Below are 57,671 nucleotides of genomic sequence, written 5' to 3'. Positions count from 1 at the left end.
GCAAAGGAACTCACAGAAAAAGGCTTAAAAGTTTTAATGCTGGAAAGGGGCAAACATGTGGAACATGTAAAAGACTATGTAAATGCCACCAAAGAAATGTGGGAGTTTCCTCACCGGGATAAACCCACGCAGCAAATGATAAAAGAACACCCTGTTTTAAAAAGGGATTATGCACTGGGAGAACAAACCCTGGGCATGTGGGTGAACGATACCGAAAGCCCATATACCGAAACCAAACGTTTTGATTGGTACAGGGCCTATCATACGGGAGGCCGCTCTTTACATTGGGGCCGCCAGAGTTACCGCTGGAATAAGATGGATTTTGAAGCCAATGCAAAAGAAGGTATTGCTATCGACTGGCCTATACGTTATGATGAGCTGGCGCCATGGTACAGCTATGTAGAAAAATTTGCGGGTATACAAGGCAGTAAGGAAGGGTTGGATGTGTTACCTGACGGAGAATTTTTGCCGGCCATGGATATGAATGTAGTGGAAAAAGATCTGTCTGCTAAGATAAAAGAACATTACAGCGGTAAGCGGCACATGTTTATCGGCCGCAGTGCTAATATTACTGAAGCAAGGCCTGAGCAGGGAAGAACCAATTGCCAATACCGTGACCGTTGCTGGCGTGGGTGCCCGTTTGGTGCATACTTCAGTACACAATCGGCTACATTGCCGGCTGCAAGAAAAACAAACAATCTTACCCTGGAAAATAATAAGATTGTTACCAAACTTATTTACGATAAGAACTCAAAAAAGGCAACCGGTGTGGAAGTGCTGGATGCAGAAACCAACAAGACATATACGTACAATGCAAAAATAATCTTCTTGTGTGCATCAACGTTTAACAGCACCTGGGTTTTAATGAACAGCGCTACGGATATATGGCCTGATGGATTGGGCAGCAGCAGTGGCGAGCTGGGGCATAATGTAATGGATCATCATTTCAGGTTGGGTGCTAGCGGCAGGGTAGAGGGCTATGAAGATAAATACATTTATGGCCGCAGGCCTACCGGTATTTACATTCCAAGGTTTAGAAATGTATATGATGATAAGAGAGATTACCTGCGTGGCTTTGGCTACCAGGGTGGTGCAAGCCGTGGCCGTGTAACTGATGTGGCAGAATTAATGATTGGTGCAGAATTAAAAGAAGCCTTAAGTGAACCGGGCAGCTGGCGTATGGGTATTACTGCATTTGGTGAAATGTTACCTGATCATGCCAATAAAATCACATTGGATAAAACTAAAAAAGATAAATGGGGATTACCGGTATTGAATTTTGATGTGGAAATAAAAGAGAATGAAAAGAAGATGCGGATAGACATGATGAATGATGCCAAAGAAATGCTGGAAGCCGCAGGAGTAAAAGATGTAAATGCGTATGATAACGGATATGCCGTAGGTATGGGTATACATGAAATGGGTACTGCACGTATGGGCAGAGATCCTAAAACCTCAGTGCTTAATGGCAACAACCAGGTATGGGATGCCATGAATGTTTTTGTAACTGACGGAGCCTGCATGACGAGTGCAAGCTGTGTGAACCCTTCATTAACCTATATGGCTTTAACCGCAAGGGCAGTAGATTTTGCAGTAAAGGAATTAAAAAAGGGTAACCTGTAGAACTTAAAACTCATTAACAATTTAATATGCCAGGCAATACATACGATGCAATAGTAGTTGGCTCCGGTATCAGCGGGGGCTGGGCTGCTAAAGAACTTTGCGAAAAGGGATTGAAAGTATTGTTGTTAGAGCGGGGAGGCCCACACGAACATATTAAAGATTACAAAAGCGCTACAAAAAATATCTGGGAGTTTGAGCATCGTGGCAACACTACAGCCGAGCAGAGAAAAAAATACCCGGTAATACACCGGGGTTGGGCTGCACAGGAACAAGTGATGGATGCCTGGGCCAATGAAGAGGATTGTCCTTATACCGAGGTAAAACCTTTTACCTGGTGGCGCAGTTACCGCTTTGGCGGCCGCTCTGTTTTATGGGGCAGGCAAAGTTACCGCTGGAGCCCGATGGATTTTGAAGCCAATGCAAAAGATGGTATTGCTATACCCTGGCCGGTGAATTATGATGAGATTGCACCATGGTATGACCATGTAGAAAAATTTGCAGGCATTGCCGGATCAAAAGAGGGAATACCTAATTTACCCGACGGGCAATTTTTACCACCCTTTCCTATGAATATTGTAGAGAAGGATGTGGCTGCAAGAATAAAAGAAAAATATAAAGAGCGGCATATGATCATTGGCAGGGTTGCCAATATTACAGTGCCTTTTCCGGAAAGGCCGGGCTGCCAGTACCGTGACCGTTGCTGGGAAGGTTGCCCATTCGGCGGTTATTTCAGTACGCAATCCTCTACTTATCCTGCGGCATTAAAAACGGGGAATTTAACGGTACGTCCTTATTCTATTGTATCACAGGTATTGTATGATAAGGATAAGAAAAAAGCAACCGGGGTTGAAGTGGTGGACACACAGGACAACAAGACTTATGTGTTCAATTCAAAAATAGTTTTTCTCTGTGCCTCTGCATTAAACTCTGCATGGATATTGATGCGTTCAGCAACTGATGTATGGTCGGATGGTTTGGGCAGCAGCAGTGGCGAACTGGGGCATAATATCATGGACCATCATTACAACCTGGGTGCCAGCGGAACTATTGAAGGTTATGAAGACAAATATTATTATGGCCGCAGGCCAACCGGGTTTTACATTCCACGCTTTGCCAATGTGGGTACTGATAAAAGAGATTACCTGCGTGGCTTTGGTTACCAGGGTTCGGCCAGCCGTAGTGGCTGGAGCAGGGAAATTGCAGAATTGAATATTGGCGCCGAATTTAAAGAAGCATTGACAGAACCGGGCGGATGGCGTATGGGTGCCACCGGTTTTGGCGAAATATTACCTTATCACGACAATAAAATAACGCTCGATAAAAATAAAAAAGACAAGTGGGGCCTGCCGGTATTATCAATGGATGCAGAGCTAAAAGAAAATGAGATGAAGATGCGGAAAGATATTGTGGCTGAGATGGTAGCCATGCTGGAAGCTGCAGGTGCCAAAGGAATCAACACCTATGATAGCGGCCATGCGATGGGCCATGGTATTCACGAAATGGGCACCGCACGTATGGGCAGCGATCCTAAAACATCGGTGCTGAATAAATGGAACCAGGTTTGGGATGCGCCTAATGTATTTGTAACTGACGGATCGTTCATGGTATCATCTGCCTGCCAGAATCCATCATTAACGTATATGGCATTTACTGCAAGAGCAGTTAACCATGCGGTAGAAGAATTAAAAAAACAAAATTTGTAATACTCATAAAATAAAAATTATGGAACGCAGGGAACTTTTAAAAATGATAGCTGTATTAACCGGAGGTGTTGTAATAGGCGGAGATGTATTTTTATCCGGTTGTACCAATAAAGAAGCAGATGCTTCAACATTTTCGGCCGGCAATATTGCATTGCTGGATGAAGTAGGTGAAACAATTATTCCTACTACTTCCACACCGGGAGCAAAAGCCACTAAGATCGGTGAGTTTATGAAAACCATAGTAACAGATTGTTATAATGCCGATCAGCAAAAAGCATTTGGTGACGGGCTTGCAGGTTTAAATGCAGCTTGCGAAAAAGCCAGTGGTAAATCATTTATGGATGCTACTCCCGAACAACGTAAAGCATTCTTAACAGGGTTAGAAAAAGAAGCTAAAGATTATAACAAGCAGCGTGACGAAAAAGAAAAAGACGCCAGGGAAAAGGCCAGGAAAGATATGGACCCCAATTTTGTAAGCGCTCCATCTCATTATTACAGCATGATGAAGCAATTAACTTTGTGGGGCTACTTCAGTTCTGAAATTGGCAGCAAACAAGCGCTGCGTTTTTTACCTATACCGGGGCATTATGATGGTGCATTACCTTATAAAAAAGGAGATAAGGCCTGGGCCATTTAAAATGATATTTCTATAAAAGCAAATGCCGTTCAAAACCAAATGAACGGCATTTTATTTTCATTTATGCACCCGCAAAAGGAAACGGAAAATTATCAGATTCTCTAAAAACTTATATCGCTGCCTTTCTGAAAAAAATAACTTTAATAATATCTGCGGTGATCACATACAACAGCAGGATACCTGCAATAATGCCCAGTAGCTGTAATGGGGGCACTACAAAACCCAGTTCTGTTGCAAAAGCTGTAAAGGGTAAAATAATGGTTACCAGTAAGCCCAGTGCACTTAAAGCAATCAATAATTTACCCGGTACACTTTTTAAAAGTGATTTGTGTGTACGCACAACAAATAATATCAGCAACTCGGTGCAGATAGATTCGATAAACCACCCTGTTTGAAATACGGCTTCTGATTTGAATAACCGGTACAAGAGGAAGAAAGTAATGTAATCAAAAACAGAACTGTGCAAGCCAAAAACAATCATGAAATTTTTTAACTGCTTCAGGTTCCAGCGCTGCGGAACTTTCAGGTCGGCTTCATCTACATTATCGCCTGCCACCGCCATGTAAGGAAAATCAGTGAGAAAATTGGTGAGTAATATCTGTTGTGGCAGCATGGGTAAAAATGGTAATAGTAATGAAGCGCCTGCCATGCTGAACATATTGCCAAAAGTGGCGCTGGTGTTGGTGTAAATATATTTGAGTGTGTTTAAAAAAGTTCTCCTGCCTTCGAGGATGCCTGCATTTAAAACTGCCAGGTCTTTTTCCAGCAATACCACATCAGCGGCTTCCTTAGCCACATCCACTGCGTTATTGGTAGAGATGCCCACATCTGCCGCATTGATGGCCGCCACATCATTAATGCCATCACCCATATAGGCCACTGTGTTGCCGGCTTTACGTAAAGCTTTAATGATATTTTCTTTTTGCTGCGGTTCTATCTCTGCAAATACATTGGCTTTTTGTACCTGCTGCACTAAAGCTTCAGGGCTCATCTTTGCAATTTCTGCGCCGGATATCACAATGATCTTATGCAAACCGATCTGCTCACCGATATAAGCCGCCACTAATTTATTATCGCCGGTGATCATCTTTAATTGTACGCCATTACTGTTCAGTTCTTTTATCACATCTATAACGCCGGGCTTTATCGGGTCCAGTAACAAAACAAAACCTGCAAAGATCATTTGCTGTTCATCTTCCTTAATAAGTTTTATTTTTTGCGCACAATCTTTGTAACAAACACCTACCGTTCTAAATCCTTTACCACTGTATTGCTGGTACAGATCATCAATAGTTTTTTTGTAGGGTTCAAGCGGTGCGGTTGACCCATCGGCAAGCAAAACTTTATCGCAAACTGCAATGATATTATTGATTGCGCCTTTACTGATCAACTGGTGTTGATTATCTTTTACTACTACAACGCTTAATCTTTTCCTGATAAAATCATACGGTATCTCGTCTGTTTTTTCGTAGCCGTCGGCTGCAACATTATCCATTGTTTTCAAGGCATCATCCATCGGGTTGGAAAAACCGGTCTCAAAAAAAGCATTTAAATAAGCCAGTTGTTTTACTGTTGCATTTTCGTTGCCATCAATACCGGTGATGCCGGAAATTTTTAATACCCCTTCAGTAAGCGTACCGGTTTTATCAGAACAGAAAAGATTTACTTCTCCTAAATTCTGAATAGAAGATAATTTTTTTACGATCACTTTTTGCCTGGCCATTCTTTTAGAACCTGCACTCATGGCCACCGTCATGATAGCGGGTAATAATTCCGGCGCCATGCCCACTGCCAGTGCCAATGCAAAAAGTAAGGAATCAATTAATGGTTTATGAAAATAAATATTGACTGCTAAAATGATTACTGCCAGTACCAACGTGATCTGCATTAATAAGTAACCAAACCTGCGGATGCCTTTTTCAAAAGCCGTTTCTTCGGGTGCTTTGGTAAGGCTTGCAGAGATGGAGCCGAACACAGTATCCTTACCGGTAAATACAGCCACTGCTTTTCCTGTGCCACTTACAATACTGGTGCCTTCAAACAGTACATTGGTTCTTTTGCTCATACCCGTATCTGCTGCAATGGCACCCACTTCTTTTTCTGCCGGATAAGTTTCGCCGGTGAGTGTAGCTTCATTGGCATGCAGGTCCTTCTCTTCCAGCAATAAGCAATCAGCAGGTATGATATCACCGGCTGCAAATACAATAATATCTCCCGGTACAATTTCTTCGGAGTATATATTTACAACAGCATTGCTGCGTTGCACTTTTACTTTACTGCGTATAAGAGAACGTAGTTTTTCAACAGCAAGCCCGGCATGGCGCTCCTGTATAAAACTCATGATGCCGGTAGCTGATAAAATAAAAAGAATGATAAATACGTCGGAAGTTTCGCCGAGGAATGCTGAAAGAATTACAGCTGCCACTAACAATAAAGTAAGCGGACTTTTAAACTGCCCCAAAAATAAAATGATATCTTTTACAAGCTGTGGTTTTTCTTTTTCTTTTTTTGTGGAAGAAGCAAGGCGCTGAGCAGCATCTGCAGCAGAAAGGCCCGCTGTTGTTGAACGCAATGTTTTTAATACATCAGTAACCTGGTATTGCCAGTACGCTTTCAGGTCCATAAGCTTAATTTCCTTTAAAATTAGACTAAAGGCCCTGTAATGCAAGGGTTGTTTTGTTATTCAAAACTTAACGGGCAACAAGGCTTATTTTTTAGCTGATTGCCTGCTTCCTGCTTTTAATAAACAGCCTGTTATAAAAAGTATACACATAACATCCGGCACAAAAGCCAAGAAAGGATTCTAAAAAAGCAAATACTGTAATTACAACGGCAAGTGCAATGCCTGCAGTAATAAAATTAAAAAGGGTGGCAGTAAGTATGGCAACAGAAAAAATAAAACCAATTTTTGCGGCAAACCTTTTGGGTGCCTGGTCAATGGGTTTTGTTTTTACAGAGAAGAGTTGTACTTCTTTTTCGCTGAGTAAATTCAGTAAACTGAATTTGCCAAAATTAAAGCCACGCATAAAAAAATCAACGGTTAAAAATGCAGGAATGATCCAGGTGGGTATTATAAGATAAATAACAGCCAGTATAAAAACATGTAATGCGGTAAGTCTTACTTTATTTTCGTTAATGCTGATAAAATCAACAGGGCATTCTAATTCGGTAGCCATAAACTTTCTTTAATTTTCGAGTAATAATTTATTAATAGTGTTTTCAAATTCTTTTTTGTACACAGTATAATGTGCTCCTGTTGCAGGGCCGGTAAAGCCGGTATCCAGTTTTCTTATCTTTCCTTTTTTGTCCAGTATTACAGAGGAAGGGAAGAATTTAATGTGTGTTAATTCGGGCAAAGTTTTTTCTGTACGTAAAGAATCTGTTACGGTAACACCGGTATTTAAAATGCTGTAGTGCACATTAAACCGCTGTTGAAATTTTTGCAGGCTTTTTACAGAGCGTTCCCAATCGGTACTGTATTCATATGCCAGCGCAATGATCTCTACACCACGTTGCTTGTTTTTATTGTAGTACGCACTTAAGAATGCAGTTTCATCCATGCAGTTGGGGCACCAGCTGCCCATTAGCTGTACTACCACTACTTTATTTTTAAATTTTGCATCATCAATGGAAACAGGCTTGCCTTGCAGGTCCTTAAAAGTAAAATGTAATTTTTCTTCACCCGGTTTTGCATATATGGCTACGGTTTCTGCTGTTACTTTTGCACGGGCATCTTTAATGCCTTTCCAGCTTTCGTTGTACAATGCGCCTGAATAAAAATTACCACCGGAAATTGTGCGGCTATTTTCTATTGCGGCAGTAATTAAAAAAGCATGACTGCCATCAAAGCAGGAGAGGTATAAAGAGTCTTTTGTTACAACACCTTCTAAATAGCGATAATCACCTGTCGGGTTAAGAAATGTGCCGCTGAGTTTATTGCCGGTTTGTTGCAGCTCTGCAACAGATAATTCGCCGGGTTTATTATTGGCAAATGTTACCGACCATTTGCCGGAAATATTTTTACCCGCTGCGGAGGAAGTCGTAAATCTTTTATTAACAGCCGCTGCACTAAAAGGCATCACCTGTGTTTGTGCTGCGCCGCCCTTTAACCATACACCACTTAATTTTTTATTGCTGTATTGAAAACGGAATTGCGATTCAAAAACGGGCATCTGCACAATGAATGAATCTCCTGCAGCAGTAATATTATCCACCTTTATTTTTTCAGTAGCATTATGAATATACCAAACCGGTTTACCATTTTCTTTTTTCCATTCAAAAGTAAAAGGAATGCTTTGGCCATCGCTGCGGTGCAACTGTGCACTCCACCAGCCTTGCTGCGCCTGTAAAGAGGTACTGCACAGGATGCAAAATATCGTGATCAATAATTTCATTCGTCTTGTATTACCCTTTTTAGGACCGCAAATATACAAATACCCTACCAAAGTAATAGACTTTATAACTTAAATTAACACCGCATTTCTGCAACATCGCCGTTTTCTGCAGGCCAAATAAATAAAATTTCGTTTTTAGTAAGCAGTTTTGTCAAAAGCCTGTCAATTTTGTAGACTGATTATGGTTTCTTTTGCATAGCAGGTTATTTTACTGATCAAACAAAAATTATGGCAGGCATTTTAGATTTAGTAGGCAATACTCCGTTGGTAGAATTAAAAAAGCTCAACCCGAATCCCGCTGTAAAAATTTACGGTAAGCTGGAAGGCAATAACCCCGGTGGCAGTGTGAAAGACCGGGCCGCTTATGGCATGATAAAAGGAGCTATTGACCGTGGCGAAATAAAAGAAGGCATTACTTTAATTGAAGCCACCAGTGGCAATACTGGTATTGCATTGGCCATGATAGCCAGTTTGTTTAACGTGCCCATTGAGCTGGTGATGCCCGAAGATGCTACACGGGAAAGAGTTTTAACCATGGAAGCATTTGGTGCAAGGGTAATTCTTACGCCAAAAGAAAGATCGATGGAAGGGGCTATTGATTATGCCAATGCACAATTGGCAAAAGGCGGTTATCATAACCTCAATCAATTTGGTAATATGGATAATCCCGGTATGCATTATAAAACCACCGGCCCGGAAATATGGAGAGATACTCAAGAAAAGATCACTCATTTTGTTTCTGCAATGGGCACTACAGGAACTATCATGGGCACCTCTCAATATTTAAAAGAACAAAATTCTGATATAAAAATTATAGGCTGTCAGCCAACAGATGGCTCTAAAATTCCCGGTATACGCAAATGGCCCGAGGCATATTTACCCACAATATTTAATAAAAGCCGTGTAGATCGTGTAATAGAAATTGCTGAAAAAGATGCCCGTATAATGGCGAAAAAACTGGCCCGAGAAGAAGCGATCTTTAGTGGCATGAGCAGCGGCGGTGCGGCACATGCCGCCATTGAACTGGCAAAAGAATTAAAAGAAGGTGTAATTGTTTTTATTGTTTGTGATAGAGGGGACAGGTATTTAAGTAGTGATTTGTTTGATTGACAGAAACAGGAAATTCGGATGCATCTAGATATTAAATTGGCGATGATAAGAAAATATAGAGATTAGGGCCAATATTTTTTCTTTTTAGGTCTTGCCTCGTATTGGAGATTATTCAATATAGAGCCATTGGGATTGAAATATTTAGTTGATAAAATATTGCCGCAATCGTCGAAATTAAATTGAGCAAATACATATTTCCTTTTTAAGTCTAAGCGTTGCCACATTCCAGTAGGAACAACTTCAGGTTCACCTAATCCAATATTTAATTCCGGGTGCACTCCCGATACGATTTCAGGAACTAAAGCAGGTTCTGTAGATAAGATTTTGGCTTCGTAATATTTAAATAATTCTGTAAACAAAGTGAAATCAAATATATTAGAAATAGTATCAGTATCGATTATATATTTCACTTTTACTCCGGGTCGATAATTCATACAGGAAGGCCGGTAACAAAGCTGCCCTAACAATGCATATTCTCTTGATGTATCTATAAGATAATATGTACCACCTAAATGATTATTCTTATAAGTCGCATAACCAAAGTTGGTATCATTATTACTTTGTAAAAATGCCACTCCACTTCCATTTACCAATTTTGAAGTATCATAATACAATTTAGATTGAGAATAAATCGTAATCGGGGTAAAAAAAATATAATAGCAAATAATTTTTTCATTTCATATCTTATAATTTTAAGTCGTATCATTTAATTGCAACTTTGGGATTAGATTTTTATTTATATCTAAAATAATTATTAATACTGGCTATAAGAAATATAATTTATAAGAGAATTTTTCATCATCGCTTCAATAAAAGCTCTATAAAATTATACTGTACGGGAGTGTCCGAGCAGTTTAGGGATAAACTCTGCTAATGCCAACTGATGCTGTTTAAATGCCTATTCCAAAATTGCTTTTGTATTTTCCCTCAAACAACCTATTTTCAATCTTTAACTAAACTACTTATGAGAAAGTTGTTTTTAGCTGCTATACTTTTTTTTATAACAGTACAAACCATTGCACAGGACCTGAGTTACTATTTACCCAACGATGTTACTTACAATCCGGCCATACCCAAACCAAGAGATATTATTTTTCATGAAGTAGGTGAGTGGCATGTAACACACGACAGGCTGGTGAATTACATGAAAGCAATTGCTGCTGCTGCACCCGACAGGGTTAAACTGGAAACAATGGGTTTTACCTACGAACAAAGGCCGCAGGTATTGTTAATTATTACATCGCCTAAAAATCAGCAACGATTAGAAGAAATAAGACAACAACATTTGTTATTAAGCGATCCGACTAAATCGGCGTCGGTAAATATTGATAACATGCCCATCGTGGTATGGATCGGGCATTCCATTCATGGTAATGAACCAAGCGGTGCTAATGCAGCATTGCTGAGTGCTTATTATCTTGCCGCAGCACAAGGCAAACAAATTGATGAGATGCTGGATAATTTAGTAATACTTTTTGATCCTTCTTTTAACCCCGATGGATTGCAACGTTTTTCTACCTGGGCCAACCAGCATAAAAGTAAAAATTTAGTTACCGACCCTAACAGCAGGGAGTTTAATGAAGTGTGGCCCGGTGGAAGATTTAATCATTACTGGTTTGATTTAAACAGAGACTGGTTGCCGGCAGTGCATGTGGAAAGCCAAAATCGCCTGCAATGGTTTCATAAATGGAAACCCAATATTTTAACTGATCATCATGAGCAGGGGAGTAATGCTACTTTCTTTTTTCAACCGGGTGTGCCTGCAAGGGTAAACCCGTTAACGCCGGAAAAAAACCAGGAGCTTACCAACAAGCTGGCAAAGTTTCATGCAAGGGCATTGGATAAAATTGGCAGTTTATATTTTACCAAAGAAAATTATGACGATTTTTATTATGGCAAAGGTTCTACCTATCCTGATATCAATGGTGCCATTGGTATTTTATTTGAACAGGCCAGCAGCCGTGGGCATGCGCAGGAAACAGTGAATGGTATGCTGAGATTTCCGGCCACTATAAAAAATCAATTCACAACAGCACTCTCAACTTTGGAAGGCGCTAATAATTTACGTAAAGAATTTTTAGAGTGGCAGAGAAATTTTTATATCACTTCATTAAAGGAAGCTGCAACAGCGCCGGTACAGGCTTATGTTTTTGGTGATGGCAATGATAAAAATAAAACAGCCTTATTTGTAAAAATGTTGTTGCGCCAGCAGGTGGCCGTATATAAACTAAAAAATGATTTCATTACCAATGGAAGAACATTTAAAACAGATGATGCATTTGTAGTGCCCATGCAGCAAACACAGTGTAAAGTGCTGCGTACCATTTTTGAAAAAACATTGAATTATAAAGACAGTATTTTTTACGACATCACGGCATGGACAATGCCACTGGCTTTTGGTTTGCCTTACAGCGAATTGAACGGCACACAATTCAATACCAATTTACTGGGGCAAAAAATTACAGCACCAGCAGACCTGGTTGCAACAGTAAACGGCGGTAAAAGTAATTATGGGTACCTGATGGAATGGAGCGAACTGTTGGCGCCTGCAGCTTTGTACGAATTGCAACAAAACAATATCATCAGCAAAGTAGCTACAGAAAAATTTGAAATTGTTGTTGGTGCAGGCAGTAAAAATTTTAATGCCGGTACCATTTTAATTGCGCAGAATAATCAACCGCTGGATGCCGATAAATTATTTTTGCTGCTAAGTGATATTGCCTCAAAATATGCGGTGCCTTTTTATGCATTGCAAACCGGTAATGCCATAAGCGGTATTGATATGGGTAGCAGGAAAGTGGTTGCGCTTACAAAACCCTCTGTTGCTATGATAACAGGCGCCGGTGTTAACGCTACAGATGCAGGTGAAGTATGGCATTTATTGGATCAGCGCATGAATATACCGGCCACACACCTGGAACCTGCTATGTTTAACCGTGCCGATCTTACACGATACAATACGCTGATACTGGTAGGAGGGACTTATCCCGAATTGAATAAAGAAAAATTAAAGAGCTGGGTAAGTACAGGGGGAAATTTAATTTTACTGGAAGAAGCGGTACAATGGGCATCGCAGAATGGTATTAACGCAGTAATATTAAAAAAACTGAAGAGCCCGGTGGACAGTGCTAAAAGAATTGCTTACGGCGAAGAAGAAGAAATTGACGGCGCACAACAAATGAGCGGTGCCATCTTTGGTGCGGATGTTGATCTTACACATCCGCTGGCATTTGGTTACAATGAAAAAACCATAAGTTTTTTTAAAGCCAACCGGGTATACATGGAAAAAAGTAAAAACCCCTTTGCCACACCATTTTATTATAAAGAAAATCCTTTGCAGAGTGGGTGGATCAGTAAAGAGAACGGCGATGCTATAAAAAATGCAGCTGCAGTAATTGTAAATACGGTTGGCAGCGGAAGAATAATTAATATTGATAACAATCCCAACTTCAGGGCATTTTGGTTAGGTGGTACCCGGCTGATGATGAATGCAATTTTCTTTGGAAAAGTAATTGATGCAGCCAGCGGAAGAACAGAAGAGTAAATCGTTTTCAACTTCAACTCCAATAAAAGAGTGCCTGGTTTATCCGGGCACTCTTTATTTAAAGCCATATCTTTTCGTTTATTTTTTTCTTACTTCTTCCAATGCCTTAATATAAGCCCTCATTAATTTTGAATAATAAGCCGAGCTTTTGGTAACATATTTTTTATCAGTTGTTCTGTCCATAACATAAAATACATCAGATGATGCATAAGTAGAATTATGGGATGCCCCGGTTGTTGTATTAACAGTTGTTTTGGTGGAATAGTTTAGATCATGATCGAAAACAAACCTGTAGCTGCTTACAGGATAAGCAGCAAGCTCACTGTTTTTAATGATCTTATAGGCGCCAAAATAATTGTCTTTAAAATTATTTTTTAAGTATTTATTATACCCCCAGTCGCTGCTGTGGCTTATTACCAGCAGGGTATCGCTGGTAGTACCAAAGTCGGGAGGTATTTGACCGGCTTCTTTACTAAAGGTCATGTGTTTGGTATGAGAGCTTGCAATGGCCATCAAAAAGAATGCGGCTATTGTTACAACAGAAAGTACATTTTTAATAACTGGTTTCATGTGTATAGTTTAAGGTTTTATAAAAAAAGCTGTTGGTTGATAATGCGGCAGTTGAAAATATGCAATAGGTAATAATATCTTTAATATCCCCGGTGCCACTGATGATGTCAAGTGACTGTAGTGTTTCGAAAACTACAAATGATATAAATACCACGATAAGCCATGGCATATGTATCTGCCTGTTCCAGATAATAAGGATGCAGGATAAAAATGCATAAGCCCATAAGCCATCGGGTAAATGATTACCGATATATGCAGGAAATTTTTTTAAACCGGGTAGTATATACATTAAAACTCCCGCTATAATCGGGAGCAACACATTAAGGAGAAGGTCAGCTTTTTGATATCTGCGCATTGGTTAAGGGAAATGGAACTGCGATATCAATAATAAGGATTTTAGCCGGGATTTAAAATAGGCCTGGTGATTTTAATGCTATTTTAATTCAATCACAATCCGGAAAATGAGTTTTTTGTCGGACCTGCCTTTTACAACTCCGTCGGTATAAAATACTTCAAAGGGTTCATTATAACCTTGCTTTTTTAATTCCACCAAGGCGTCTAATGAAAATGAAACGGGATTAAAAGTGCCCATCCCTTTACTGCTTGCAAATACACGATGTTTTTCATCTTCAACCGTCAATAGACTGGGGCAGTCGGAGCAGGGGGTGTCCCTGAAATACCTTACCGTTATCGAATCGCCACTTTTTATACTGTTCAGCTTTAAAACAATTTGATAAGTGCCGAACTGGTTGCATGCTCTGATCTTTGTTTGGTTGTAGTATATATGCCAGAAATCAATGGTATCTGCTTTTGTATTTTGGGCAAATGCGAAAATGAGTAGAAAGGGTAATACCAGTTTTTTCATTTATTTACAACCGCAGCTGATTTAATTTGCTCTTTAAAAATAATCTTAAATAGGTTAAGCAAAAAATAATTCTCACATATCTCTGTAAATATACCTGAACAAAAAAGCTACACTAGGTGTAGCTTTTCTTATTGGTCATTTTGTTATCGTTTTATTTTCTTTACCCTCTTCCCGAACTAAAACTTCTTCTGCCATTTCTATCCTGCGAAGCATTGCGGTTATTGCCACCGCCGCCACGGCTTTTAAAATTAGGACGTTGGTGTGGTTTAGCTGCCGGTGCAGATGGTTGTGCCGTGGGAGATAACGGGTAAGGGTGCTCTGTAAACTGCGGGATAGTTTTACCGATCAGTTTCTGGATATCCCTCAATTCTGTTTTTTCATCCGCATCGCAAAAAGATAATGCAATACCGGTATTACCGGCTCTACCTGTACGGCCTATACGATGTACATAAGTTTCAGGTACTTCGGGCAATTCAAAATTAATTACGTGGGTAAGGTCGTCTATATCAATGCCTCTTGCTGCAATATCAGTTGCTACCAGCACACGCAGGTTGCCGTTTTTAAAATTGCTCAACGCATTCTGTCTTGCATTCTGTGATTTGTTGCCATGTATAGCTGCAGCGGTAATATTTTCGTGGTGTAATACTTTTACTACTTTATCAGCACCATGTTTGGTACGGGTAAAAACCAAAGCACTCACTAATGCAGGGTCTTTTAATAAATGAATGAGTAGTTTATTTTTATCTTGTTTGCCTACATAAAACAATCCCTGTTCAATGGCATCCACGGTAGAGGATACCGGGGTTACTTCTACTTTTGCAGGATTGGTTAACAATACACTCGCCAGCTTTTGTATTTCGGGCGGCATGGTAGCAGAGAAAAATAAGGTTTGCCTTCTTTCCGGTAAACGTACAATTACTTTTTTTACGTCGTGAATAAAACCCATATCTAACATACGGTCAGCTTCATCCAAAACAAAAATCTGTAGGTGGCGCAGGTTGATAAAGCCCTGGCTCATCAGATCCAGTAACCTGCCCGGTGTGGCAATTAAAACATCCACGCCTTTTTTTAGGGCATTGGTTTGATGCAGTTGTGATACGCCACCAAAAATTACAGTATGTGTAATATTGGTATTTTGCCCGTAAGCAGCAAAGCTTTCACCTATCTGGATAGCCAGCTCTCTTGTTGGTGTTAATATCAATACTTTTATACCAGGTATATTTTGTTTTTGCTGGTATAGCAATTGTAAAATAGGAATGGCAAATGCGGCCGTTTTACCGGTACCGGTTTGTGCACAACCTAAAAGATCCTGCTGCTTTAATACAATGGGTATTGCCTGCTGCTGAATAGGGGTGGGTTTGCTATAGCCTTGCTGGTCTAAAGCTTTAAGGATGGGTTCAATTAACCCGAGACTGTTAAAATCCATTAATAATGGTTTATGATGTATGGCTGAAAGGACGTTGTATTTTCTGAGATCAGCGAAGGAAATTTGTTTGTACCACCGGCTTACAACCTGCCGTATTGCTGTGTGGAGAATGGCGAAGATAGGGTATTCTGATTTAATGGGTTTTGTTTAACTGCGCCGGTGTAAATTTGCTGCCTCAAAACAGCTGATACATTTTTATGAATACAGTACAACATTGTGCCATTGATATTGCAAGCGATTGTGATTATGACCTTGTGATTGAAAACCTGGTGAATGGAAATTTGTTACAACATTACATTGATCTGCCAAGGGCTGCAGGCGCATTGTATTCTCATATTGCCATCAATAAAATTATTGAAGAAGAATTACGGCACGATCATTTTGAAATTACCACTGCTACCAACAACAGCCTTAAAAGTATGAGCAGCGGCGAACAGAAAAAAGCATTGCTGCAATATATCATCAGTAAAAAGCCGGGCTTTATTGTAATGGATAATGTACTGGACAATTTAGATATGGCTGCACAGGAAAATATTGTGACATCATTAAAAATAATTGCAGCCACTACTTTAATAATACAGGTTGTAAATCGTAAAAAAGACATACTGCCTTTTATTGAAAAAGTGTTAGCAGTAAAAAATAATACTATCATAAAAGAAGAAACTATTGCAGCATATTTAAATGGTAACGCTGCAACGGAGCACCACCATTTTTACGGAAGCATTCCTCCTGCATTACATACCTACACCTTACCTGCAGGCCCGCTGGTGCAATTGCATAATGTATCTGTAAATTATGAGGAAAGAAAAATTCTGGATGCAATCAGCTGGACGATCAATGCCGGTGAGTTCTGGCAACTGGCCGGGCCCAATGGCAGTGGCAAAAGCACTATACTTAGTCTGATCACCGGCGATAATCCAAAAGGCTATGGACAAAACATGGTGCTGTTTGGTATTAAAAAAGGCAGTGGCGAAACGGTTTGGGATATTAAACAAAACATTGGTTATTTAAATGCCACCATGGCGCAGTTTTTTCCCCGCCTGGATTCGGTGGAGAAAATGGTGCTATCGGGATTTTTTGATTCTATCGGGTTGTATGTGGTGCCCAACGAAACACAAATTAAAACGGCACAGGCATGGCTGCAGCTTATTGGTTTGTACGACGACCGTAATAAACCTTTTTGTTTTTTATCATTGGGTAAACAACGCATGGTGCTGGTGGCAAGGGCCATGATAAAACATCCGCCTTTGCTGATATTAGATGAGCCGGCATCAGGACTTGATGATCACAATATCATGTTATTCACCTCGCTCATCAATAAAATTGCAGCAGAAAGCAATACAGCTATTCTCTATGTGTCGCACCGCCCCGAAGCAGGATTAACGCCCCGTTTTATATTTAATCTTTTACCCGGCGCAAACGGATCTGCAGGTATGGTACAAACGCCTTAACTGCCGTTAAAAATCATCCCCGCTTACTACTTTTGCATTCTCATCACCTAAAACAATTTCAACAGTATAATTGCCCGAGTCATCTTTTACCATCACAACAGATGCCGCATAGCCTTTTGAAATTTCTTTTTTTGCAGGAAATAAAAAAACACAGGCATTGGTGGTATTATCTGCATCAGGTTCTGTTGGCGTACCGGTTAAAGTAAACGCTCCATCGGTACTGTTTAAAGTTATTTTTATGGCCGCCAGTTGCTTGCAAAGCTCATTGTATTTTGCTTTGGCTTTGGCAAAATCCCTGGTGATCAGGTAAGGCGCCACATAACTCAGGTAAAAATCTTCATCATCAATAATATAATCCTGCTTAAGTGCCGCCGGGAAACTGATGATACTTTTATTTTTAAGAGCTTCTGTAGTGTCTTCTGAAAAATTATCAATTTCCTGGCCCATTAACACATCAAGGTCTGTTGCAGATTGCCTGGCTACCAATGCAATGGCATCGGCCAATGTTTTAGGCATAACGGAAATGGATACACCTTTATCATCAGTTATGCCCGTTACTGTAACCGGGTAGCCATCATTCCAGGTGCCTCTTACACAATAACCGGCTGAATTTATCCTGTAGCCTTTGCCGGTAAATCTTCCTTTAAGATAATCCCCAACGTACAACTCATTCTTGCCATTGGCAAACCAGGCCTTGCCTGTAAACAATCCTTTATCAGCCGTTTCGCCATAATAAATAGATTTAGTTTTCAGGTTTATACTCAGGCAGCCGGGGCCGTTTAAAAAATCATTCAGGTAATTGCCTTCGTCATAAAAATCACCGGTCCTGTAATAATAGGCATAGCCGTTAACGCCTTGCTTTGTTAACGAACCAATAAAGCGGCTGGAATCATCCTGCATAATAATACCGTTTTGAAATATGCCTTCTTTATAAAATCCAAAATATCTTTTTTTGGTACCATAGTCATACACAAAACCGGTATCATATAAACTTTTGCTGGCTTTATTTAATGCACCAATTAAAATCTGTTTAGCTGTTTTTTCAGCATAAAAATCATCACTTGTTAAAAAGCTTTTATAGTTTCCGGTGGTGGCTGTTTCCCAGGTACCATCTTTCCATTTACCCTGGAATAATTTTTTACTATCCAATTCATATTGATAGCCCAGTCCATTCTTTTTATCTTCTGCATAAATATTATCATTAACAGTGCCTGCATTACCGGGTATAAAAATACAGCGGCCATTAAACTTATCGGCTTTCCATTCGCCTTGTAGCAGGGCATTATCTTTATAAATTAATACGCCCTTGCCTTCTTTTTTGCCATCACTAAAATTGCCCGAATAAATATTACCGGTTTTGCTGAGATTGGCGCCCTTGCCATTTAGTTTTCCGTTTTTCCATTCACCGGTTAAAAAGGCGCCCTCTTTAAACACAATGGTACCCTTACCGCTATACACTCCGTTTACAAAATTGCCGGCATAGCGCAATGCATTTCCATTACTGTAAATGGCAATACCGGTGCCATTGGGTTGTTTGTTTTTTATTTCGCCGATATAAGTGATGTCTTCTCCCCAGGCATCTTTAAGGCCGGTAATCTTGCCGGTGGTGGTTTGTGCAAATACTAAAGCGGTAACTGCAATAAGCAGGCTGGATAAAAGTAATTTTTTCATGCTGGTGTAATTTGAATGTTGGTATCAGGTACGGGTTAACATATTTATACTGTAAAATTGCTGTTTTAAAATCATTAATGCAATACCCACCAGTACGTAAACTTGTAACAGGCAGCCGGGTAAGGCGTAAACTTTGGACGAAGGTTACAGGTATTGCAGGTGTGCGGTTACCCGATCTGCACAAATCATGGTGATACCTGATTTTGGTCATAGTTAAAAAATGGAGGGCTCTATAGATTTGAAGTATAAAATTTACGACAATGAAAAAGATAATAGCTCCGGTCGATTTTTCTGATGTTGCCACTAATGCCGCCATCTTTGCCGGCAACCTGGCCGAGTTTTATGGTGCCGAATTATGGCTTTATCATAGTTACGAAATGGTGATCCCGGTTACAGAATATGGCTACTCCTATGTAAGTATTACCGAAATGCAGGAAGCTGCCGAACACGAGCTGAATGCTTTTAAAGATAAGGTACAGGCTGCTTTAAGGCGCACTATCACTATCAATATTAAGGCAGAAAATGCAACTTTAACAGAAGGCCTTATAGCATTATGCGACGAAATAAAACCGGAGTTTGTGGTAATGGGACTGTCTGGAAAAAATGCACTTACCAGGCTGGTAGTAGGTAGTAATACCATACGAGCTATCCGCCAGCTTACTTACCCGGTATTGGTGATACCACCAAAAGCTACTTTTATACCGGTGCGTAAAATTGGTTTTGCCTGCGATTATAAAAAAGTGCTTGAAACCACACCTGTGCAACCCTTAAAAAAATTGGTACGTGATTTTAATGCTGAATTATATGTGCTGAATATTGAGTATAATAATACCTTGACCTCTGATGAAAAGCTAAAGGAAAGCCAGCACGTAAGTGAATTATTATATGATCTGAAACCGGCTTACCAGACTATTATTTCCGGTGATATTACCAATGGTATTAACTGGTTTGCCGATAAAGAAAAAATCGACTGGATGGTGATGATACCCAAAAAACACAACCTGGTAGAAAAAGTATTTGGCAGAAGCCAGACCAAAGAATTGCTGCATCACACGCATTTGCCTGTGCTTTGTATGCATGAATAATTTGCCATATGAAATAGTCAGAGCCGTCTCCAGCTTGTTTGGAGACGGCTTTTTATAATACAAAAAAATCCCACAGCAAAAATGCCGTGGGACCATAGATAAGGCTGTGGTTAATGGATATTAAAGCGCACTGCCCGATCAACGTAAAATATATAGGGTTTTGTTAGAGACTCTTAAACAAATGGGGGCTGGATGAAAATCCTGCCCCGTTTAAAATCCAATATCCTATGAAAAACCGATACGAAGGTAATGGTACAGCAAACCCGTTTTGGCCAAAGTAGTTGAACTGTACTTTTCAGTAGGTCAATTGTCATTTTAAGTAGACAAAGGGTACTGCACAATTTAAAAAGGGCTATTTTTATACCTGAATATGCCTTATCCCCTTACTTATATACTTGCAGATGATGACGAACTGTACAGGGAGTACACCCTGCAGCAGCTGCATAATATTCCGGGGCTGGAATGCCTTTGTGTTTGCGAAAATGCCATTGCTACAAGAGAGCAGTTACAAAATTTTCAACCCGACCTGCTGGTGCTGGATGTGGAAATGCCCGGCCTTACGGGTATACAACTGGCAAAAAGTATCAGGCAATTACCCCTTACTATTTTTATCACTTCTCATCCCATTTATGCCGCAGATGCCTACGAACTGGATGCCGTGGATTATTTGGTAAAACCGGTGCAGCCCGAAAGATTATTGCGTGCCATTGATAAAGTAAGGGTGCTGGCATCCATTAAAGCCAATACAACTGCTGCAGAGGCTTTTCAGCAAAAAGATGCGGAATCTTTTTTTATAAAAGATAAAAATACTTTTTTAAGAATTAGTTATGCCGACGTGTTGTATGCAGAATCGCTGGGTGATTTTGTAACTATCTTTTTACAAAACGGAGAAAAGAAAATTGCCCTGGTAAGCATGAAAAACCTGGAGCAGCAATTGCCTCCCGGTATTTTTATCCGCATCAGCCGTTCGCATTTAGTGAACCGGCAAAAAGTAACCGCAGTAGACACGGATGCGGTTCATATCAATAAAATACAATTGCCCATTGGTAAAACCTATGCCGAAGAAGTGATGACTGCTATTATAGGTAACCAGGCCATTAAACGGTTCATTTAATTTTTGTTGTGGTAAATATGAAAAAGTTATTGCTGGTGATTGCGGTGTTTTTGTATGGGCCTTGTGTTGCACAGGTTAATAAAGAAGTGGATAGCCTGCTTAAAGTACTGGATACTGAAAAACAGGATAGTAATATACAGCGCACACTCAGCCGCATTGGTAATTATTATATCGATAATAATCCCACCAAAGCCATTGAATACCTGGAACGTTCTGCAGAGCTGGCCAGGCAATTAAATTTTCAGCTTCGTTTAGCCAATAACTATTACGATATTGGTTTTTGTTATTTACTAAAAAGTGATTTTGATAAATCGTTGACCTTTTACCAGCAAAGTGCAAAAATTTATGAAACACTAAAAGATAATCATCGCCTTGCCAATGCCTACATGTCCATGGGCAATGTTTTTTTTCAAAGTAAATCACTGCCTAAAGCTGATGAATACTACGATAAAGCCGAAGCCATTGTAACACAAACAAAAGACAGCGGCCAGCTGGCATCGCTATATGCCGAGCGGGGCAATATTTACGACCAGGAACAGCATTATGATTCTGCGATAAGTTTTATGCAGAAAAGTATTACCATAGCAAAACTCATTAATGATGATTTTATGGTGACCAACAGCCTGAGTAACCTGGCGCTTACGTACAAGCATAAAAAAAATACGGCCCTGGCCCTACAATATTTTGATACGGTATTAAAAAAATACAATGCCATGAAAGATCCGCCGGTGGATAACCTGGCCATTGTGTTTAATAATATAGCTGCCACGCAGGCACAGGCGGGTAATTATGCAAAAGCCACTGAAGCTTTTAATAAAAGCCTCGGGTATTCCATGCAGGAAGGGTTATCGGCCGTGATAATGGAAAACTACCGTAACATGGCCGATATGTATGGGGATATGAAGGATTATAAACAACAAAGTATTTATCTTATCAAATATCATCAGCTTAAAGACAGCCTCTACAGTAATGATAGTAAAAACCAGCTTACACAATTAGAAACTGATTACCAGTTAGAGAAAAAAAATATCAGCCTTGTAAAACAGGAAGCAGAAACCACCAGGCAAAAAAGCCAGCGCAATATTTTTATCGTAATTGCAATTGGTGCAGCCTTACTGTTAGCAGCACTTGGTTTTTTTTACAGGAGAATAAAACAAAGCAATAATTTATTGCAGGAAAAAAATATCCAGATCAACAAACAAAAAGATGAACTGCAAACACTCAACCATGTTAAAGACAGGTTGTTCTCTATTATTAGTCATGACCTGCGCAATCCGTTGGTTACATTAAATGGCTATCTCTCTCTTGCCGAAAACACTGCTTTGCCCGAAGAGAAAAAAGAAAAATTCAGGCAGCAAACGCAACAGGCTGTCAGCCAGACCAGCAATATGCTGGATAATCTTTTGGTGTGGGCCAATATGCAGATCAAAAATACAAAGCCCGTTATCACCCATATCAATGTTGAAGATTGTATTGATGATGCTATTGGTGCAGCAAGGGCACAGGCTGCACAAAAGAATATTCTCATTGATAAAAAGATTAACACCCCAATGGCCATTGCCGATCACAATATTATAGAGATCGCACTTCGTAATATCATTACCAACGCAGTAAAGTACAGCCAGGCCAACGGGCATATTACAGTAAGCAGTTTCAGCGATCAGCTGCACACTTTTATTGCTGTACAGGATGATGGTATTGGTATGAGCAAGGATAAAATTGAAGAGCTGCTGCACAACGAAGCCGAAAGTAAAGCCGGCACACAAGGCGAAAAAGGCAGCGGCCTTGGCCTCTTTCTGGTAAAAGAATTATTGCAGAAAATTAATGCCGTTCTTTTAATTGAAAGTGAGGAGGGCAGGGGTAGTAACTTTATAATACAACTAAGCGCCTGAAATTTTTTTCAAAATTTATTTTCATTTCCCTTATCTTCATAGCACTAACCGCCCAGTTCATATTATCCTACCCTTATTTAAACTAGCTGTTTTTACCCTATTTACTGTAGAGCATTCATTTGCCCTTAGCCTTAATATTTAGCATTGCTGTAGCATTCCTTAACTGGCAATAAGATTTTATTGCCTAAACTATTCTTATTTATGGGACATGAAAAATTAAAGCGAAAAGATTTTTTTAAGAACATCGCCGGTTTTAAAAAGAAATTTTCTGGTGATGTACTTACTGAAGAACCACCGGGCGGCCCCGACCCGTTGTTTGACAAATATGCCCGTAAAACTTTGGGGCCAAGGCAATATAGCGAAGTAGTACAGCTACCTGTTGCCGATGATGTGGATTCTTTACGGGTGGGCAATATCACCAGCGGGCTTACACCTTATGCAGGCGCATGGACAGCCTGGGAAGTAACCCACCTGTTACGACGTACAAGTTTTGGTATTAAGAAAGCAGACCTGGAAGCCCTGCAGTTGTTAACCCCATCTGCGGCGGTAGATGCATTGTTAAATATCAGTGCGCCGGTGTTGCCTTCGCCTGCGCCGCTCAATTACTACCAGGCTACTTTGGCCGATAGTGGCGGCATTGCGCTGGGCGCCAGCTGGACGTCTAATAATCTTACCTACGTAAATGCCAATGATGGCACTAACAATAGTTACAGGCAAACCAGCCTAACCAGCTGGAGCTGGGGATTATGTATTGATGATGTTGCTACCATTCGTGAAAAGATGACACAATTCTGGTATCATTTTATACCGGTAAATTTTGATGATATCAGGAACCAGCAGAATAATTCTGCTACCATGTGCAGCGATTATATGAGTTTATTAAGAACGAATGCACTCGGTAATTTTAAAACCTTAATTAAAGCCATTGCAAAAACACCGGCTATGCTGGTATTCTTAGGCAATCAATACAGTACTGCATCAGTGCCTAACGAAAATTTTGCACGGGAGCTGATGGAATTATTTACATTGGGCAAAGTACCTACACAAAACTATACCGAGCCTGATGTTATTGCGGCATCAAAAGTGATATCCGGATGGCGGGTACCCAGTTTTATTGCGGCGTATCCTTTTGCACCGGGCTTTAATGCTTCCTATCATAATCAAAGCAACAAAGTGTTTTCTTCTTTTTTTGGCAATACTACCATCACTAATCAAACCGGCGTAAATGGCGCCAATGAATTTGATATTTTCTTTGATATGCTTTTTACACAGCAGCAAACCACTATTGCAAAATATATCTGCCGCAGGCTCTACCGTTTTTTTGTGTATTATGATATTGATCCTAATATTGAAACGAATGTAATTGCTCCGTTATCAGCATTGCTCATCAGTAATAACTGGGATATGTTACCGGTAATGAGTACACTATTAAAAAGTGAACATTTTTTTGATGTGGCCAACAAAGGCGTGATGATAAAAAGCCCGGTGGATTTTATTGCCGGGGCATTACGTACTTTAAATATCAACACCACCGCTGCCGCAGGTGCTACACAGGTGGCTAATCAATATACCATCTGGAATTATTTTCAGAATTATGCTTACAATAACCTGGAGCAGGGGCTTGGCCTGGTACCCAATGTATCGGGATGGAAAGCCTATTACCAGGACCCTACCTATTATCAAAACTGGATCAATTCCAATTCCATACAACGCAGGGCCACATTGCTTACAAGTTTTATCAATGGTTTTACAGTAGGTGGCCTCAGCATTAAATTTGATCCTATTGCTTATGTACAGCAATTTCCTGCAGCAACCATACAGGATCCTGATCTGCTGATCAATGCCATTGTGCCTTACTTATTTGCAGTTGATCTGCCTGCAACATATAAAAGTGATACAAAAGTTGCAACGCTTTTAGCCGGCCAGGTAACCAACAGTTACTGGACCACGGCATGGAATAATTATGTGGCCTCACCCACAACAACCAATGCCAACATTGTTAAAACCAGGCTCAATTCTTTGTTCACCACATTTCTGCAGCTGGCAGAATTTCAATTAATGTAGCCTCTTTAAAATAAGATATTATGAACCGTAGAAAATTTTTAGGTAACACTGCACTCTTTACAGTACCAATGATGATTTCAGGTATGCCCGTATTTGCAGGCGATGGTGCATTACATCCTTTTTTGCAGGCACTTACTTTGTCTAATGCCAATTGTGGCCGTGTACTGGTGATCATACAAATGAATGGAGGTAATGATGGTTTGAATATGGTAATTCCATTGGACCGGTATACAGAATTGAATAATGCCAGGCCCAACCTTTTAATTCCATCGGGTGCTGTACTGGCGCTTAATGGTACCACCACTACAGGTCTTCATCCTGCAATGACGGGATTAAGAGATTTGTTTAATGATGGAAAAGTAAACCTGGTGCAGGGTGTTTCTTACCCCAATCCCAACTTCAGTCATTTCCAGGCGCAGGACATCTGGTTTACCGCCACCAGCACTTTGCCTTCTCCCGATACAGGATGGCTGGGCAGGCAATTAGATACCACTTACCCGGGCTTCCCTACAGGTTATCCTAACACTACCAGTCCAGATCCACTGGCTATACAAATCGGTGGTGCGTTACCGTTATCATTGCAGGGCCCCAATATCAACATGGGATACAATGCTCCCAATCCTGCTGCATTGATAAATGTAGCCACTGCCACGCCTGCATCTGCACCGGCCAATGATTATGGCAGGGAACTTACATTTATACGCATGATGAAGGACCAGAGCAATGCTTATGCGTCCAGCATTTCAGCTGCTTATGCCGCCCAGGTAACTTTATCAACCATGTACGCCGCATCAGGCAATACCTTGTCTGACCAGCTTAAGATTGTGGCAAGGCTTATAGGCGGTGGATTAAAAACGCCGGTGTATATTGTTAACCACCCTGATAGTTTTGATACCCATGTGGACCAGGTGGTAGCAGGCAATACAGCAACGGGGTATCATGCAAATGTATTATCAAAATTATCTGTTGCCATTGCTGCCTTTCAAAATGATATTACTTTAATGGGCAAAGCCAATAAAGTAACCGGCATGACCTTCAGTGAATTCGGTCGCCGGGTAATTGCCAATACCAGCGTAGGTACCGATCATGGTTCCGGCGCACCGGTGATTTTCTTTGGGGCTGCTTTAAACGGCGGTGTTACCGGCACTTCTCCGGTATTGCCCACTAACCCAACCGCCAGCACGCAGGTTCCGCTGCAATACGACTTCCGGCAGCTATACACTACCGTTATGCAAAAATGGTTGTGCATGACAGCAGCTGAATCACAAACTATTTTGAACGGTACCTACACAACAGTGCCCTTATTTAATGAAATTGTATTGCCACTGGATGGTATAGAACTGAATGCCGGCTGGGATGGAGAATTTGCCAAACTGGATTTTGAAGTTTTTGAAAATGACAAGTATGATACGTTTGTTATAGAGCGGTCAGTAAACGGTACCGATTTTCAGCCGCTGAATGCAGTAAAAAATACCAGCAATTTAAATCAGCAGAAATACGTGTATAAAGACAGCCGCATCAGTGCGCCACAGATATTTTACCGGATAAAAGGTATTACCAAACAAGGCATGCCGGCATATTCCAAAATTGTAAAACTTAAAAATACCAATAAGCAGGAGATAAGGGTGTATCCAAACCCGGTGACGAATTATACTATTAACATAGAATTTTTAACAAGGGTAAATGAAAACGTGGAGATCACTATTTATGGTGCCCGGGGCGAAAAATTATATTATAACCAGGTCAACCCACGAGGTAATGTATCCATCAGTTTTAAAGTGCCCGGTTTCTTTGATGTAAAAACATTGTATATTTTAAATGTGGCCTATAGCGGTACAGTGATTAATGAAAAAATATTATTTGAATAAAGTAACTAACCTGGAAAAATAAACCCAAAACCAAAATCCTCTTTCTCAGTTTACATAACGTAAAATATGGGAAGGGGATTTTTTATTAAATGCAGCTTTGCACTGGTATCTAAATAGAAGGGCTGTATTATTTATCAGCCGGCTACTACCGGCATGCTGATCATATGATAGGGATGCCGGTAAATGCAAAAAGGGAATTAACAACAGCTTTATAAAAACTACTTTTTTTTTCATCACCGATTATCTAACTTCCCTTTATTAAAATAGCCTGATGAAAAAAATACGAATCTTTATTGCCGTACTAACACTTTGTTTTTCGTTGCTGTGTGTACAATCCTTTGCCGGTGATGAGCCCGCAGATACGGTGTACACAGGTATCTATGTAACCAGCATACATGATATTGATTTTAAGCAAAAAGAGTATACCGTTAACTTCTGGCTGTGGTTAAAATATAAAAACAAAAAATTCGATTTCCTGCAAAACCTGGAAGTGCCGCAGGCTAAAAGTGTTGCAAGGTCGTTTTCCACGATTGACTCTTCAGGCAATAAAATATATATCCTGATGAAACTGCAATGTGTGATGAAAGATTCCTGGAAGATCGGCAACTTTCCTTTCGACAGGCAAAACCTCAGGCTCTCCATTGAAAACTCACAATTTGATTCGCATGCTTTGATCTTTATGCCGGATACTTTGGGTAAACACTACGATGCCCGTTTTACTTTAAGCGGATGGAAAATTGACAGCTTTAATATATCGGCTGGCACCAAAGTTTACGAAACAGGATTTGGTGACGAAACTCTTGATAAGCCCCATACAGAATACAGTAACTATAAAGTTAAGATTGGCCTTGAGCGGGAGGCCACTGGTTTATTCTGGAAAATGTTTTTGGGTATGTATGTGGCCTTCCTGATTGCGTATATCTGTTTCTATATTCATGCAGATGGTATTGACTCCCGTTTTGGTTTAAGTGTTGGGTCTTTGTTTGCGGTAATTGGTAACAAATATATTATTGATTCAGCATTACCGGAATCCACTTCTTTTACGCTGGTAGATACATTACATGGGCTTACGCTGTTTTTTATCTTTTCTGTTATTACCTGTACCGCATACACGCTGAAATTGGTAAAGCAGGATAAAATTAAGCAGGCCAGGAGGTTCGACCTGGTTGCAGCACAGGTATTGCTGTTACTTTACGTGGTATTCAACATTTATTTTATTTCCCGGGCAAATGCAACATAGCGTAAAATAAATAGGGGCCAGGATAAAAATCCAGCCCCGCTTTTAAATCCAATATCCTATGAAAAACCAGTACAAAGGTAGCCGGTGAAAAGCCTCCTGTGTTATACCATTCGATCATTATGTTGTATAATTCCCACATTCTGTACTACCATACTTGTACGAATACACTGAAATCTGCTTTGCCTTATGTAATAACACTACAAAGCTGTTCTGCCACGGCAGCAGCTGACTGCCAAAAGCATTTTTAAAGATTATATAATTCAGGATTTTACTTATATAATTCCCACTTTACTTTGCACGGTATTAAAAAACATGAGTCATTAATTCTGATAACAATATTTCTTTTTACCGGCTGTAATACAGGCTGGCACTTATTATCAGTGTAGCAGGTATTTTTTTATTGCGTACACAAAGCTTTACAAAACAAAAATCACGGCACTGCCATAATAGTGAGGTAAACTATACATGGCATAAATGTTGACTCTTATGGAGTAACAAAAATTATATACAAAAATGACAAAGATTAATCTGATCCTGGCGGCTGCTGTTGCAGTGACGGGATTTACAGCATGTAACAATGCAAGTACAGAAACTGCAAAGCAGGATGCTGTTAATTTAAACAACTATGTTGATTCAGTAGAGAACCTTACTCCTGTTTATACGGTAGCTAACTGGTCGGCACTGGATAATGGTTACCAGGAAAAAGCTTTGCAGGCAGAAAAAACAGTAGCCACGCTTGAAGCAGCAGACAAAGCTAAGCTGGAAGAAAGCAAAGCAAAATATGCCGCTTTAAAAGCCAAGTATGAAGCCAAGCTTAAAGAAAATGAAATGGAAGCTAAAACAGCTGCAACCACACCTGATTACAGGCAGGTGCTGAGAACCAAATTATTTGGTGAAGGTAAAGTAGGTGCTGATATGAAATTTGAATCAGTAACTGCAGATAACATATTAGGCGTGTATAAAAATTTTGTAAATACTGTTGCTGATAACAAAGACAGTTACACCCGTGAAGACTGGGACGAAATAAAAGTATTGTACGAAGCATTAGATACCAGGAAGAATGTGGTTGAAAAAGATCTTTCGGGTAGTGATAATTTGAAAATAGCGGGATTAAAAATAAAATTTGCTTCTATTAAAGCAACACATAGGGGAGGTACCAAAGGTGCTGAGAATGCAGCCGCAAAAGAGCAATAAGCAATAAGGATTATAATTTAAAAAGAACGTTTCAGGCAACTGAAGCGTTTTTTTTTGCGTGAGACGTGAATGGTGAATCGTCAATCGTGAGTATGGTTTTCAGGTTGAATAGCTTTTATTTTATTGTACTGCTCTGATTCACCTCTCACCATTCACGTCTGACGTCTCACGCAAAAAAAAGGGGCCAGGATAAAGATCCAGCCCCGGTAATAACTCCATTTTCTATAAGAATCCAATTCCCAATAAAACTCCTGCAAAGTTATCAGTACATATATGGCAAGTATTATATAATGTATTATTTAAGTTACATAATTCACACATTCTTTGTCGTGAGACGTGAATGGTGAATAGTGAGTGGTGAATCGTGAATGGTGAATAGTCAATCGTCAATAATCGACGCCTCATGACTCACGCCTCATGACTCACGTCTCACGCCTCACGTCTCACGCCTCACGTCTCACGCCTCATGTCTCACGCCTCATGTCTCACGCCTCATGTCTCACGTCTCACGTTAAACATTCTCCTTTCGTTAACAAACTTTAGCAATTGCTGCCCGTCTATAGCACAGGATTTGTATTAATTATGGTACTAAAAATCACTAAACATGAAAAATTTAAAATTTGCGGTCGTGCTTTTTATTGCGGTGCTGGGCTTTTCGCCAGGCAACGAAATAAAGGCGCAATCTGTATCTGTAAACTTTTCCTTATTTCAGCGGGAGTTGGGTCCTCACGGCCGGTGGATGACCAATCCCCGTTTTGGAGAAGTGTGGATCTATAATGATCCCGGCTTTAAACCTTACTACACCGATGGCCACTGGGAATATACCAACTACGGATGGTCGTGGGTATCTGATTTTGATTGGGGATGGGCACCATTCCATTATGGCCGCTGGGAATACGATCCTTCTTTTGGCTGGATGTGGATACCGGGTTACGACTGGGGTGCAGCATGGGTAAGCTGGAGTGAGTATGATGATTATTATGGCTGGGCACCGTTAGGGTATGGTGTTAATGTAAACGTTTCTTTTGGCAGCATTCCTTATGATCGCTGGACGTTTATCCCGAGAAGAAATATCTGCGACCGTGATATCAATCGTTACTATATATCACCCGACAGAAATCGTGGCTTTAGAAATGCTGTAGTGATCAATAACTATTATGGAGGCAATGGCGACAGGGGAAGATTTATGAGAGGGCCGCAAAGAAATGAAGTGGAACGCTATACACACAACAATATAACCGAACGTAGAATTGATGACAGGGAAAGACAAGGTAGATGGACTGCCAATAACGATAACAACCGCAGAGATAATGGAAACGGAAATAATAATGGGGGCAGAAGAAATGATCAGCAGGCAGGCGGTGGCAATAATAATGGAAACGGCAATAACAATGGTCGCTGGGGAAACAGGGATGGCCAGGTGAGAGGCGACAATAACAACACCCGTGACAATGGCAATAATAACGGCGGCAGAAGAAGTGACCAGGTAGTGAGGGCAGATGATCAGCAAAGAGAGCAGAATTTCCCCGGAAGAAAACCCAATGCAGATAATAACAATGGTCAGCCCAACAGGGATATCAATAATCCCCAACGGAATGATAACAGGTTCCCCGGAAATGGTATGCCCAATGAAAAAAGAGGCAACAGGGATAATAATCCGCAGGGAAACTTTCCGCAGCAGCAGGATGCTCAAAGGCAACAGCAGCAGCAAATGGAAAGGCAGCAACAAATGCAAAGGCAACAGCAACAGCAAATAGAAAGGCAGCAGCAGGATGCACAAAGGCAGCAACAGCAACAAATGGAAAGGCAACAACAAATGCAAAGACAACAGCAGCAACAAATAGACAGGCAGCAGCAGCAAGGGCAAAGGCAACAACAGCAGGTAGAACGACAACAAAGACAACAGCAACCTGCAATGGAACAACGGAGAGACCAGGGCGGACAAAGATCGTATGGACAGGGAGGTAATGATAACCGCGGTGGTGGCGGAAAGGGCAGAAGAGGATGATGATTATGAAACAGTGTACAGATAAATATTCCCCGGTTGATTAATTACAGCCGGGGATTTTTTATACCGTTAAGCTGAAATGATGAGCAATGATATTCATTTTCTTGGACAGGTAAAAACGATGGGCATCATTACGGTGATGTGCCGAATTTAAATGAATAGTTTGAATTGATTTCTCTTTTGCAATAGCTGCTATATGATCAAATAAAATTGCGGCATAGCCTTTTTTTCTTGCTGCAGCAAGGGTAACAAAATCATCAAGGTCTATTATCAGGCCATTATATAAAGTGGTGGTAAACCTGAAACCTGCAGCGCAAACTGCTATACCATCATCTTCAATATACAAAAGATGGTAGCCTTCTTTTTTCATTTGCTCAATGGTGATAAGAAAACTTCCGGCTGTATGGTGCGGCCTCAGTTCTTTCATTACTTCAAAGCATTGTAAAAGATCCTCCTCAGTTAAAGCTTCTTTTATTTGCATGCTGCAGCAATTTTACGGGATATAAAAATACGATTTCCGGATAAAGTGAAATGTAAATTCAGCAACCGTTAGTTATATGCTTTCTTTAAGATGTCTAAGATCAAACTCCGGGTTGGCGCCTTTTATAGTTGCAAAAAAAGCAATGATCTTTTTAAAATCAGCTGCTTCATCAGCAGTTGTAAATAAAGGTTTGGCAATTACCAGTTTTTTATGTTCAAAATCTAATCCTGTCATCACAATGGGAACCTGCGCCTGTTTGGCAATATGATAAAACCCCGTACGTAATTTATCTACCCGTTTGCGGGTGCCTTCGGGTGCCATGGCCAGCAAAAAAGATTCGTTGTTGGCAAACAGTGCAGTAACCTGTTCCACCATACCATGTTTACCGGAGCGGTCAACCGGTGTGCCACCCAGCCAACGGAATAAAAATCCGAAAGGGCCGTCAAACAATTCCTTCTTGCCTAAAAATTTTGCCTGGTAAATTTTTAATTCATTCCTGGCAGCAAAGCCTACCACCACGTCTTTCCAGCTGGTATGTGGTGCAATTACCAATACCATCTTTTTATATTGATAGGGAAAATTACCTGCAATTTTCCAGCCGGTTATTCTCCAGTATAATTTCCACAGCAAGCGAAGCATTGCAGTAAGATACTACATTTATTGGCGGAAAGAAAATAGAATGGCCGGTGTTGCTGCAGGTAAATCTAGAGCAGGTTCATATGCCTGTATTCATTGGGAGATTTGCCCACACGCTGCTTGAACAAACGGCTAAAATGTTGCGGATATTTAAAACCTAATTCATAAGCGATCTGGTTAACAGATTTATCCTGTTCAAATATTTTTTCCTTCGCCACATCAATTACTTTCGATTGAATATATTCCTGCGCTGTTTTACCGGTTTCTTTTTTAATAAGATCGCCAAAATAGTTGGCGGATAAATTCAATTCACCGGCACAATAAGCCACCGAAGGTAAACCTGTTGTTTGTGGCTTGTCAGTTTGATAAAAATCATTCAGTAATGCTTCAAATCTTTCCAAAATTCCTTTGTGGGCTTTATCCCGTGTAATAAATTGCCGGTCGTAAAAACGTATACAATAATCTAAGAACAATTCTATATTGGATACAATAAGTTTTTTGCTGTGCTTGTCAATGGCATGAGTAAGTTCATATTCTATTTTGGAAAAACAATCCAGCACAATCTTTCTTTCCCGTTCCGATAAATGTAATGCTTCATTTGATTGATACGCAAAAAAACTATAGTGCTGTATATGACGTCCCAGTGCGGTGCCATGTATTAAATCAGGATGAAAAACCAGTGCATAGCCCTTGGGCTGATAGGTTTCTCCGTTGCTGTTCATACCCGCTACCTGGCCGGGCGCTAAAAAAACCAATGTGCCTTCCTGGTAATCGTAGGTATGTCGGCCATATACCAGGTCGCCGCAATTCACATCTTTTAAAAAAATGGTGTAAAACCCGAAATACATACGGGAACCTTGCCGCGGAGCCGCCTTTGATAAGTCAACAACACTAACCAGCGGATGGAGCGTTTCGTTATTATTAAACACATTGTAATCGTTGATGGTATTAAACCTTCGCATAGTATCCATATGGATGTTATTTGTGTATTCGAAATTACTGATTTATTGATCGCTGGCGTAAACACCCGCCCATAATCAGTAATGTTGGTAGATTAATCCGTAATATGTATACATCAACACGGCAAAACCTTTACACCTTTGTGTTACAAATCAGAATGTGTTATGAAAAGTGTTACATTAAATAATGGAGTTGAAATGCCCGTTTTGGGTTTTGGTGTTTTCCAGGTAACCAACCTGGCAGAATGTGAAAGCAGTGTAATTGATGCCATTGAAACCGGCTATCGTTTAATTGATACTGCGGCCTCTTATATGAATGAAGAGGCTGTTGGCAGGGCTGTTAAAAACAGTGGTGTAAAAAGAGAAGAATTATTTATCACCACCAAACTCTGGATACAAACGAATGGTTACGAAGGAACAAAAAAGGCTTTTGAAAATTCGTTGAAACGATTGCAATCAGATTACCTGGATTTATACCTCATACATCAACCCTATGGCGATGTGTATGGTGAATGGAGGGCCATGCAAGATTTATATAAAGAAGGAAAGATAAGGGCCATTGGGGTAAGCAACTTTCATCCCGACAGGCTTATGGACTTAATGATGCACCACGAAATTGTGCCTGCAGTTAACCAGGTTGAAACACATCCTTTTCATCAGCAGAACGACATGCAGCAATTCCTCCGGGAAAATAATGTACAGATAGAATCATGGGGGCCTTTTGCCGAAGGGAAAAACAATATCTTTCACAATGAACTATTACTTTCAATGGGTAAAAAATACAACAAATCAATAGCGCAGGTTGTGCTTCGCTGGCTTACCCAACGTGGCGTTGTAGCTATTCCAAAGTCAGTTAAAAAAGAAAGAATGAAAGAGAATTTTTCCATCTTCGATTTTGAATTAAGCACTGCAGATATGGAAGCCATCAAAACATTAGATACAAATGAAAGCAGTTTCTTCGACCATCGTGACCCGGCAATGGTAAAGTGGCTGGGAGAAAGAAAGCTGGACGCATAAGTAAATACAAAATCACTAAAATAAAAACAATGAAAAAACTACTGTATGTAATGATCTTATTTTCTGTTGCTTTCTTTTCAAAAGCAACGGCACAGGATGCAGCTATATTTCCTAAAGGCGAAATATCAACCACAGATAATCACACCGGAACTGTTTGGCTTAAAGAATTAAATGTGCCTGATAGCCTATTTAATTTCAGCCTTGCCCATGCAACATTTGCCCCGGGCGCAAAACTGGATTGGCATATTCATCCGGGAGGCCAGTACCTGCTTATTACCGAAGGCACAGGGTATTACCAGGAAAGAGGTAAACCTATGCAAATAGTTCACAAAGGAGATGTTATTAAATGTATGCCCGGAGTAGAACATTGGCATGGTGCAACTCCGGAAACCAGCTTCGGATATGTGGGAGCCACCCCGGTACAAAAAGGGAAAACAATCTGGCTAAAAAGAGTAACGGATGAAGAATACAAAAACATAAATTTTACTTCAGCAAATGAAGAACAGGAAATTAAAGAACTCTCTAAGCAAAAATGGAATTGGATGGCGGATAAGAATGTAGATTCTTTAAATGTGCTGTTTGATGAAAAATCTATGTTCGTTCACATGGGGGGAAGCTGGGGTAAAACCCAGGAACTTGCTACTATTAAAAGCGGTGGTATCTGGTACAAAAAAGCTGAGGTTTATTCATCTTCTGTGAAGATCTTTGGTAATACTGCTATTCTGCTGAACGATATTGACTTGCTGGCAGTGGTTGGGGGAAATGAAGTCGTTCACTCTTTTATGGTGACCGAAGTGTATATAAAAACAGAAGGCAAATGGAAGATGGGCTCTCTTACCTTTTCTCAATTGCTCAGGCCAGTTAAGATGAAGTAATCAATAGCTTTACCCTGTAAAGAAATTAAAGTAATTCTGATCAATTGTAAAATCAATAAAAAAATAAATCATGGACCGTCGTAAACTTTTTAAAACTGGCCTTGCATTAGCCGGAGGCTCAATGCTGGTATCTACCGGCGCAGCGCATACGCAAATAGAAAACACTACTGCAGGTATGCCAAAAACAGGAGGTTTACCGGGCCGTCGTAAATTGGGTGGTACACTGGAAGTGTCCAGTATTGGTTTGGGCGTACAAAATATGCCCCGTACATATCAGACAACAATTCCTTCCAGGCCTGAAATGATAAATATCATTCGAAAAGCATTCGATCATGGTATTACCTTATTCGATACAGCTGAAGCCTATGGCCCCTTTGAAAGTGAGCGAATACTGGGCGAAGCGATTACATCTTTTAGGAATAAAGTGGTAATTGAAACGAAGTATGGTTGGAACATCGACCAAAAAACAGGCCAGCGTCTTCCGGGTTTGAACAGCCGCCCCGAACATATCAAAGAGGTAGTTGAAGGAATGCTAAGACGTTTGCGTACCGACCGTATTGATCTGTTGTATCAGCATCGTGTAGATCCCAATGTTCCGATTGAAGATGTGGCAGGTGCAATGAAAGACCTTATTAAGGAAGGCAAACTGTTGCATTACGGACTTTCTGAACCAGGAGTACAAACTGTAAGACGGGCACATGCTATTCATCCTGTTACGGCTATCCAGAACGAATACTCGCTTTTATGGCGTGGGCCTGAAAAAACGATCATTCCGCTTTGTAAAGAACTCGGCATCGGCTTTGTTTGCTGGAGCCCGCTTGGCGTAGGTTTTTTAACCGGGGCTATTGATGCAAATACGAGGTTTGCCCAGGGCGACATCCGGGGTGTGGAATCCCGTTTCTCGCCAGAGCATTTACCAAATAATCTTGCACTTGTTGAGCTGGTAAAAAACTGGGCTACACGTAAACGAGCCTCCCTTGCTCAAATATCCCTGGCATGGCTGCTGGCGCAGCAACCATGGATAGTGCCTATACCAGGCACAACACAGATGGCGCATATGCTGGATAATACCGGTGCGGATGATATTCGTTTTACTACCGCTGAACTTGATGAATTCAATACAGCATTAGCTAAGATTGAAATCAAAGGTGAGCGCCTGCCGAAATTTGTACTTGATTTTTCTGATGTAGAAGCGCCACAAAAAAAGTAAAGAACTCTCAGAATGAAAAATACGCTTATTCTTTCAGCGATCATCAGCCTGTGCATAGCATACGGTTGCTCTGGTGCACAAACAGTATTGCCAAAAAAAATATTGATCGTGTATTTGTCACGCACAAATAATACAAAAGTAATAGCAGAAATCATTCAGCAAAATGTTGGAGGCTCACTGATAGCGCTTGAACCGGAGAAACCTTATCCTGAAAACTATCAGCAAACAGTACAACAGGTGGTAAAAGAAAATGAAACAGGCTATTTACCTCCGTTAAAAACAAAAATTGATAGTATTGAGAACTATGATTGTGTATTTATAGGATTTCCAACATGGGATATGAAGATGCCACCACCGATGAAAAGCTTTTTGAAACAATACAATTTTAGCGGTAAAACACTGATTCCTTTTAATACAAATGCCGGCTACGGTGTGGGAACTGGTTTTCAGACCGTAAAACAATTATGTTCTGATAGTAAAGTGGAAGAAGGCTTTGAAATGAAAGCCGGGGCAGAAAAAGATGGTCAATATCTTGTAATTAAAGGCGAAAAGGTTGAAGAGGCACAAGCGAAAGTTAAAAAATGGCTACAAAAAATAAAATTTATAAATAAGTAGACACTCGTTTTATCCTGTGTAAAAAATAAATCCTTTATTTTAACGGCATCAAATATACCTGATGTTTAAAAACCTGTTCAGCAACCCATCATTTTTGTTACTTCTAGCCGGCAACTTTTATTGTATATGGTATTACGAAAATAATCCCGGTGCATTTCCTACGGTAGTGTGGATATACTGGTTTCAAAGTATAACTATCGGGCTGTTTAATTTTGTTGAGTTGCTTACCATGAAAAATTTTGATGGCGAAAGTTTTAAACTGAACAACCAACCAGTAACTGCCAGTAACCAGGGTTGTGCGGCCTGGTTCTTTTTAGTGCATTACGGTTTTTTTCATTTGGGGTATGCGATTTTTTTATTGATACAGATCGGCGTGCGTTCGGTAAATAAGACGGTATTGCTAATTGGTGTGGCAGTATTTTTCCTGGAAGCGATCCTGAATTTTATCAGGCAAAAACAAATGGAAAGTAAGGTTACGTTTAATGTGGGCGCAATGTTCATGCTGCCTTACCTGCGCATCATACCCATGCACCTGATGATATTGTTGCCTGCTTTTTTAGGCTGGAAACCTTCCCTGATTTTTTTACTATTAAAAATGGGAGCAGATATTTTATCTTTTCTTTTTTATCATAAGATATATGGAAAAAATAAAGTTGCTGATGGTATGCAGCAATAAAATTTGATCATTTTCTTTTTATAGCCTGTTGTAAAGGATTTATGTTTTAACTTTCCGGCATGAAAAAATTATGCCTTATTCTTTTTATACTTTCTGCTAATTATTGTACCACAGCACAAAACGATCCCGTAGATTATGTTAATCCTTTAATGGGTACCGATTCCAAACCTGATCTTAGTAATGGTAATACCTATCCTGCTATTGCTGTGCCATGGGGCATGAATATGTGGACACCACAAACAGGAAAGATGGGGGACGGGTGGCAATACCAATATGCCGCTGATAAATTACGTGGGTTTAAACAAACGCACCAGCCTTCGCCATGGATGAATGATTACGGGCAATTTGCTATTATGCCGGTTACCGGTGCCATGCGTTTTACACAGGATGATAGGGCGAGCTGGTTTACGCATAAATCTGAAACGGTTACACCCTACTATTATAGCGTTTACCTTGCCGATCATGATGTAACTACAGAGATCACCACAACCGAACGTGCGGCCAGTTTCCGTTTTACATTTCCAAAAACGGATAGTGCTTATGTGGTGCTGGATGCATTCAATAAAGGTTCTTATGTAAAAATTATTCCTTCGCAAAACAAGATCATTGGTTACAGCAGCAAATACAGCCGCGGAAAAATGCCCGGCTTTAAAAATTATTTTGTATTGTATTTTGATAAAGCCTTTACTATTTCAAGCGCCTGGCGGGGCAACCAGTTAGCAAAAGATACGCTGGAGTTGCAGGCCGATCATGTTGGTGCTATTGTAGGATTTAAAACCAATAAGGGAGAGAAAGTAAATGTAAGGGTAGCTTCTTCTTTCATCAGTATTGAACAGGCAGAATTAAATGTAAAAGAAATTGGTACTGATAATTTTGAAACCGTAAAAGCGAAGGCCAGAAAAATATGGAACCAGACCTTAGGAAAAATAAAACCCGAAGGTGGAACGATTGATCAGTTGCGTACTTTCTATTCCTGTTTGTACAGAACATTATTCTTCCCTAATAAATTATACGAAAAAGATGCAGCAGGTAATATTGTGCATTACAGTCCTTATAACGGAAAAGTAATGCCGGGCTATTTATTTGGCGGCACCGGTTTCTGGGATACCTTTCGTGCATTATACCCTTTTCTCAATTTAGTATATCCTTCTGTCAATAAAGAAATGCAGGAAGGCCTGGTGAACGATTATAAAGAAGGTGGCTGGTTGCCCGAATGGAGCAGTCCGGGTTATGCAGATATCATGATCGGGAATAATTCTGCGTCAGTGGTATCCGATGCCTACATGAAAGGATTGCGTGGCTACGATATCAATACTTTATATGAAGCGCTGCAACATGGTGCCAATAACGAAGGGCCAATAAGTGCAGTAGGGCGTAAGGGAGTGAGTTACTACAACAGTTTAGGTTATGTGCCTTATGATGTAAAGATTGATGAGAACACCGCAAGAACATTGGAATATGCGTATGATGATTTTACCATTTTTCAACTGGCAAAAAAATTAAACAGGCCCGAAGAAGAGATCAGGTTATATGCCAAACGGTCGCAGAACTATAAAAATGTTTTTGATCCGCAATCTAAATTAATGCGTGGTAAAAATGCCGATGGTAGTTTTCAATCGCCATTCAATCCTTTTAAATGGGGTGATGCATTTACCGAAGGTAACAGCTGGCATTACAGCTGGAGTGTTTTTCATGATGTGGATGGATTGATTAATTTAATGGGCGGCAAAAAAATGTTTGTACAAATGCTGGATAGTGTGTTTAGTTTACCACCCGTTTTTGATGATAGTTATTATGGTGGTGTGATACATGAGATACGTGAAATGCAGATTGCCAACATGGGCCAGTATGCTCATGGCAACCAGCCCATACAACACATGATATACCTGTACAATTATGCAGGCGAGCCATGGAAAACACAATACTGGGTACGTGAGGCAATGAACAGGTTGTATAAAGCCACTCCCGATGGGTATTGCGGCGATGAAGATAACGGGCAAACATCGGCCTGGTATGTATTTAGTGCAATGGGTTTTTACCCGGTTTGTCCTGCTACCGATCAGTATGTACTGGGGGCTCCGTTATTTAAAAAGATCACCATCAGTTTGGAGAATGGCAAACAATTTATTATTAATGCACCTGCAAACAGTGCTGCCAATAAATATATTCAGGCAGCAAATTTGAATGGGGCTGCCTATGATAAAAACTGGCTCAGCCATTTTGATATTTTAAAAGGCGGCAGCTTTAACCTTACAATGGGTGCAACACCTGCAACCGGCCGGGGTACAAGCATTTCAGCATTTCCATACTCATTTAGTACTGATAAGGAAAATGCAAAGTATATAAAGTAATTATTGTTGCTTTATAAAATAACTATCAAATTCAATTGCTGGTTATATTATGCCGTTTGCTGCAGCATTTCACGTAACTGTGTGCGGGAGCGGCTGAGCTGCGATTTGGAGCTGCCTTCTGTGCAACCCAGGATACCGGCAATTTCACGGTGGTTGTAACCTTCAATTACAAACATGGTAAAAACGGTGCGGTAACCACTGGGTAATTTGGTTACAATTTTTACAATATCTTTTTGTGCAAGGGTGTCAAAAATATTGGTTTCACTGTCTTCAATATACGGGCTCAGTTCTGTTTGATGGCTATGTGTTTTTTTAACGGTGCTTCTGAAATGGCTTACGGCTGTGCGGAACATGATTTTTTTCAGCCAGCCTTCAAAGCTTCCTTCGCCCCTGAATTTATCCAGGTTGCCAAATATTTTTATAAAACCTTCCTGTAACAGGTCTTCTGCATCGGCTTTGCTTTTAGCATAGCGAAGGCACTGTTTATACATTACAGGCGCAAATTGCAGGTATAATATTTCCTGCATTTTGGAATTCCCTTTCATCGATTCGCTGATGATCAGATCCAGCGGTATGTCATTTTTATATTCAGTTTGCATGGTATGTTCTATTAAAGCACTGTTGTTGAAAATATTCGGCCTGTATGTTCAGTTGCAAGTATTTTTAAACTGAATGTTAATTGTAACAGGCTGGTCAATAAACCGGTATTTCAAATCGAAATATGCAACAGCCACAGTGAAAGTAATAGTGTTGCAGCTAAAAAGAATATTTAAGGCCGTTTAATTTCAATAATGTGGGAATGATGTAAGATTTTAGAAAATTTGTGTAAGAATTTTGTAGTTTAAATGCAAGTAGCATCTGATATTGGGTAACCAGGCAAAAAGTAAGTATGTTATTACCGGCTGATAATTTTTATTTTTTCGTAGCGGAAAACTTTAGCCGGGTCGGGGCTTCCCTTTGAAGGGTTATAATTTTTTGGATAAGCCTTATCGCTGATAAAATACCCGGTAACTGAAATTTTTGGTAAACTGCTGCCTTTAAATAGCGTGTCAGCATCAACCAGTTTTTCATTCGCTCTTTCCAGGTAAAATAATTCCTTTTTAAAAGGTTTGGCATTGGAAATTGTTTTCAGCCATTGTGCACAGGTACAACCAGTGAGTCCGTATGATACTGTAAATGTCTGGTTGCGGATATGTGGTTTTAATTTTTCTCCTTTTGCATGCATCCTGAATTCAGTATAGCGGAATACTTTTGCTTTTTCCAGGTTCTCCTCAGTTTGTAGGGTGCCTTTTGGGTAGTCTTCATTTTTATAGAATTGACCTGTTACAATAAGGTTGTGTTTTGAAGCATCAAAAAAATCCGGTAAACGCAAAGTACTATCTGCAGGTTCAATAAAAATGGAATGGGAGGACAGTGCATTTTCTTTTTGATATTTTATTCTGTCGCCTGGGCTTATCCAGTTGGCACAGGCACATCCCCAAACTACATATTCCAGCTCTAATTGCTGTATTTTTCCTGTCAACTCATTGGTGGAATCTGAGATTATTTTTGGAGCAATTTTTTGCGTTGCAACATCTTTTTTAATTACAACGGCTTGCTTATCCGCTTTGCCGGAATGGCCGGTACAGGAAGCCATGAATAGCAGTACTGTAAAAAAACGATGCTTTATTGTGATATATAAATTCATAAGCAGACTAAAAAAATGGTAAACCTTACAAGAGTTTACAAGACAGTAATTTAATTTACAAAATTTGAAATAACAGCAATTGGCGTTGTATCTTTCTTAAATTATTGTTATGTTTTTAATAACAGGCAAAATTGATACAGTTAAGCAGAAGTAGCATATTCAAAACGTCCGGGGATAAAAGCAACCCGGGGGAGTTGAAATGCAAATTTTATTTTGTAGCATCTTATTGAATCACTTGCTTTTATGATATCATGAAAAATGTTCATAAATTTTTATGTAAAAAAGCTTGCATTTTTTTTTATGGAAGCTTAATTTCAATGTCCCGAAGTAAAATAACACTAATAACTCTTTTCAAACTTTAGCCAGCGGCTATCACACTGCAGCAACGGACTTCTTTTAGTACGGTTTTTTATTTTTCTCCTCTGCGTCCACAGTATTTTTTAAATGCTTACCGGTAGTTTTTTAATTGATCTTTTATTCATCGCAATAAAACGTCAAACTGTACCGGCGTGAATGGTACGGAACAATTGATCACCCTCAAAACAAAAAAATGTATGGAGAGAACAAACTGTAAACATGAATTGCCCGAATTATTGGAATGAAATTGTATCACTATTAAATTTTAGTAAGTATGAAACATCAACAAAGTAACGGCCATGCCGATGCATTGGCAGAACCCAACGCCAGCAGTGCCGTGCCTGCTCCGTTTATTAAAAAACCCAAAAAAACATCCCCGGAGAAAGAGGAAAGAAATGCTGCTGTTACAGAAGAGTATTTTGCTGTAACCGAACAGGACGAAATGAGTACCGCCATGATGGAAGATGAAATGGAAATGAATGCAGATGGCACCGCTGCCACATTACCAATTCCGCCAATACCCATTATAAAAAATAAAGTATACGGACGTTACCGCGGCCAATTAGGAAATTTTGAACTTGAACTGAGGGTGGATGTTGATGGTGCTGCTCCTTTACAAAAAGTAAGCGGCGATTATTATATGATCTCGGGGCAAACAAAATCTTACTTCGGTTCTTTTATAGCTGATAGTATTACCACCACCATCGTAAATGGTATCATTACCATTACGGGTAATACTGCTACAACATGGGCCACTTCTTACACCAAACTGAAAATAGCTATTAAACAAACCCTGGTGTTTCAGCCGCTGGCACCTGCCATGCTGCAATGGTTTCATGTAAGTACCAATGCTCCGGGTGCCATGTATGTATGTAATAATTTCAGTCGTGCATTCCGAACCGTTAGGTTAGAGCAGGACCGTACATCGGGTGTGGTACCTTTTGTTAATTACAACACGGGGTCGCTGCCTTCCGGCGGGCCGGCAAGGGTATTAAGCATCAATACTGCCTATGGCGAAGCAGGTGTGGAAATGAATACCGCCGGCATCAGCAATGTAGTGCCCATGGCATTGGCAGGCGCCGATGCCAAATGGACCAATGCAGAATTGCATAATGCCATGGTAAATCATTTCAGCCTGATGCAGAATAATCCTGCATGGGATGTCTGGCTCTTGCATGCGTATGAACATATTAACGGCCCGGGTTTATATGGCATCATGTTCGATCAGACCGGTTTGCAACGCCAGGGTGCAGCTGTATTTTACAGGGGCATTGGCGGCGCATCGGCAGAACAGCAACGATTGCAGCTGTATACCTGTGTGCACGAGTTAGGCCATTGCTTTAACCTGCTGCACTCATGGCAAAAAAGTCTGGCAACACCACCAAAACCAAATATACCCGGTTCTTTATCATGGATGAATTATCCATGGGGTTATCCCGGTGGTGCGGTAGCATTCTGGAGCCATTTTGCGTTCCGCTTTGATCCGACAGAACTCACTCATATCCGCCATGGTTTCAGAAATAATGTGATCATGGGAGGCAATCCATTTACAGTGGGTTCTTCATTGCAGGATATTGGTTCGTTATTTGAAGATAATATTGACAATACCACCAATCTTGAATTACAACTGGAAGCTAAAAAAACATACCTGCTTGGCGAACCTGTTGTACTGGAAACAAAATTAAAAACCACCAGTACAAAAAATAACAGGGTAAACAGCAGCCTGCATGTAAACTATGGTTTTGTAACTATCGGTATTAAAAAACCCGGTGGCGAAACGCTGGTGTACGAACCATTGGCAGAAATGTGCATCGAACCGGAGCATACTGTTTTAAACAGCAGTAATCCCGGCGTATATGAAAGTTCGTATATTGGTTTCGGTAAGCAGGGTTTCATTTTTGACCAGGCCGGCAATTACCAGATACGTGCAGTATACTACCACGAAGACGGATCAAGAATTGTATCGGATACATTAACACTGAGGGTAAAATATCCTTCGGGCAAACATGATGAAGAAGTAGCTGACCTGTTACTGACTGATGAAGTGGGGTATTTATTTGCCTTTATGGGTTCTGATGCACCGTACCTGAAAAAAGGCAACGATGCCATCAATACTGTAGTGGACAAGTATAAAGATCACCCGCTGGCAGTATATGCACAATTCGTTAAAGGTGTAAATGAACAACGTACTTTTAAAACCATTACTGCCGATAAAGCAATGGAAGTACGGATGCCTGATTTTAACGCCGGTGAAGTATTGCTTAACGAAGTGATAGAAAAATCAAAACAGGGAAAAGGACTGGATAATATCAGCCTGAACCAGGGTATGCAGATACTGGCTAAAGCCTATCAGCGTGAAGGCAATATGAAAGCTGCAGAAAGTACAGTGAAAAATTTAGTGGCGCATTTTAATAAACAACCTATCAAACAGGAAGTAAAAGAAATGATAGCTAAAGATGCCGCAAAAATTTTAGCACCGGAAAAAGAAGACAGAAAACGTGATACAGGATTTGATAATCCATAAGTTTAATGATGTCACGTTATAAAATAAGGGCAGCTGTTACGCTGTCCTTATTTTATTTGGGCTACTTTTCTTCGGCCTTTGTAAGCACAAAAGGAGTTCCGGCCCATAACTCTTCTGGCTTTGTTTCTTTAATGGCTCCGCTGAAGATAATTTTTTTACCTGCTTTTTGTAATGCGGCGGGCAGGTTACAGGGTAACAGCGGCATAGTATTGCCTTTGTAATGAATGCCGAAATTTACATTATCCAATAAAAATATTTCGCCTTCCTTTTTATCAATGATTTGTAATGTTTTAAGATCACTGTGGCAATCCGTTTCTTTTAATTCACCAGCTTTGGATGCGTATTTTTTATTACCGTTACTCATGGTACAACTGATTAAGAAAGTAAAAAATAATAAGTACCTGTACATCTAGTAAAATACAAATTATCAGTTGCATTTAAAAGCAAATAGCAGGTTATCTTTTCTGTAATACAAAAAAATTATGCACAAAAAAAATGCCGCAACAGCTTTTTAAAACTATTGCGGCGTAAAATAAAAATTCAATTATAAACCGGCTATTAATTCGGTAGCCATTTTTACATAATCATCATTTTTTGCCTTGGTAGCATAATCCTTGCATAATAATGCAGCAGCTTTTGCAGCCGTTTTATCACCCAGTTTTTTATGGATACGGGCTTTTAATAAATACATGAAAAAAGCTTCTTTGTTAGTTTCCAGCGCTTTATTCACCCAGGTTAAAGCCTGGTTTAAATCTTTGCCATTATCGTAGTAATAAGAGGCGGCGTTAAAATAAGGCTTGTTATCCTTGTTCATTACATTGTCTATCTGCGCCATTACATTGGCATCAGTACCGGTGGTGATGGGAAACTGCAGGTAAGTATGCTCCCACATCAACTCCACATTACAACTGCTGCCGGTGATGGATGCAAAATTGATGGTAAAATTTTCAATGGTATACGGCATGGTTACCACATCGGCTTCTACACGTACAACATCGTTTTCAACTTTGTAGGCAGATGGCTGGTTTACGGTAACATCCTTTGAAATAATGATGGTCCATTTTTTTTCGCCGGGAATGGTAAGCAAGCCATATTTACCTGCTTTAACCAATGTGCCGCCAATGGTTACATCATCACTAAAAGTAAGGGTGGTAGCGCCGTTGGCACCGGTACGCCATACTTTACCAAAGGGCACCAGGTCGCCCATTACTTTTCTTCCTTTTACTGCCGGACGGCTATAACTCAATTCAATTGCACCCACACCAAAATTTTGTTTTATGGTTTGTGTAGGCGAGGGTTGTGGGGTGGTTAATGTTTGTGCATTGGCAAAAGTTAAAGCAAACAAAACCGTTACGATCAATAGTATCTTTTTCATTTTTAGTTTTTTTAGTGAGCAAATGTAAGTAATAAGCTGTTCAGATAGATATATGGTTTATTAAATCAGGTCAATGTTTTTCGGCTAAATAATGCTGCTTCAATACATCTTCGCCATACTCATTACCTTTCTCTCTCCATATAGCGTGTATATGATTGCCCTTGCCGCCAAATCCTGAATTATCAAACTCAATTAAAAATGTAGGGCCATTCAATACATAGTAGTGTGCTTTTGTTTCATCATACTCCCCGATCCAGCCAAAATATATTTTATCAATACCGGCTTTTATAATTTTATCATACTCTGCAACAGCCTTGTCGTATTCTAAATTAAAAACAAATTCACGGATGATGTAACGCAACACTGCCTGTTGCTCTTTCGTCATTTCTTTGGCCTGTATACCCCAGTTATCAATTAACCGTTTGCCACTTTCTGCGGCAGTAATAATATCTTTTGGAACAGCAGCACTCATGGTGGCTTTTTGTTGTTGCGCAGGCGGTAATAAATGAATGAGTTTAATGCCCAGGTCTTCTTCCTGCCCCAGTATGCGCAGGCCGGCGTATTCCATCATTCCGTATTCGGCAGGATCGGTGCCCACAAACAAAGGTGTTACCGAAAGCTTGTCTTTTACAAAAGTAAAATTCAGAGAGAGGTGATGGCCCTCTACTTTATATCCCCATACACTGTCTGCAGGGGTACCAAAAAAGGCGAGAAAATAATTCCCGGTAGACCATTTTAGATCTTTAATAAAACTATAGGTAGAATCGGGGATCATATTTTTATAGTGCAGGCTGTCATAAAAACGATTCAGCAAATTGTCCAGTTGCATAATACCGGTAGCTTTAAGATATCCCTGCGAACTAAGGGATACAGACAATATGCGGTGAAATAATTTACGCTGGTCTTCTGTCATATTCGTTACACTCATACCCGCTCTTGCACGCAGGCCTATGGGTAGGTTATTCCATTTCATTCTTGCCGTATCTGTAAAAGAAAGCAGCGCTTCATGACGGTGCATTTTATCCAGTGAGTTTATAAATGCAAGGGCGGCTTGTTTTATTTCGGCATTGTAGGTAGCCTGGCTTTTAGATACTGTTGGGAATAACAGTGCAATTACTACCATTGCAGGAAGAAATAATCGGGGCATGTTGTTGCTGGTTTGAAAAATGAAAAAGTGATTGTTGTTTTGGCAGGGGAGAAGATCGTTTGAGGTAACAATATAAAAAACGTTTTTCATAAGTCATAATAAATAAAAAGCAGGCTTACACTACACACCACGAGTGCCATTTTTTTATTCAGCCTTAATTTCCTAAATTGTGTATCTCATCTATCCTCCTCCCACTGAAGTCAACTAACGAACGCCGCTATTAACCCGACAACATTTTTAAGTACTTTTTTACTGTATTCAAATCTTTCTGCAACATGAAGAAAATTCTGGCTACTATTATTTGTAGTGGTATACTCTGTACCGCATGCTGCCAATGGTCGGCAGACCCTGCCATCAATGTGGAAGTATCCTCTTATACTTCATCGGTAATATTAACATCACCTACCAGTACCGGCGGTACCTTTATCAGCATGTACAAACCCAATGGCAGCAATTTTGATATGGTAGTGCAGTACATCAATGCGGCAGGGGTAAAGCAATTTGGCAACGATGGTATCATTCTTAACAGTTACCCTGCCAACAGCGCCACCTTTGTATACAATGTAATGACGGATGCACAGGATAATTTTATTGTGGCTTTCCAGGATCAGCGATCGGCAAGCTTTTCGGCAGTAGCCTATAAAATAAATACTGCAGGGCAATCATTGTGGGAAACCACACCTGGTACCGGCGATGGTTTATTATTAGGTGTTGGCCTGGCTCCTTATCCATGTCAGTTAAGCAATGGCGATTATATTTTTGCATGGAGTAATACCAGCAACAATAAAATTGATTACCAGAAAGTAACGGCAGCAGGGGCGTTGGCATGGGGCAGTGCGCTGGAGATCAATCCTGTTATTACCGGCAGGCAGATCACCCGGCCGCAACTGGTGGCACATACAGGGGATAAATGGGGGATGGTATTTCAGCAACGCAATGGTACCGTTGGCAATCCCTTACCCAGTACCTTATACGAAAAACAATTTGACAGTGATGGCAATACTTTGTGGACAAGCAACCCGCTATCCAACTATGTAACGGCCACTTCAAGATATTACTCTGTCACTTCACTGGCAGATGTTACTTACATTGGTTACTATGGCAACCCCAATTTACAAAACCGCTTTGATGGATTTGTACAACGTGTAGATGGCGACGGTAGTTTGCCCTGGGGTATCAACGGCAGCGATTTTTCTACCGAGCAGGTGAATTATGAAATGAATATTACCATTGTGTACAATGCTATGTTGCAGGAAGTATGGGCCGTACAAACTTATACCGATATCAACCAGGTTACTTACGGCATCTATACACAACGCTTTGCTGCCGCCACGGGTGCAAGGCAGCTTACTGATAATGCCAAAGAATTAATTCCGCTATCTGCCAACAGGGAACAAACCTGGCCTACCGGCATGGGCTTATGCAGCGATGGCAGTTTAATGTTTATGTTTTACAGCGATGTAACCAATAATATTTACGCTACTAAAATAGATGCCAACGGTAATTTTATCTGGCCGGTATGGCCCGTTACCCGGCTGGTGATTGCAGGTACCGCTAATACCAAGGCCAGGTACAATTTTTCTGTGGCAGCAGATATGGGGGTTGCCGTATGGCAGGAAAACAGGGCGGGTAACACCCTGGCATATGCGCAAAATGTTAATTGCATGGGCATCATTGGCCCGCTGGCTATACATTACGAATATTTTACCGGTACTAAAAATGGCAATACTCATGTGCTCAACTGGAAAGTGTATGCAGAAAATTCAGCTAAAGGGAAAATGATATTGCAACAAAGTGCCGACGCCCGCAATTTTACTGATATTTACAGCATTACTGCAACGCCGGTACAAATGCTGCAACCTTTCAGTTATGCCAACACGCAATTATTAAAAGGCATTAATTACTACCGCCTTAAAATGATTGATGATAACGGAATGATAAACTACACATCCATGGTAGCCTTAAGTAATGCTGATAAAGGATTTGATGTGATCAGCATTACACCTAACCCTGTTGCCGCCAATGGTAATTTTAAATACAATATCAGTGCTGCCGAGCGGTTGAAAATAACGATCATTATTACAGATATTACCGGCCGCGTGGTGCATACGCAAAGCCAAACGCTTATTGCAGGGTTTAACGCAATTGAAATGAATGTGGCTAGCCTGGCCAGTGGCACCTACCAACTTTATGGTGTAACTACTGAAGGAAGGACAAAAGTGATGGCTTTTGTGAAAGAGTAGCGATACCTGCTGTTAAAACATAACAGCCTACTTCGTTTTTTTTCCTTTTTTAGGATCGCCGAATAGTTTTACAAAGAGATCGTAAAAATATTTTGACTGGTCTTTTGGTTTGCCCCACACCAATCTTGACGCCAGTAAAAACAAAGCTATCCATACAACGATCTGTAAAAAACGTGGCGGTATAATATACCAGATGATCAGTTGATCCGGTTGAGTGCTGCTGCTGTAGGAAGCGATTAAGCAGAAGGCAAGGGCAATCCCTGCAATGACCTCTATAATACGTTTTAGCATAAGTAGCGTTTTAGATGCGGTGCATGGATGTTATTGCTTTGCCAGTGCTTTAATATCTGCTATCTCCAGTATTGTTTTGGCATAACCAATTGTTGCCGTATTCACCATAGCACGGCCCAGTTCCTGCATGGTAATTATTTTTGATGGGGCAAGTGCTTTCATGATCCTTGCAATAAATTTATACAGGGCCTTCCAGTTTTTTTGTTCGGGAAAAGGCAGCATCACACCCGGCCTGAAATTATATGCTGCCTTAAAGCCCAGCTTTGCCAGGTCGTTTTCTGTTTTGCCTTTTACACGTGCCCACATTACTTTACCTTTTTCGCTGCTATCGGTAAGGCTGCCCGAAACATAAGTGAATACCATATTGTTATTTACAGCCAGTAATGATTTTGCAAATGCCATGGTGGTATCATAAGTAATATGCCTGAATTTTTCTTCCTTCATACCTACAGAGCTGATGCCGGCGCAGAAAAAACAGGCATCATAACCTGTTATAGCCGCAGCAAAATTATCCAGTTTAAAAAAATCCGGAACAATCAGTTCTTTCAGTTTGGGATGCTGTAATTCGTAATGTTTACGGGAAACGATGAGCACTTCCTGCACTTTGGGGTTTTGTAAACATTCCATCATCACACCTTCACCCACCATGCCTGTGGCACCGGTGATAATTACTTTTATATGGGCCATTGGTATTTGTATTTATGGTGTAAAGGTCGGGAGAAAAGTGGAGAACATGTGGTTGTTGAAAATTCAGTTTTTTTAACTGGTCATTTTATATACCCGGTACAAGTACCGGCACCGGTTTTTAAGAGTTTGCCTTGTATTTTACCGTGCCATTTAAATTGTAACACGTTAATGCTGTAGTATGCGGCATTTTTTTTAAGATGGATCATAATTATTTAAGTCGTACGGATTTCTTGTAAAATATCAGGTATTTCGGCATAAGTGTTTACCCAGATTGTTTTTATTCCAAACGAGTTTAAATCATTCTCTTCAAATGTTTCTACTGTTTCAATTAATGTATTGACTGTTTCTCCAAGTTCCAGCTTTGCGTTTGATTTTTCATTCAATAAATCCTTGTTCTGGTTCAATAAAATTTCCAGCGCTTTCTTAAGGTCCTCTTTTTTGTATTTTAATTTAAAAATAAAATGAGACCCTTTTGCAGCGGTTCGTTGCTGGTTGGCAATATCGAGTAAACGCCTGGTATTGGGATCTGTCAATGACGTTCCGATAAACAAACAGTTATTTTCTCTGAATTTATTTATCTGCACTATGTTGTTCCAGCTATAGGTATCTGTATACTGCTTATGGTAAATGTTTTCGCCAAATGTAATTTGATTTGCAGTGGTTAATTTTTCATTTTCAGGAAGAAAACCATGTACATGATAAATCGGGAACTCGCCGGTATCAACATCCATTCCTGTACCAAAGATTGATTTAAAAGGCAGGTCAACGCTTATTTTTCTGATACTCTGTTCTAAAATGTCATCAAAATTATATGTTATGATACTGTTTAGGTTGGGGCTTTTACCAGGGGCGATGCAAAATTTTACAATTTCGGTCATCAGTTGCGATACGGTATCTCTTTTGATCTCATCATATAAAATTTTTTGAACTGCTTCTTCAAATGACTGGTTATTATTTTCAAAATATTTTTGAAGATAACGACCCGCTATTAACGGACTTGGATTAAAAAGTTTTGAAAAAAGTTTTGATAATATGCCTGAAGCTTTTTTTTCTCTCTGCAGGGTTGTGACCATCAGCTTCTGAAGCAGCGTATCCCAGCTTGGTAAGCCATACGTCATAGATACACCGGCACCTAAAACAAATACAAGTTTTTCTTTTCTAAAACTTTGTTTGATATCAGAAATAGTGTCTGTTCTGATTGATTTTTTAAACTTACCTCCCAAAGAGGCTCTTATTTCTTTTAATGTTGTATTAAAGGATTTGATATCCGAAAAGTCGAGCCCGGCGGTTTTAATAAGTTCGCTGGAATAAATCGGAACATTGATCCTCGAATAGGATTCAATCAGGTCTTCTATTTTGGGCGCTGTTAATCTGGCTTTGGCATTAGCTCTTCGTGGTGCTTTAACGGCAGCCTTTTTTTTGGTTTGTGCCATATGGGTTTATTTACCGGGATTTATACCTTTCGTTGTAACTATAGGCTATTCTAAAAAGTAAAGCCCAGATAAAATCTTCTAAAAAAACTACAATTGCTTTAGAAGAATTCTGGAAATGATTCGGTCACCTACTAATATAATAAATGTGTATTATATATCCAAGTGAAATTATATTTTATTGTTATGTAGTATTCCATCCGGTACCCCTTGTTCATATTCCAAAATTCCTTACCTTTGCGGCGCTAAAAAGTACAGCAGTAAAGGATGGCGCAGTACTTATTTAGCATACTATGAGAGTAAAGTAAATCATATCAAACCCTTCCTGATAGCTTTCAGGAATCTACAGGGTAAAGTGTGCCGGCAGGTGTAAGTGCCGGGTTTTCAAGCAGATAATCAAGGTTTTAAAGTTCAATATTCAATATAGGACAGGAATCTATTCAACAACAAAAAAAACAAACAGTTAATACAATGGCAGATTTACGTTATCAACGCAACTTTGGTATTGCCGCTCACATTGATGCCGGTAAAACCACTACCACCGAACGTATATTATATTATACCGGTGTGAATCATAAAATAGGTGAGGTGCATGATGGTGCCGCCACCATGGACTGGATGGCCCAGGAACAGGAAAGAGGTATCACTATTACCAGTGCTGCTACCACCTGCTTTTGGAACTTCCCGATGGTGCAAAACAAAAAAACACCGGATACCAAACAATACAAATTCAACATTATCGATACTCCCGGTCACGTGGATTTTACTGTGGAAGTAGAACGTTCTTTACGTGTACTGGATGGTTTATTAGCCTTGTTCTGCGCCGTATCTGGTGTGGAGCCACAGAGCGAAACCGTTTGGCGCCAGGCCAACCGTTACAAAGTACCACGTATTGGTTTTGTAAACAAAATGGACAGAAGTGGTGCTGACTTTTTAAACGTGGTTAAACAGATCAAGGAAATGCTGGGTGCTAAAGCCGTGCCTTTGCAATTACCTATTGGTGCTGAAGACAACTTTAAAGGTGTGGTGGATCTGATTACCATGAAAGGTATGATATGGGATGAAGCAGGACAGGGTATGACCTACAATGAAGTGCCTATTCCTGAAGATATGCTGGAAGAAGTGAACGAATGGAGACAACACCTTGTAGAAGCTGTTGCAGAATACGATGATAAATTACTGGAAAAATTCTTTGATGATCCTAACAGCATTACAGAAGATGAAATGCACGAAGCGATCCGCAAAGCAACTATTGATATCTCTATCATCCCGATGATGTGTGGTTCATCTTTTAAAAACAAAGGTGTACAAACTGCATTGGATGCTATCGTTCGTTACCTGCCTGGTCCTTTGGATATTGAAGCGGTAAAAGGAACTGATCCTGATACAGGAGAAGAATTATTGCGTCACTCCGATCCTAAAGAACCATTCAGTGCTTTGGCATTTAAGATCATGACCGATCCGTTTGTGGGTCGTTTAGCATTCTTCCGTGCGTATAGCGGAAGGTTAGATTCAGGTTCTTACGTTTTAAATACCCGTACAGGTAAAAAAGAGCGTATCAGCCGTATCATGCAGATGCATGCCAACAAACAAAACCCGGTTGATTTTATTGAAGCCGGTGATATTGGTGCAGCTGTAGGATTTAAAGATATCAAAACAGGAGATACCTTGTGTAATGAAGATAACCCGATCGTTCTGGAAGCGATGACCTTCCCTGAACCGGTTATCAGTGTGGCAGTTGAACCAAAAACACAGGCCGACGTTGATAAAATGGGTATGGCTATTGCTAAGCTGGTAGAAGAAGATCCTACCTTACGTGTAAAGACAGACGAAGAAACCGGCCAGACCATTTTAAGTGGAATGGGTGAGTTACACTTAGAGATCATTGTTGATCGTATGCGTCGTGAGTTTAAGGTTGAAATTAACCAGGGTGCACCACAGGTGGCTTATAAAGAAGCGTTCCATAACACTATCGAACACCGTGAAACGTTGAAGAAACAAACGGGTGGTCGTGGTAAATTTGCGGATATCATTTTCTCTATCGGCCCTGCTGATGAAGAATTTTTGAAAGAAGGTAAATCAAACTTCCAGTTTGTAAACAGTTTGTTTGGTGGATCTATTCCTAAGGAATTTGTTCCTGCCATTCAGAAAGGTTTTGAAAGTGCAATGACAACCGGCGTTCTTGCAGGTTACCCGATGGAAAGCATGAAAGTCGTAGTGAAGGACGGATCTTTCCACCAGGTGGATAGTGATGCGATGAGTTTTGAACTTTGTGCCAAGCAAGGTTACCGTGAAGCAGGCCGCAAGGCTAAACCGGTATTGTTAGAGCCTATCATGAAAGTGGAAGTGTTAACACCAGACCAGTACATGGGTGATGTAACGGGTGACCTTAACCGCCGTCGTGGTATGCTGGAAGGTATGGATAGCAAACATGGTGTACAGGTTATTAAAGCCAAGGTGCCATTAAGCGAAATGTTTGGTTATGTTACGCAATTGCGTTCATTATCAAGTGGCCGTGCTACTTCTACCATGGAGTTCAGTCATTACAATCCTGCACCAAATAACATTGCAGAAGAAGTAATGGCAAAAGCAAAAGGTAAAATGAAGATTGAAGAGTAATGTAGACCAGCTTTTAATAGAGGCCCCATTCTGAAAGGAATGGGGTTCTTTTTTTTGTAAGAAAAATTAGCCGCAGTTACAGCAGAAGACAAAGGAGGAAGCAAGAATTGCTTTTTTCTTTTTTATATGGGCATACTTTTTACCAGCCCCCGGGCTAGTGGCCATTTCAACAACGTTTTATTGCAGCCTGATAATTTTAAGTACATGCTGCCCGGTGCCGGTTAACGGAGTGGCAGTACCAATTTCGGCACCGCAGGAAATGGTAACCGTTTGCCCTGCAGTGATACTGATAATAGTGTTGCCCGATACTGTAGCAATGATATTGCTGCCGGAACGGTAACCGGATACATATTTTTCCATATCCACCACACTGTTTACAATGATCTGGTTGGCAATTTGCTCCTGGGTATTGGAGCCACTGAAGGTATAGCCATTGTTTACAATGATCTCGTACAGCCCCGTGGCCGGAGCAGTAAATGCGCCTGTTGTGGTGCTGTAGGCAGAGCCAATATTGGTATTGGTACTGTTGTATACAATAGTGGTAAAAGTTGCTGAGGGCGTATATGCGGTTGTTTTACGTGCATCAACCAGTATCTGAGGAAAACTTACTGCTGCAATTTTTTTAATTACACCCGTACCTGAAGAAGCTACCAGTAAACTGTCTGTTGATAAACCTGTTTGCAGACCGGCTAATGATAAAGTGTTGGATGCACCTGTATTTATAGTGGTGGCCTGTGTTAAGGTTCCTCCCAGTTGCGCTGTACCGCTAGTAGTGGTCAATCCATTGCTGGTAGCGGCTACTACGTTTACTGCAGGTGAACTGGCAACACCATTTACCGTGCTGGTTAAGGCACCGTTGGAAAGTGTAAGTGCATTGGTATTAATAATATTTACACCGCTACCTGTAACGCCGTTTACGGTTGTAAATAATGTGTTGATATAGGAAGTATTTGATACCGAACTAACACTAAGGCTGGTGTCTGTAATACCATTTACCGTAGTGGTGAGTGTATTACCTGACATGCTTATTGTATTGGTTGTAGCCGGTATAATGGAGGCAAGACTGATTGCAGTACTTGCAATACCATTCACAGTAGTAGTTAAATTATTCCCCGATAAATTATTGGAAATTGAATTTACTATCGGTACTGCGGTACCCGTTACGCCATTTATTGTAGTGGTCAAGTTATTAACTGAAGAAGTATTTGCTACTGTACTTACCGCATTACCGGTTGCTGTAACACCATTTACTGTGCTGGTAAGTGTGTTGCCTGATAAAGCCAGGGTATTGGTAGTGGCGGGTAAAAGACCTGCAAGGTTCAACGGAGCACTTGTAATACCATTTACAGTAGTAGTTAAATTGCCGCCCGACATATTATTGGATATCGTATTAATGATGGGTACTGCTGCACCCGTAATACCATTCACGGTAGTGGTTAAAGTATTGGCAGCCGTAGTATTGGAAATTGAATTTACCAGATTTACTGTATTGCCAGTAACACCGTTTACCGAAGTGGTTAAATTATTATTTGTTGATGTGCTGCTTACACTGCTTACCGTGTTACTATTGGCAGTAATACCATTAACGGTACTGGTAAGTGTATTGCCTGATAAATTAAGGCTGTTGATGGTAGATGGAATTAAGCCGGAAAGATTTACGCCTGCACCTGTAACGCCATTAACGGTAGTAGTTAAATTGGTACCCGATAAAGTATTGGAAACAGAATTGATGATGGGTACAGAAGTGCCTGTAATGCCATTTACGGTAGTAGTTAAAGTGTTGTTGTTGGAATTGTTTGATACGGAATTTACAATGGGTACTGCGGTACCGGTAACCCCGTTTACAGTGGTGCTTAAACTATTGGGTGCATTGTTGGTATTACTTACCGTGATGGAAGTACTAACAGCGGCGGGTACCCATGCACTGCCATTCCAGGTTAATACCTGCCCGTTGCTGGCACCGGTGGTGGTACCCAGTGGCGAGCCATTTATTTTTGATACCACTGCTGCACCCAAATTGCCTGTAACATCGCCGGTAATATTTGCGGTTAATGCTGTGGTGGCAACACCATTAACGGTGCTGATGAGTTGATTGCTGCCATTTTGTGTAAGGGCATTGGTATTAATAATATTTACCGTTGCGCCTGCTACGCCATTCACTGTAGTTTTTAGTGTATTGGCAGCTGATGTATTGGATACCGTATTTACTATTGGTATGGCTGTACCTGTAATGCCATTTACAGTAGTGGTTAAGCTGTTGGGGGCAGTATTGGTATTGCTTACTGTAGTAGCAGGTAGTGAAACAGCTGCCGGTTCCCATTTGGTGGTAGCTGTATTATAAGTTAACACCTGTCCGTTCGTTGGTGTGGTAGTTGCAATGTCTTTGCCCTGCAATTGGTTGGCATTCCAGTAAGCCGCAGTATTATTAATAGTTGCGGTAGTGGAGGCGTTGGTTACTGCGGCAGGGGTGGTTGCAGTAACAGTGCCGGTTTTGTTATTAAATGTAGTCCAGTCGGCTGCAGATAATGCGCCTCTGCCGGTGGCAGATGCCGATGGTATATTAAATGTATGTACCGTGCCGGAGGATACAATATTGAAATCGGTACCGGTGGTGCCGGTTGTAAATGTTTGGGTTGAATTGGTGAGTCCGTTTAATGATGTAATGGCATTACCGGATAATAAGTTTGAAAACAACCTGGTGGTTATATTGCCTGCATCGTCTGTAGTTACAATTTTGGTATTGGTGGTATTATTGCCAATACCCTGTAATCTTACGGTGCCGGTTGTGTGCAGTTGTGCAGTAGGGGAGGCCGTGCCTATACCAATACTGCCTGTATTTTTATTGTAAATATTATTGCCCGAAATTTTCCATTTGCTGCTGTCTACCAGGATTTTTGTTCCCTTTGGGTCAACGGCTATTTGTGCAATGCCGTGCAGCGAAATACAAAATAAAATTGAGAGTATGCAGATCTTTTTCATCGGGATTAATTTGCGTTTACAGCAACCCGCTTTATATTTTAATAAAACGGGTT

The 57,671-nt window shown here is 40.4% G+C and carries 44 protein-coding genes (1 of these 44 running past the window's edge); 23 read left to right on the top strand and 21 right to left on the bottom strand.

Annotated features, from left to right (window positions below):
• The 3 genes in view from ACYVM0_RS20280 to ACYVM0_RS20270 are tightly spaced (at most 26 nt apart) and all read left to right on the top strand, a layout consistent with a single transcriptional unit that may run on beyond the window.
• A protein-coding gene (locus ACYVM0_RS20280; protein WP_460560093.1) for a GMC family oxidoreductase crosses the window boundary here: on the top strand, positions 1–1,623 show its 3' portion. 60 nt of this gene lie to the left of the window's left edge; 1,623 of the gene's 1,683 nt are visible here — the last part of the coding sequence; its start codon lies off the left edge, out of view; its stop codon occupies positions 1,621–1,623.
• Between the two features lie 26 nt (positions 1,624–1,649).
• Complete coding sequence (locus ACYVM0_RS20275) at positions 1,650–3,326, top strand: GMC family oxidoreductase (protein ID WP_460560091.1); 1,677 nt, start codon at positions 1,650–1,652, stop codon at positions 3,324–3,326.
• A 19-nt stretch (positions 3,327–3,345) separates the two neighbouring features.
• Positions 3,346–3,963: a gluconate 2-dehydrogenase subunit 3 family protein gene (locus ACYVM0_RS20270; RefSeq protein WP_460560089.1), complete on the top strand. Its 618-nt coding sequence runs from the start codon at positions 3,346–3,348 to the stop codon at positions 3,961–3,963.
• 109 nt (positions 3,964–4,072) lie between these two features.
• Here ACYVM0_RS20270 and mgtA read toward each other — a convergent pair whose 3' ends face one another.
• From mgtA to ACYVM0_RS20255, 3 genes are all read right to left on the bottom strand, one after another.
• Positions 4,073–6,586 (bottom strand): cation-translocating P-type ATPase, encoded by a 2,514-nt coding sequence (gene mgtA / locus ACYVM0_RS20265; RefSeq protein ID WP_460560087.1) that lies wholly within the window; start codon positions 6,584–6,586, stop codon positions 4,073–4,075.
• A 91-nt stretch (positions 6,587–6,677) separates the two neighbouring features.
• Entirely contained in the window at positions 6,678–7,139 is a 462-nt protein-coding gene (locus tag ACYVM0_RS20260; RefSeq protein ID WP_460560085.1) for a DUF4395 domain-containing protein, read from the bottom strand.
• A gap of 9 nt (positions 7,140–7,148) precedes the next feature.
• Positions 7,149–8,357: a peroxiredoxin family protein gene (locus tag ACYVM0_RS20255; protein WP_460560083.1), complete on the bottom strand. Its 1,209-nt coding sequence runs from the start codon at positions 8,355–8,357 to the stop codon at positions 7,149–7,151.
• A 228-nt stretch (positions 8,358–8,585) separates the two neighbouring features.
• On the opposite strand from ACYVM0_RS20255, the gene cysM reads away from it, so the two are divergent.
• Positions 8,586–9,467, top strand: a complete 882-nt coding sequence (gene cysM / locus ACYVM0_RS20250) for a cysteine synthase CysM (RefSeq protein WP_460560081.1) — start codon at positions 8,586–8,588, stop codon at positions 9,465–9,467.
• Positions 9,468–9,529: 62 nt separating this feature from the next.
• Here cysM and ACYVM0_RS20245 read toward each other — a convergent pair whose 3' ends face one another.
• Entirely contained in the window at positions 9,530–10,042 is a 513-nt protein-coding gene (locus tag ACYVM0_RS20245) for a hypothetical protein (protein WP_460560079.1), read from the bottom strand.
• A gap of 389 nt (positions 10,043–10,431) precedes the next feature.
• On the opposite strand from ACYVM0_RS20245, the gene ACYVM0_RS20240 reads away from it, so the two are divergent.
• Complete coding sequence (locus ACYVM0_RS20240; protein WP_460560077.1) at positions 10,432–13,011, top strand: M14 family metallopeptidase; 2,580 nt, start codon at positions 10,432–10,434, stop codon at positions 13,009–13,011.
• 78 nt (positions 13,012–13,089) lie between these two features.
• Here the strand turns inward: ACYVM0_RS20240 and ACYVM0_RS20235 are convergent, their stop codons facing one another.
• The 4 genes from ACYVM0_RS20235 to ACYVM0_RS20220 all read right to left on the bottom strand — a co-directional run bounded on the left by ACYVM0_RS20235 (position 13,090) and on the right by ACYVM0_RS20220 (position 15,872).
• The gene (locus ACYVM0_RS20235) at positions 13,090–13,581 is read right to left on the bottom strand and encodes a hypothetical protein (protein WP_460560075.1); all 492 of its coding nucleotides are present in this window, start codon (positions 13,579–13,581) and stop codon (positions 13,090–13,092) included.
• Positions 13,565–13,936, bottom strand: a complete 372-nt coding sequence (locus ACYVM0_RS20230) for a hypothetical protein (RefSeq protein ID WP_460560074.1) — start codon at positions 13,934–13,936, stop codon at positions 13,565–13,567. The genes ACYVM0_RS20235 and ACYVM0_RS20230 overlap by 17 nt, the downstream gene beginning before the upstream one ends.
• Before the next feature lie 78 nt (positions 13,937–14,014).
• Positions 14,015–14,446, bottom strand: coding sequence for a hypothetical protein (locus ACYVM0_RS20225; RefSeq protein ID WP_460560072.1), 432 nt, complete (start codon positions 14,444–14,446; stop codon positions 14,015–14,017).
• A gap of 160 nt (positions 14,447–14,606) precedes the next feature.
• Complete coding sequence (locus ACYVM0_RS20220) at positions 14,607–15,872, bottom strand: DEAD/DEAH box helicase (RefSeq protein ID WP_460560070.1); 1,266 nt, start codon at positions 15,870–15,872, stop codon at positions 14,607–14,609.
• A 197-nt stretch (positions 15,873–16,069) separates the two neighbouring features.
• Between ACYVM0_RS20220 and ACYVM0_RS20215 the strand changes: the two genes are divergently transcribed.
• Positions 16,070–17,323: an ATP-binding cassette domain-containing protein gene (locus ACYVM0_RS20215; protein ID WP_460560068.1), complete on the top strand. Its 1,254-nt coding sequence runs from the start codon at positions 16,070–16,072 to the stop codon at positions 17,321–17,323.
• A gap of 6 nt (positions 17,324–17,329) precedes the next feature.
• Here ACYVM0_RS20215 and ACYVM0_RS20210 read toward each other — a convergent pair whose 3' ends face one another.
• Positions 17,330–18,994, bottom strand: coding sequence for an MORN repeat-containing protein (locus ACYVM0_RS20210; RefSeq protein WP_460560066.1), 1,665 nt, complete (start codon positions 18,992–18,994; stop codon positions 17,330–17,332).
• A 260-nt stretch (positions 18,995–19,254) separates the two neighbouring features.
• Here ACYVM0_RS20210 and ACYVM0_RS20205 point away from each other — a divergent pair, with 260 nt between their 5' ends.
• The 8 genes from ACYVM0_RS20205 to ACYVM0_RS20170 all read left to right on the top strand — a co-directional run bounded on the left by ACYVM0_RS20205 (position 19,255) and on the right by ACYVM0_RS20170 (position 31,459).
• Positions 19,255–20,079, top strand: coding sequence for a universal stress protein (locus tag ACYVM0_RS20205; RefSeq protein WP_460560064.1), 825 nt, complete (start codon positions 19,255–19,257; stop codon positions 20,077–20,079).
• Between the two features lie 370 nt (positions 20,080–20,449).
• Positions 20,450–21,193 (top strand): LytR/AlgR family response regulator transcription factor, encoded by a 744-nt coding sequence (locus ACYVM0_RS20200; protein ID WP_460560062.1) that lies wholly within the window; start codon positions 20,450–20,452, stop codon positions 21,191–21,193.
• Between the two features lie 17 nt (positions 21,194–21,210).
• A complete protein-coding gene (locus ACYVM0_RS20195; protein ID WP_460560060.1) occupies positions 21,211–23,085 on the top strand; it encodes a tetratricopeptide repeat protein in 1,875 nt (624 codons plus the stop codon).
• A gap of 201 nt (positions 23,086–23,286) precedes the next feature.
• A complete protein-coding gene (locus ACYVM0_RS20190) occupies positions 23,287–25,149 on the top strand; it encodes a DUF1800 domain-containing protein (RefSeq protein ID WP_460560058.1) in 1,863 nt (620 codons plus the stop codon).
• 20 nt (positions 25,150–25,169) lie between these two features.
• Positions 25,170–27,017, top strand: a complete 1,848-nt coding sequence (locus ACYVM0_RS20185) for a DUF1501 domain-containing protein (RefSeq protein ID WP_460560056.1) — start codon at positions 25,170–25,172, stop codon at positions 27,015–27,017.
• Between the two features lie 271 nt (positions 27,018–27,288).
• Entirely contained in the window at positions 27,289–28,257 is a 969-nt protein-coding gene (locus ACYVM0_RS20180) for a ligand-gated ion channel (protein WP_460560054.1), read from the top strand.
• A 513-nt stretch (positions 28,258–28,770) separates the two neighbouring features.
• A complete protein-coding gene (locus ACYVM0_RS20175) occupies positions 28,771–29,451 on the top strand; it encodes a hypothetical protein (RefSeq protein ID WP_460560052.1) in 681 nt (226 codons plus the stop codon).
• 604 nt (positions 29,452–30,055) lie between these two features.
• Positions 30,056–31,459, top strand: a complete 1,404-nt coding sequence (locus ACYVM0_RS20170; protein WP_460560050.1) for a DUF6600 domain-containing protein — start codon at positions 30,056–30,058, stop codon at positions 31,457–31,459.
• Between the two features lie 61 nt (positions 31,460–31,520).
• On the opposite strand, the gene ACYVM0_RS20165 is transcribed toward ACYVM0_RS20170, so the two are convergent.
• The 3 genes from ACYVM0_RS20165 to ACYVM0_RS20155 form a co-directional block, all read right to left on the bottom strand.
• Positions 31,521–31,940 (bottom strand): GNAT family N-acetyltransferase, encoded by a 420-nt coding sequence (locus ACYVM0_RS20165; RefSeq protein WP_460560048.1) that lies wholly within the window; start codon positions 31,938–31,940, stop codon positions 31,521–31,523.
• Between the two features lie 72 nt (positions 31,941–32,012).
• Positions 32,013–32,579: a lysophospholipid acyltransferase family protein gene (locus ACYVM0_RS20160; RefSeq protein WP_460560046.1), complete on the bottom strand. Its 567-nt coding sequence runs from the start codon at positions 32,577–32,579 to the stop codon at positions 32,013–32,015.
• 65 nt (positions 32,580–32,644) lie between these two features.
• Positions 32,645–33,547 carry a helix-turn-helix domain-containing protein gene (locus ACYVM0_RS20155; protein ID WP_460560044.1) on the bottom strand — a complete coding sequence of 301 codons (903 nt, stop codon included), beginning with the start codon at positions 33,545–33,547 and terminating at the stop codon, positions 32,645–32,647.
• 153 nt (positions 33,548–33,700) lie between these two features.
• On the opposite strand from ACYVM0_RS20155, the gene ACYVM0_RS20150 reads away from it, so the two are divergent.
• From ACYVM0_RS20150 to ACYVM0_RS20125, 6 genes are all read left to right on the top strand, one after another.
• Entirely contained in the window at positions 33,701–34,552 is an 852-nt protein-coding gene (locus ACYVM0_RS20150) for an aldo/keto reductase (RefSeq protein ID WP_460560042.1), read from the top strand.
• A gap of 29 nt (positions 34,553–34,581) precedes the next feature.
• Entirely contained in the window at positions 34,582–35,427 is an 846-nt protein-coding gene (locus ACYVM0_RS20145; protein WP_460560040.1) for a DUF4440 domain-containing protein, read from the top strand.
• A 70-nt stretch (positions 35,428–35,497) separates the two neighbouring features.
• Positions 35,498–36,637 carry an aldo/keto reductase gene (locus ACYVM0_RS20140; protein ID WP_460560038.1) on the top strand — a complete coding sequence of 380 codons (1,140 nt, stop codon included), beginning with the start codon at positions 35,498–35,500 and terminating at the stop codon, positions 36,635–36,637.
• A gap of 12 nt (positions 36,638–36,649) precedes the next feature.
• A complete protein-coding gene (locus ACYVM0_RS20135) occupies positions 36,650–37,252 on the top strand; it encodes an NADPH-dependent FMN reductase family protein (RefSeq protein WP_460560036.1) in 603 nt (200 codons plus the stop codon).
• A gap of 61 nt (positions 37,253–37,313) precedes the next feature.
• Positions 37,314–37,928: a DUF6498-containing protein gene (locus tag ACYVM0_RS20130; protein WP_460560034.1), complete on the top strand. Its 615-nt coding sequence runs from the start codon at positions 37,314–37,316 to the stop codon at positions 37,926–37,928.
• 59 nt (positions 37,929–37,987) lie between these two features.
• A complete protein-coding gene (locus ACYVM0_RS20125; RefSeq protein WP_460560032.1) occupies positions 37,988–40,279 on the top strand; it encodes a GH92 family glycosyl hydrolase in 2,292 nt (763 codons plus the stop codon).
• Positions 40,280–40,326: 47 nt separating this feature from the next.
• On the opposite strand, the gene ACYVM0_RS20120 is transcribed toward ACYVM0_RS20125, so the two are convergent.
• Entirely contained in the window at positions 40,327–40,878 is a 552-nt protein-coding gene (locus ACYVM0_RS20120; RefSeq protein ID WP_460560031.1) for an RNA polymerase sigma factor, read from the bottom strand.
• A gap of 296 nt (positions 40,879–41,174) precedes the next feature.
• Positions 41,175–41,966: a hypothetical protein gene (locus ACYVM0_RS20115; RefSeq protein WP_460560029.1), complete on the bottom strand. Its 792-nt coding sequence runs from the start codon at positions 41,964–41,966 to the stop codon at positions 41,175–41,177.
• A 631-nt stretch (positions 41,967–42,597) separates the two neighbouring features.
• On the opposite strand from ACYVM0_RS20115, the gene ACYVM0_RS20110 reads away from it, so the two are divergent.
• Positions 42,598–44,847: a hypothetical protein gene (locus ACYVM0_RS20110; protein ID WP_460560027.1), complete on the top strand. Its 2,250-nt coding sequence runs from the start codon at positions 42,598–42,600 to the stop codon at positions 44,845–44,847.
• Positions 44,848–44,908: 61 nt separating this feature from the next.
• Here ACYVM0_RS20110 and ACYVM0_RS20105 read toward each other — a convergent pair whose 3' ends face one another.
• The 3 genes from ACYVM0_RS20105 to ACYVM0_RS20095 all read right to left on the bottom strand — a co-directional run bounded on the left by ACYVM0_RS20105 (position 44,909) and on the right by ACYVM0_RS20095 (position 47,369).
• Positions 44,909–45,211 (bottom strand): hypothetical protein, encoded by a 303-nt coding sequence (locus ACYVM0_RS20105; RefSeq protein WP_460560026.1) that lies wholly within the window; start codon positions 45,209–45,211, stop codon positions 44,909–44,911.
• Between the two features lie 180 nt (positions 45,212–45,391).
• The gene (locus ACYVM0_RS20100; protein ID WP_460560024.1) at positions 45,392–46,222 is read right to left on the bottom strand and encodes a DUF2911 domain-containing protein; all 831 of its coding nucleotides are present in this window, start codon (positions 46,220–46,222) and stop codon (positions 45,392–45,394) included.
• A 70-nt stretch (positions 46,223–46,292) separates the two neighbouring features.
• Positions 46,293–47,369, bottom strand: coding sequence for a DUF3500 domain-containing protein (locus ACYVM0_RS20095; protein WP_460560022.1), 1,077 nt, complete (start codon positions 47,367–47,369; stop codon positions 46,293–46,295).
• Between the two features lie 275 nt (positions 47,370–47,644).
• On the opposite strand from ACYVM0_RS20095, the gene ACYVM0_RS20090 reads away from it, so the two are divergent.
• Positions 47,645–49,612, top strand: a complete 1,968-nt coding sequence (locus tag ACYVM0_RS20090; protein ID WP_460560020.1) for a T9SS type A sorting domain-containing protein — start codon at positions 47,645–47,647, stop codon at positions 49,610–49,612.
• Positions 49,613–49,639: 27 nt separating this feature from the next.
• On the opposite strand, the gene ACYVM0_RS20085 is transcribed toward ACYVM0_RS20090, so the two are convergent.
• From ACYVM0_RS20085 to ACYVM0_RS20075, 3 genes are all read right to left on the bottom strand, one after another.
• Positions 49,640–49,903 carry a hypothetical protein gene (locus ACYVM0_RS20085; protein ID WP_460560018.1) on the bottom strand — a complete coding sequence of 88 codons (264 nt, stop codon included), beginning with the start codon at positions 49,901–49,903 and terminating at the stop codon, positions 49,640–49,642.
• Positions 49,904–49,933: 30 nt separating this feature from the next.
• Entirely contained in the window at positions 49,934–50,590 is a 657-nt protein-coding gene (locus ACYVM0_RS20080; protein WP_460560016.1) for a Rossmann-fold NAD(P)-binding domain-containing protein, read from the bottom strand.
• Between the two features lie 212 nt (positions 50,591–50,802).
• Complete coding sequence (locus tag ACYVM0_RS20075) at positions 50,803–52,023, bottom strand: SIR2 family protein (RefSeq protein WP_460560014.1); 1,221 nt, start codon at positions 52,021–52,023, stop codon at positions 50,803–50,805.
• A 468-nt stretch (positions 52,024–52,491) separates the two neighbouring features.
• On the opposite strand from ACYVM0_RS20075, the gene fusA reads away from it, so the two are divergent.
• The gene (fusA, locus tag ACYVM0_RS20070; RefSeq protein WP_430987334.1) at positions 52,492–54,639 is read left to right on the top strand and encodes an elongation factor G; all 2,148 of its coding nucleotides are present in this window, start codon (positions 52,492–52,494) and stop codon (positions 54,637–54,639) included.
• 177 nt (positions 54,640–54,816) lie between these two features.
• Here the strand turns inward: fusA and ACYVM0_RS20065 are convergent, their stop codons facing one another.
• Positions 54,817–57,618 (bottom strand): beta strand repeat-containing protein, encoded by a 2,802-nt coding sequence (locus tag ACYVM0_RS20065; protein ID WP_460560012.1) that lies wholly within the window; start codon positions 57,616–57,618, stop codon positions 54,817–54,819.
• Between the last annotated feature and the right edge of the window lie 53 nt (positions 57,619–57,671).

This window comes from Ferruginibacter profundus (assembly GCF_054783275.1).
This window is presented reverse-complemented; position numbering and strand designations above follow the sequence as displayed.

What these genes read in the sequence shown, in the direction of transcription:
- ACYVM0_RS20120 (WP_460560031.1), bottom strand. Translation starts at nt 40,878, where the DNA reads ATGCAAACTGAATATAAAAATGACATACCGCTGGATCTGATCATCAGC.
- ACYVM0_RS20180 (WP_460560054.1), top strand. Translation starts at nt 27,289, where the DNA reads ATGAAAAAAATACGAATCTTTATTGCCGTACTAACACTTTGTTTTTCG.
- ACYVM0_RS20205 (WP_460560064.1), top strand. Translation starts at nt 19,255, where the DNA reads ATGAAAAAGATAATAGCTCCGGTCGATTTTTCTGATGTTGCCACTAAT.
- ACYVM0_RS20275 (WP_460560091.1), top strand. Translation starts at nt 1,650, where the DNA reads ATGCCAGGCAATACATACGATGCAATAGTAGTTGGCTCCGGTATCAGC.
- ACYVM0_RS20125 (WP_460560032.1), top strand. Translation starts at nt 37,988, where the DNA reads ATGAAAAAATTATGCCTTATTCTTTTTATACTTTCTGCTAATTATTGT.
- ACYVM0_RS20270 (WP_460560089.1), top strand. Translation starts at nt 3,346, where the DNA reads ATGGAACGCAGGGAACTTTTAAAAATGATAGCTGTATTAACCGGAGGT.
- ACYVM0_RS20090 (WP_460560020.1), top strand. Translation starts at nt 47,645, where the DNA reads ATGAAGAAAATTCTGGCTACTATTATTTGTAGTGGTATACTCTGTACC.
- cysM (WP_460560081.1), top strand. Translation starts at nt 8,586, where the DNA reads ATGGCAGGCATTTTAGATTTAGTAGGCAATACTCCGTTGGTAGAATTA.
- ACYVM0_RS20260 (WP_460560085.1), bottom strand. Translation starts at nt 7,139, where the DNA reads ATGGCTACCGAATTAGAATGCCCTGTTGATTTTATCAGCATTAACGAA.
- ACYVM0_RS20095 (WP_460560022.1), bottom strand. Translation starts at nt 47,369, where the DNA reads ATGCCCCGATTATTTCTTCCTGCAATGGTAGTAATTGCACTGTTATTC.
- ACYVM0_RS20215 (WP_460560068.1), top strand. Translation starts at nt 16,070, where the DNA reads ATGAATACAGTACAACATTGTGCCATTGATATTGCAAGCGATTGTGAT.
- mgtA (WP_460560087.1), bottom strand. Translation starts at nt 6,586, where the DNA reads ATGGACCTGAAAGCGTACTGGCAATACCAGGTTACTGATGTATTAAAA.
- ACYVM0_RS20255 (WP_460560083.1), bottom strand. Translation starts at nt 8,357, where the DNA reads ATGAAATTATTGATCACGATATTTTGCATCCTGTGCAGTACCTCTTTA.
- ACYVM0_RS20175 (WP_460560052.1), top strand. Translation starts at nt 28,771, where the DNA reads ATGACAAAGATTAATCTGATCCTGGCGGCTGCTGTTGCAGTGACGGGA.
- ACYVM0_RS20080 (WP_460560016.1), bottom strand. Translation starts at nt 50,590, where the DNA reads ATGGCCCATATAAAAGTAATTATCACCGGTGCCACAGGCATGGTGGGT.
- ACYVM0_RS20210 (WP_460560066.1), bottom strand. Translation starts at nt 18,994, where the DNA reads ATGAAAAAATTACTTTTATCCAGCCTGCTTATTGCAGTTACCGCTTTA.
- ACYVM0_RS20100 (WP_460560024.1), bottom strand. Translation starts at nt 46,222, where the DNA reads ATGAAAAAGATACTATTGATCGTAACGGTTTTGTTTGCTTTAACTTTT.
- ACYVM0_RS20155 (WP_460560044.1), bottom strand. Translation starts at nt 33,547, where the DNA reads ATGGATACTATGCGAAGGTTTAATACCATCAACGATTACAATGTGTTT.
- ACYVM0_RS20230 (WP_460560074.1), bottom strand. Translation starts at nt 13,936, where the DNA reads ATGCGCAGATATCAAAAAGCTGACCTTCTCCTTAATGTGTTGCTCCCG.
- ACYVM0_RS20195 (WP_460560060.1), top strand. Translation starts at nt 21,211, where the DNA reads ATGAAAAAGTTATTGCTGGTGATTGCGGTGTTTTTGTATGGGCCTTGT.
- ACYVM0_RS20065 (WP_460560012.1), bottom strand. Translation starts at nt 57,618, where the DNA reads ATGAAAAAGATCTGCATACTCTCAATTTTATTTTGTATTTCGCTGCAC.
- fusA (WP_430987334.1), top strand. Translation starts at nt 52,492, where the DNA reads ATGGCAGATTTACGTTATCAACGCAACTTTGGTATTGCCGCTCACATT.
- ACYVM0_RS20140 (WP_460560038.1), top strand. Translation starts at nt 35,498, where the DNA reads ATGGACCGTCGTAAACTTTTTAAAACTGGCCTTGCATTAGCCGGAGGC.
- ACYVM0_RS20165 (WP_460560048.1), bottom strand. Translation starts at nt 31,940, where the DNA reads ATGCAAATAAAAGAAGCTTTAACTGAGGAGGATCTTTTACAATGCTTT.
- ACYVM0_RS20160 (WP_460560046.1), bottom strand. Translation starts at nt 32,579, where the DNA reads ATGCTTCGCTTGCTGTGGAAATTATACTGGAGAATAACCGGCTGGAAA.
- ACYVM0_RS20085 (WP_460560018.1), bottom strand. Translation starts at nt 49,903, where the DNA reads ATGCTAAAACGTATTATAGAGGTCATTGCAGGGATTGCCCTTGCCTTC.
- ACYVM0_RS20200 (WP_460560062.1), top strand. Translation starts at nt 20,450, where the DNA reads ATGCCTTATCCCCTTACTTATATACTTGCAGATGATGACGAACTGTAC.
- ACYVM0_RS20115 (WP_460560029.1), bottom strand. Translation starts at nt 41,966, where the DNA reads ATGAATTTATATATCACAATAAAGCATCGTTTTTTTACAGTACTGCTA.
- ACYVM0_RS20150 (WP_460560042.1), top strand. Translation starts at nt 33,701, where the DNA reads ATGAAAAGTGTTACATTAAATAATGGAGTTGAAATGCCCGTTTTGGGT.
- ACYVM0_RS20240 (WP_460560077.1), top strand. Translation starts at nt 10,432, where the DNA reads ATGAGAAAGTTGTTTTTAGCTGCTATACTTTTTTTTATAACAGTACAA.
- ACYVM0_RS20105 (WP_460560026.1), bottom strand. Translation starts at nt 45,211, where the DNA reads ATGAGTAACGGTAATAAAAAATACGCATCCAAAGCTGGTGAATTAAAA.
- ACYVM0_RS20170 (WP_460560050.1), top strand. Translation starts at nt 30,056, where the DNA reads ATGAAAAATTTAAAATTTGCGGTCGTGCTTTTTATTGCGGTGCTGGGC.
- ACYVM0_RS20145 (WP_460560040.1), top strand. Translation starts at nt 34,582, where the DNA reads ATGAAAAAACTACTGTATGTAATGATCTTATTTTCTGTTGCTTTCTTT.
- ACYVM0_RS20235 (WP_460560075.1), bottom strand. Translation starts at nt 13,581, where the DNA reads ATGAAACCAGTTATTAAAAATGTACTTTCTGTTGTAACAATAGCCGCA.
- ACYVM0_RS20185 (WP_460560056.1), top strand. Translation starts at nt 25,170, where the DNA reads ATGAACCGTAGAAAATTTTTAGGTAACACTGCACTCTTTACAGTACCA.
- ACYVM0_RS20130 (WP_460560034.1), top strand. Translation starts at nt 37,314, where the DNA reads ATGTTTAAAAACCTGTTCAGCAACCCATCATTTTTGTTACTTCTAGCC.
- ACYVM0_RS20075 (WP_460560014.1), bottom strand. Translation starts at nt 52,023, where the DNA reads ATGGCACAAACCAAAAAAAAGGCTGCCGTTAAAGCACCACGAAGAGCT.
- ACYVM0_RS20190 (WP_460560058.1), top strand. Translation starts at nt 23,287, where the DNA reads ATGGGACATGAAAAATTAAAGCGAAAAGATTTTTTTAAGAACATCGCC.
- ACYVM0_RS20225 (WP_460560072.1), bottom strand. Translation starts at nt 14,446, where the DNA reads ATGAAAAAACTGGTATTACCCTTTCTACTCATTTTCGCATTTGCCCAA.
- ACYVM0_RS20220 (WP_460560070.1), bottom strand. Translation starts at nt 15,872, where the DNA reads ATGGATTTTAACAGTCTCGGGTTAATTGAACCCATCCTTAAAGCTTTA.
- ACYVM0_RS20110 (WP_460560027.1), top strand. Translation starts at nt 42,598, where the DNA reads ATGAAACATCAACAAAGTAACGGCCATGCCGATGCATTGGCAGAACCC.
- ACYVM0_RS20135 (WP_460560036.1), top strand. Translation starts at nt 36,650, where the DNA reads ATGAAAAATACGCTTATTCTTTCAGCGATCATCAGCCTGTGCATAGCA.